General features: G+C 73.4%; 50 protein-coding genes and 2 pseudogenes (3 of these 52 cut by a window edge). 28 read left to right on the top strand and 24 right to left on the bottom strand.

The features are described 5' to 3' along the window. Positions 1–671, top strand: partial view of a type III polyketide synthase gene (locus DEH69_RS24785; protein WP_113689197.1) — the 3' portion only. 424 nt of this gene lie to the left of the window's left edge; only the last 671 of its 1,095 coding nucleotides appear in the window; its start codon lies off the left edge, out of view; the stop codon is at positions 669–671. On the opposite strand, the gene DEH69_RS24780 is transcribed toward DEH69_RS24785, so the two are convergent. Both DEH69_RS24780 and DEH69_RS24775 read right to left on the bottom strand, forming a co-directional pair. Continuing rightward, positions 668–1,180: an NUDIX domain-containing protein gene (locus DEH69_RS24780; protein WP_113689196.1), complete on the bottom strand. Its 513-nt coding sequence runs from the start codon at positions 1,178–1,180 to the stop codon at positions 668–670. The genes DEH69_RS24785 and DEH69_RS24780 overlap by 4 nt on opposite strands. 196 nt (positions 1,181–1,376) lie before the next feature. After that, the gene (locus tag DEH69_RS24775) at positions 1,377–2,486 is read right to left on the bottom strand and encodes an FAD-dependent oxidoreductase (protein ID WP_113689195.1); all 1,110 of its coding nucleotides are present in this window, start codon (positions 2,484–2,486) and stop codon (positions 1,377–1,379) included. Between the two features lie 61 nt (positions 2,487–2,547). On the opposite strand from DEH69_RS24775, the gene DEH69_RS24770 reads away from it, so the two are divergent. Further along, positions 2,548–2,976, top strand: coding sequence for an HIT family protein (locus tag DEH69_RS24770; protein WP_113689194.1), 429 nt, complete (start codon positions 2,548–2,550; stop codon positions 2,974–2,976). On the opposite strand, the gene DEH69_RS24765 is transcribed toward DEH69_RS24770, so the two are convergent. Beyond that, entirely contained in the window at positions 2,951–4,027 is a 1,077-nt protein-coding gene (locus DEH69_RS24765; RefSeq protein ID WP_113689193.1) for an ATP-dependent DNA ligase, read from the bottom strand. The genes DEH69_RS24770 and DEH69_RS24765 overlap by 26 nt on opposite strands. Before the next feature lie 77 nt (positions 4,028–4,104). Between DEH69_RS24765 and ligD the strand changes: the two genes are divergently transcribed. After that, entirely contained in the window at positions 4,105–5,142 is a 1,038-nt protein-coding gene (ligD, locus tag DEH69_RS24760; RefSeq protein ID WP_113689192.1) for a non-homologous end-joining DNA ligase, read from the top strand. Here ligD and rho read toward each other — a convergent pair. From rho to DEH69_RS24745, 3 genes are all read right to left on the bottom strand, one after another. Beyond that, positions 5,117–6,289 carry a transcription termination factor Rho gene (gene rho / locus DEH69_RS24755; RefSeq protein ID WP_113689191.1) on the bottom strand — a complete coding sequence of 391 codons (1,173 nt, stop codon included), beginning with the start codon at positions 6,287–6,289 and terminating at the stop codon, positions 5,117–5,119. The genes ligD and rho overlap by 26 nt on opposite strands. Before the next feature lie 288 nt (positions 6,290–6,577). After that, a complete protein-coding gene (locus tag DEH69_RS24750) occupies positions 6,578–7,393 on the bottom strand; it encodes an SAM-dependent methyltransferase (RefSeq protein ID WP_113689190.1) in 816 nt (271 codons plus the stop codon). Positions 7,394–7,499: 106 nt separating this feature from the next. Further along, a complete protein-coding gene (locus DEH69_RS24745) occupies positions 7,500–8,639 on the bottom strand; it encodes an 8-amino-7-oxononanoate synthase (protein WP_258534934.1) in 1,140 nt (379 codons plus the stop codon). Positions 8,640–8,833: 194 nt separating this feature from the next. Between DEH69_RS24745 and bioB the strand changes: the two genes are divergently transcribed. From bioB to yicI, 9 genes are all read left to right on the top strand, one after another. Further along, the gene (bioB, locus tag DEH69_RS24740; protein WP_113689189.1) at positions 8,834–9,898 is read left to right on the top strand and encodes a biotin synthase BioB; all 1,065 of its coding nucleotides are present in this window, start codon (positions 8,834–8,836) and stop codon (positions 9,896–9,898) included. Next, positions 9,891–11,234 carry an adenosylmethionine--8-amino-7-oxononanoate transaminase gene (locus tag DEH69_RS24735; RefSeq protein WP_113689188.1) on the top strand — a complete coding sequence of 448 codons (1,344 nt, stop codon included), beginning with the start codon at positions 9,891–9,893 and terminating at the stop codon, positions 11,232–11,234. Before bioB ends, DEH69_RS24735 begins: the two co-directional genes overlap by 8 nt. After that, a complete protein-coding gene (bioD, locus tag DEH69_RS24730) occupies positions 11,231–11,992 on the top strand; it encodes a dethiobiotin synthase (RefSeq protein ID WP_113689331.1) in 762 nt (253 codons plus the stop codon). The genes DEH69_RS24735 and bioD overlap by 4 nt, the downstream gene beginning before the upstream one ends. Before the next feature lie 145 nt (positions 11,993–12,137). Continuing rightward, positions 12,138–13,145 (top strand): LacI family DNA-binding transcriptional regulator, encoded by a 1,008-nt coding sequence (locus DEH69_RS24725; protein WP_113689330.1) that lies wholly within the window; start codon positions 12,138–12,140, stop codon positions 13,143–13,145. A gap of 21 nt (positions 13,146–13,166) precedes the next feature. Further along, positions 13,167–14,405 (top strand): sugar ABC transporter substrate-binding protein, encoded by a 1,239-nt coding sequence (locus DEH69_RS24720; RefSeq protein ID WP_113689187.1) that lies wholly within the window; start codon positions 13,167–13,169, stop codon positions 14,403–14,405. A gap of 8 nt (positions 14,406–14,413) precedes the next feature. Beyond that, a complete protein-coding gene (locus DEH69_RS24715) occupies positions 14,414–15,313 on the top strand; it encodes a carbohydrate ABC transporter permease (RefSeq protein WP_113689186.1) in 900 nt (299 codons plus the stop codon). A gap of 5 nt (positions 15,314–15,318) precedes the next feature. Continuing rightward, positions 15,319–16,161 carry a carbohydrate ABC transporter permease gene (locus DEH69_RS24710; RefSeq protein ID WP_113689185.1) on the top strand — a complete coding sequence of 281 codons (843 nt, stop codon included), beginning with the start codon at positions 15,319–15,321 and terminating at the stop codon, positions 16,159–16,161. Positions 16,162–16,175: 14 nt separating this feature from the next. Continuing rightward, on the top strand, positions 16,176–17,591 hold the full coding sequence (locus tag DEH69_RS24705) for a GH1 family beta-glucosidase (protein ID WP_181727591.1): 1,416 nt from the start codon (positions 16,176–16,178) through the stop codon (positions 17,589–17,591). Then, on the top strand, positions 17,588–19,885 hold the full coding sequence (gene yicI, locus DEH69_RS24700; protein ID WP_113689184.1) for an alpha-xylosidase: 2,298 nt from the start codon (positions 17,588–17,590) through the stop codon (positions 19,883–19,885). Before DEH69_RS24705 ends, yicI begins: the two co-directional genes overlap by 4 nt. Here the strand turns inward: yicI and DEH69_RS24695 are convergent. Then, positions 19,813–20,394, bottom strand: coding sequence for an SET domain-containing protein (locus DEH69_RS24695; RefSeq protein ID WP_113689183.1), 582 nt, complete (start codon positions 20,392–20,394; stop codon positions 19,813–19,815). The two genes, yicI and DEH69_RS24695, sit on opposite strands and share 73 nt — an antisense overlap. A 65-nt stretch (positions 20,395–20,459) precedes the next feature. Between DEH69_RS24695 and DEH69_RS24690 the strand changes: the two genes are divergently transcribed. Next, positions 20,460–20,687 (top strand): hypothetical protein, encoded by a 228-nt coding sequence (locus DEH69_RS24690; RefSeq protein ID WP_113689182.1) that lies wholly within the window; start codon positions 20,460–20,462, stop codon positions 20,685–20,687. Positions 20,688–20,699: 12 nt separating this feature from the next. Further along, positions 20,700–21,335, top strand: a complete 636-nt coding sequence (locus tag DEH69_RS24685) for an endonuclease (protein ID WP_113689181.1) — start codon at positions 20,700–20,702, stop codon at positions 21,333–21,335. Between the two features lie 24 nt (positions 21,336–21,359). Here the strand turns inward: DEH69_RS24685 and DEH69_RS24680 are convergent, their stop codons facing one another. From DEH69_RS24680 to DEH69_RS24670, 3 genes are all read right to left on the bottom strand, one after another. Beyond that, positions 21,360–22,220: an amidohydrolase gene (locus tag DEH69_RS24680; protein ID WP_258534933.1), complete on the bottom strand. Its 861-nt coding sequence runs from the start codon at positions 22,218–22,220 to the stop codon at positions 21,360–21,362. Between the two features lie 67 nt (positions 22,221–22,287). Continuing rightward, positions 22,288–23,628 carry an enolase C-terminal domain-like protein gene (locus DEH69_RS24675; protein WP_113689179.1) on the bottom strand — a complete coding sequence of 447 codons (1,341 nt, stop codon included), beginning with the start codon at positions 23,626–23,628 and terminating at the stop codon, positions 22,288–22,290. Positions 23,629–23,785: 157 nt separating this feature from the next. Then, positions 23,786–24,973, bottom strand: a complete 1,188-nt coding sequence (locus tag DEH69_RS24670; RefSeq protein ID WP_113689178.1) for an MBL fold metallo-hydrolase — start codon at positions 24,971–24,973, stop codon at positions 23,786–23,788. Between the two features lie 188 nt (positions 24,974–25,161). On the opposite strand from DEH69_RS24670, the gene DEH69_RS24665 reads away from it, so the two are divergent. The 3 genes from DEH69_RS24665 (at position 25,162) to DEH69_RS24655 (ending at position 26,838) form a co-directional block, all read left to right on the top strand. Further along, positions 25,162–25,920, top strand: coding sequence for a histidine kinase (locus DEH69_RS24665; RefSeq protein ID WP_113689177.1), 759 nt, complete (start codon positions 25,162–25,164; stop codon positions 25,918–25,920). Between the two features lie 56 nt (positions 25,921–25,976). Further along, entirely contained in the window at positions 25,977–26,483 is a 507-nt protein-coding gene (locus tag DEH69_RS24660; RefSeq protein ID WP_113689176.1) for a gluconokinase, read from the top strand. Between the two features lie 73 nt (positions 26,484–26,556). Next, the gene (locus tag DEH69_RS24655; RefSeq protein WP_113689175.1) at positions 26,557–26,838 is read left to right on the top strand and encodes a hypothetical protein; all 282 of its coding nucleotides are present in this window, start codon (positions 26,557–26,559) and stop codon (positions 26,836–26,838) included. Between the two features lie 74 nt (positions 26,839–26,912). Here the strand turns inward: DEH69_RS24655 and DEH69_RS24650 are convergent, their stop codons facing one another. From DEH69_RS24650 to DEH69_RS24625, 6 genes are all read right to left on the bottom strand, one after another. After that, positions 26,913–27,917: a sugar phosphate isomerase/epimerase gene (locus DEH69_RS24650; protein ID WP_113689174.1), complete on the bottom strand. Its 1,005-nt coding sequence runs from the start codon at positions 27,915–27,917 to the stop codon at positions 26,913–26,915. A 42-nt stretch (positions 27,918–27,959) separates the two neighbouring features. Next, on the bottom strand, positions 27,960–29,135 hold the full coding sequence (locus DEH69_RS24645) for a Gfo/Idh/MocA family protein (RefSeq protein ID WP_113689173.1): 1,176 nt from the start codon (positions 29,133–29,135) through the stop codon (positions 27,960–27,962). Between the two features lie 89 nt (positions 29,136–29,224). Continuing rightward, positions 29,225–30,289, bottom strand: a complete 1,065-nt coding sequence (locus DEH69_RS24640) for a substrate-binding domain-containing protein (protein WP_113689172.1) — start codon at positions 30,287–30,289, stop codon at positions 29,225–29,227. A 30-nt stretch (positions 30,290–30,319) separates the two neighbouring features. Continuing rightward, a complete protein-coding gene (locus DEH69_RS24635) occupies positions 30,320–31,372 on the bottom strand; it encodes an ABC transporter permease (protein WP_181727590.1) in 1,053 nt (350 codons plus the stop codon). Next, positions 31,369–32,892 (bottom strand): sugar ABC transporter ATP-binding protein, encoded by a 1,524-nt coding sequence (locus DEH69_RS24630; protein ID WP_113689171.1) that lies wholly within the window; start codon positions 32,890–32,892, stop codon positions 31,369–31,371. Before DEH69_RS24630 ends, DEH69_RS24635 begins: the two co-directional genes overlap by 4 nt. 215 nt (positions 32,893–33,107) lie before the next feature. Beyond that, positions 33,108–34,295, bottom strand: a complete 1,188-nt coding sequence (locus tag DEH69_RS24625; protein WP_113689170.1) for an ROK family transcriptional regulator — start codon at positions 34,293–34,295, stop codon at positions 33,108–33,110. 437 nt (positions 34,296–34,732) lie between these two features. Between DEH69_RS24625 and DEH69_RS33095 the strand changes: the two genes are divergently transcribed. Further along, a complete protein-coding gene (locus DEH69_RS33095) occupies positions 34,733–35,626 on the top strand; it encodes a phosphatase PAP2 family protein (RefSeq protein WP_113689169.1) in 894 nt (297 codons plus the stop codon). A gap of 55 nt (positions 35,627–35,681) precedes the next feature. On the opposite strand, the pseudogene DEH69_RS24615 reads toward DEH69_RS33095, so the two are convergent. The 3 genes and pseudogenes from DEH69_RS24615 to DEH69_RS24605 all read right to left on the bottom strand — a co-directional run. Continuing rightward, positions 35,682–38,126 (bottom strand): annotated as a pseudogene (locus DEH69_RS24615) (lanthionine synthetase LanC family protein); the annotation flags it as partial. 55 nt (positions 38,127–38,181) lie between these two features. Further along, complete coding sequence (locus tag DEH69_RS24610) at positions 38,182–38,361, bottom strand: hypothetical protein (RefSeq protein ID WP_113689167.1); 180 nt, start codon at positions 38,359–38,361, stop codon at positions 38,182–38,184. Positions 38,362–38,483: 122 nt separating this feature from the next. Continuing rightward, positions 38,484–39,677: an RtcB family protein gene (locus DEH69_RS24605; RefSeq protein WP_113689166.1), complete on the bottom strand. Its 1,194-nt coding sequence runs from the start codon at positions 39,675–39,677 to the stop codon at positions 38,484–38,486. Positions 39,678–39,932: 255 nt separating this feature from the next. Here DEH69_RS24605 and DEH69_RS24600 point away from each other — a divergent pair, with 255 nt between their 5' ends. The 3 genes from DEH69_RS24600 to DEH69_RS24590 all read left to right on the top strand — a co-directional run bounded on the left by DEH69_RS24600 (position 39,933) and on the right by DEH69_RS24590 (position 44,381). Continuing rightward, positions 39,933–41,195 carry a transglycosylase family protein gene (locus DEH69_RS24600; protein ID WP_113689165.1) on the top strand — a complete coding sequence of 421 codons (1,263 nt, stop codon included), beginning with the start codon at positions 39,933–39,935 and terminating at the stop codon, positions 41,193–41,195. 211 nt (positions 41,196–41,406) lie between these two features. Next, positions 41,407–42,219 (top strand): SAM-dependent methyltransferase, encoded by an 813-nt coding sequence (locus DEH69_RS24595; RefSeq protein WP_113689164.1) that lies wholly within the window; start codon positions 41,407–41,409, stop codon positions 42,217–42,219. After that, positions 42,216–44,381, top strand: a complete 2,166-nt coding sequence (locus DEH69_RS24590; RefSeq protein WP_113689163.1) for a bifunctional diguanylate cyclase/phosphodiesterase — start codon at positions 42,216–42,218, stop codon at positions 44,379–44,381. The genes DEH69_RS24595 and DEH69_RS24590 overlap by 4 nt, the downstream gene beginning before the upstream one ends. Here the strand turns inward: DEH69_RS24590 and DEH69_RS24585 are convergent. Further along, positions 44,336–45,598: an anhydro-N-acetylmuramic acid kinase gene (locus DEH69_RS24585; RefSeq protein ID WP_181727603.1), complete on the bottom strand. Its 1,263-nt coding sequence runs from the start codon at positions 45,596–45,598 to the stop codon at positions 44,336–44,338. The two genes, DEH69_RS24590 and DEH69_RS24585, sit on opposite strands and share 46 nt — an antisense overlap. 346 nt (positions 45,599–45,944) lie before the next feature. Here DEH69_RS24585 and DEH69_RS24580 point away from each other — a divergent pair, with 346 nt between their 5' ends. Then, on the top strand, positions 45,945–46,904 hold the full coding sequence (locus DEH69_RS24580; RefSeq protein WP_113689162.1) for a PHB depolymerase family esterase: 960 nt from the start codon (positions 45,945–45,947) through the stop codon (positions 46,902–46,904). 62 nt (positions 46,905–46,966) lie between these two features. Here the strand turns inward: DEH69_RS24580 and DEH69_RS24575 are convergent, their stop codons facing one another. Next, complete coding sequence (locus DEH69_RS24575; protein ID WP_113689161.1) at positions 46,967–48,154, bottom strand: ATP-binding protein; 1,188 nt, start codon at positions 48,152–48,154, stop codon at positions 46,967–46,969. Positions 48,155–48,262: 108 nt separating this feature from the next. Next, positions 48,263–48,940 carry an alpha-ketoglutarate-dependent dioxygenase AlkB gene (locus DEH69_RS24570; RefSeq protein WP_113689160.1) on the bottom strand — a complete coding sequence of 226 codons (678 nt, stop codon included), beginning with the start codon at positions 48,938–48,940 and terminating at the stop codon, positions 48,263–48,265. On the opposite strand from DEH69_RS24570, the gene DEH69_RS24565 reads away from it, so the two are divergent. Next, the gene (locus tag DEH69_RS24565; protein ID WP_113689159.1) at positions 48,939–49,148 is read left to right on the top strand and encodes a hypothetical protein; all 210 of its coding nucleotides are present in this window, start codon (positions 48,939–48,941) and stop codon (positions 49,146–49,148) included. The two genes, DEH69_RS24570 and DEH69_RS24565, sit on opposite strands and share 2 nt — an antisense overlap. A 6-nt stretch (positions 49,149–49,154) precedes the next feature. Here DEH69_RS24565 and DEH69_RS24560 read toward each other — a convergent pair whose 3' ends face one another. Next, positions 49,155–50,999, bottom strand: coding sequence for a sigma-54-dependent Fis family transcriptional regulator (locus tag DEH69_RS24560; protein ID WP_258534932.1), 1,845 nt, complete (start codon positions 50,997–50,999; stop codon positions 49,155–49,157). A 258-nt stretch (positions 51,000–51,257) separates the two neighbouring features. On the opposite strand from DEH69_RS24560, the gene DEH69_RS24555 reads away from it, so the two are divergent. The 5 genes from DEH69_RS24555 to DEH69_RS24535 form a co-directional block, all read left to right on the top strand. Beyond that, positions 51,258–52,052 (top strand): acetoin reductase, encoded by a 795-nt coding sequence (locus DEH69_RS24555; RefSeq protein ID WP_113689157.1) that lies wholly within the window; start codon positions 51,258–51,260, stop codon positions 52,050–52,052. 87 nt (positions 52,053–52,139) lie between these two features. Further along, positions 52,140–53,141 carry an amidohydrolase family protein gene (locus tag DEH69_RS24550; RefSeq protein ID WP_113689156.1) on the top strand — a complete coding sequence of 334 codons (1,002 nt, stop codon included), beginning with the start codon at positions 52,140–52,142 and terminating at the stop codon, positions 53,139–53,141. Between the two features lies 1 nt (position 53,142). Next, entirely contained in the window at positions 53,143–53,967 is an 825-nt protein-coding gene (locus DEH69_RS24545) for an iron-sulfur cluster assembly protein (protein WP_258534931.1), read from the top strand. Then, positions 53,964–54,989: an NAD(P)-dependent alcohol dehydrogenase gene (locus DEH69_RS24540; RefSeq protein WP_113689155.1), complete on the top strand. Its 1,026-nt coding sequence runs from the start codon at positions 53,964–53,966 to the stop codon at positions 54,987–54,989. Before DEH69_RS24545 ends, DEH69_RS24540 begins: the two co-directional genes overlap by 4 nt. Positions 54,990–55,142: 153 nt before the next feature. Beyond that, positions 55,143–55,907, top strand: the 5' portion of a protein-coding gene (locus tag DEH69_RS24535) for a hypothetical protein (protein ID WP_113689154.1). Its footprint extends 39 nt past the window's final position; only the first 765 of its 804 coding nucleotides appear in the window; its start codon is at positions 55,143–55,145; the stop codon falls past the right edge of the window. After that, positions 55,871–55,907, bottom strand: a pseudogene (locus DEH69_RS24530) (ArsR/SmtB family transcription factor); it runs 343 nt beyond the window's last position. The gene DEH69_RS24535 and the pseudogene DEH69_RS24530 overlap by 76 nt on opposite strands.

The following is a 55,907-nucleotide window of genomic DNA, read 5'->3' as shown; positions in this document are numbered from 1 at the left end:
GCGCGGCGATCAACCGCGCGCATGACTTCTGCCAGGCCTACCCGGACGCGAACGCCCTGATCGTCGCGTGCGAGTTCTGCTCGCTGTGCTACCAGCCCACCGACATCGGCGTGGGCTCGCTGCTGTCCAACGGCCTCTTCGGGGACGGCGTGGCGGCGGCCGTGGTGCGGGGCAGGGGCGGCAGCGGCGTGCTGCTCGAACGCAACGGCTCGCACCTGGTGCCCGAGACCGAGGACTGGATCAGCTACGCGGTGCGGAGCACCGGATTCCACTTCCTGCTCGACAAGCGGGTGCCGACGACGATGAAGATGCTGGCGCCCGCGCTGCGGACGCTGGCCACCGCGCACGAGTGGGAGATCTCCGATCTTGACTTCCACATCGTGCACGCGGGCGGTCCCCGCATCCTCGACGACCTGTGCCACTTCCTCGACGTGGACCCGGAGATGTTCCGCTTCAGCAGGGCCACCCTCACCGAGCGCGGCAACATCGCGAGTTGCGTCGTCTTCGACGCCCTCGACCGCCTCTTCGATGAGGGGGGCGTCGAGAACGCCGCCAGGGGGCAGATCGCGGGCTTCGGGCCCGGCATCACCGCGGAGATCGCGCTGGGCCGGTGGGTATCAGCGGAGCGGGGCACCATCCCGCCCCAGGCGCTGCGGGCCGCGGTCGTCTAGGACGCGCCGGCGAACCACGCGGTCACGGCCGCGGTGTGCGTGGGGAACGCCAGCGCGTCGGGCTCGGTGAGGACAAGCCACTCGGTGGCCTCCTCGGTGGCGACGGGCGGCGGCAGGTCGGCGGGGTGCCGGGGCGGCAGCACGGCGAACACGTTGAGCGTCCTGTCGCCGTTGCGCACGTCGAACAGCGTGACCCCGGCCGGGTCGGCGATCAGTCCCGTCTCCTCGCGCAGCTCCCGCACCACGGCCTGCTCCCAGGTCTCGCCCAGCTCCATGTAGCCGCCGGGCAGCGCGAGCTCGCCACGGCAGGGCTCGATGTCGCGGCGCACCACGACCAGGCCCCTGACCCCGTCGCCCTCGACCGGGAGCAGCGCGACGGCGACGGGCAGGGGGTTGGCCCAGTGGGTCTCCCCGCACCCCTGGCAGTCCCGCGGCCAGCCGGCGCCGACGGCGTAGCCGGTCCCGCAGTAGGGGCAGTGGGTGACGGCACGGCCGTACGTGTAGACCATTGGTGCATCCTAGGGCCGCGTCAGTCAGGGTTTACCCGTACAGGAGCGGCGTCCGGGGTGGTGCATCGCGAGGCGCCGGATCGCCCTCGTGCTGGGCGCACTTGGGTGATTCGGCAACGCGGCGAGGTGCCGCGCCGGGCGTCGCGACGGGGCGAACCTTGGCTGACGCGGCACTGAGCTCGCGGGTGTGCTGTCGTCACGTCGACAAAGGAACGCGGGCGGGGGTGGTGGCCTCGCCGCGGAGCAGGGCGACGATCTCGTTGACGGCGGCGCGGCCCGCCCGGTTGGCGCCGATGGTGCTGGCGGACGGTCCGTAGCCGACCAGGTGGACGCGGGGGTCGCGCACCGCGCGCGTTCCGTCGACGCGGATGCCTCCGCCCGGCTCGCGGAGCCTCAGCGGGGCCAGGTGGTCGATCGCGGCGCGGAAGCCCGTGGCCCACAGGACGGTGTCGAGGGCGACGGCGGTGCCGTCGGGCCACACCGCACCGCCCGGGGTGAGGCGTTCGATCATGGGCCGCCGGTGCAGCGCGCCGCTCTCCAGGCCCGCGCGGACGGCCTCGGACATCGGCAGCCCGGTCACCGAGACGACGCTCCGCGGCGGCAGTCCCTGGACGACCCTGGCCTCGACCATGGCGACGGCCTCGCGGCCCGCGTTCTCGCCGAAGGTCTCCCTGAAGACGGGCGGGCGGCGGGTCACCCAGGTCGTCCTGGCGGCGACGCCGTCGAGTTCGAGCAGGTGCGAGACGGCCGACGTGCCGCCGCCGACGACAAGCACGCGCTCCCCGGCGAACGCGTCGGGGCCCGGGTAGCCCGCGGTGTGCAGCTGCCGCCCGCCGAACGCGGCCCGGCCCGGGACATGCGGCCAGAACGGGCGGTCCCATGTGCCGGTGGCGTTGATCACCGCCCGCGTGGTCCACTCCCCCGCCGACGAGACGACGGCGAGCCGCCCTTCGCCCGCCTCGCGCACCGCGGTGACGTCCACGGGGCGGAGCACGGACAGCTCGAAGGCGCGCTCGTAGTCGGCGAAGTACGCGCCGATCACCTCGGACGAGGGGCGCGCGGGGTCGGCGCCCGTCAGCTCCATGCCGGGCAGGGCGTGCATGCCGTGGACGCGGCCGTAGGTCAGCGTCGGCCAGCGGAACTGCCAGGCGCCGCCAGGGTCGGGCGCGTGGTCGAGGACCACGAAGTCGCGCCCGGGGGCCAGCCCTCTGCGGCGCAGGTGGTAGGCGGCGGACAGGCCCGCCTGCCCCGCGCCCACCACCACGACCTCGACCTCGCTCCCGCTCTGGACCTCCGCCGCGTTCATACAAGCGTCAACCATCGGGCGGTCGCTCCGCTTCCCCGCGCCCGGGTGTTCACTGGAGCGCGTGGACTGCCTCTTCTGTTCGATCATCGACGGCGAGACGCCCGCGCACCGGGTCTTCGACGACGGCGCGGTGGTGGCGTTCCTCGACATACGGCCGCTCTTCCCCGGCCACCTGCTCGCGGTGCCGCGGCGGCACGTGGAGACGCTGACCGACCTGCCCGAGCCCGACGTCGGCCCTTACTACACCCGGGTGCGGCTGCTGACCGCCGCGGTGGAGGGCGCGATGGGCGCGGACGGCTCGTTCGTCGCGGCGAACAACCGCGTGAGCCAGTCCGTGCCGCACTTCCACACGCACATCGTGCCGCGCCGCAGGAAGGACGGGCTGCGCGGCTTCTTCTGGCCGCGCACGAAGTACGCCGACGACGCGGAGGCCGCGGCGGTGGCCGAGCGGGTGCGGGCGGCGGTCAGCGCGGAGGGCGGCGGGCGCTGAGCACCTCGGAGAGATCGAACGAGACCGGCTCGTCCAGCTGCGCGTAGGTGCAGCTCTCCGGGGTGCGGTCGGGGCGCCAGCGGCGGAAGCGCGCGGTGTGCCTGAAGCGGTCGCCCTGCATGTGGTCATAGGCGACCTCGCACACCCGCTCGGGCCGCAGCGGCACCCAGGAGAGGTTCTTGCCGCCGCTCCAGCGGCTCGGCGCGCCCGGCATGCGGCTCTCCTCGTGGGCCCGCTCGTCCCCCCACGCGGCCCACGGGTGGCCATCGGCCGACTCCATGCGCAGCGGCGCGAGCTCGGCCATCAGCTCCTGGCGGCGGCGCATGGTGAACGACGCGGAGACGCCAACGTGCTGGAGGCGCCCGCCGCCGTCGTAGAGGCCGAGCAGCAGCGAGCCGACGACGGGCCCTGATGTGTGCTCGCGCAGCCCCGCGACGACGCAGTCGGCCGTGCGCTCGTGCTTGACCTTGACCATGGCCCGCTCGCCAGGGCGATAGGTGAGGTCGGGCGCCTTGCCGATCACGCCGTCGAGCCCGGCGCCCTCGTACTGCTCATACCAGCGCCTGGCCAGGTCGGGGTCGCGCGTGGCCGGGGTGACGAAGACGGGCGCGCGGGTGTCGCGCAGGGCGGCGGCCAGGGCGGTGCGGCGCTCGTGGAGCGGGGCGTCGAGCAGCGCGTCGTCGCCGAGGGCGAGCGCGTCGAACGCGACAAACGTGGCGGGCGAGCGCTCGGCCAGCGTCCGCACCCGGGACTCGGCGGGGTGGATGCGCTCCAGCAGGGCGTCGAAGTCGAGCCGGTCGCCGGTGACGATCACGATCTCGCCGTCCAGGACGCAGCGCGGCGGCAGCAGCGCGCGAAAGCCGTCGACCAGCTCGGGGAAGTAGCGGGTGAGGGGCTTGGTGGTGCGGCTGTGGACCTCGACCTCGTCGCCGTCGCGGAAGACGATCGCGCGGAAGCCGTCCCACTTGGCCTCGTAGTGCAGCCCCTCGGGGATGCGGGCGACGGGCTTGGCCAGCATGGGCTTGACGGGCGGCATCACCGGGAGGTCCATGCCGGGGATTCTTCTGGCCGCCCACGGGTGCCGCCCGCCGACGGGCGCGTTCGGGTGCCCCGGCCTACGGTGGCGCCATGGCGAACGCCCTGGAGCTGACCGTCGGGGAGCGCACGGTCAGGCTGAGCAATCCCGACCGGGTGTACTTCCCCGAGCGCGGCTTCACCAAGCTGGACCTCGCGCGGTACTACATCGCGGTCGGGGACGGCATCGTGCGGGCCCTGAAGGACCGGCCGACCACGTTGGAGCGCTATCCGGAGGGCGTCGGGGGCGAGTCGTTCTTCCAGAAGCGCGCGCCCAAGCACCTGCCCGACTGGATCCCGACCGGGCGGATCTCGTTCCCGAGCGGTCGGCACGCGGACGAGATCTGTCCCAACGAGGCGGCCGCGGTCGTCTGGGCGGCCAACCTCGGCTGTCTGACGTTCCACCCGTGGCCCGTGCGGCGCTCGGACACCGAGCACCCCGACGAGCTGCGGATCGACCTCGACCCGCAGCCCGGCACGGGGTATGCGGACGCGGTGCGGGCGGCGGGCGAGCTGCGGCCGCTGCTCGACGAGCTGGGCCTGGTGGGCTGGCCGAAGACATCGGGCGGGCGCGGGCTGCACGTGTTCGTGCCGATCGTGCCGGAGTGGACGTTCCCGCAGGTGCGGCGCGCGGCGATCGCCATCGCGCGGGAGCTCGAGCGGCGCGCGCCGGAGCGGATCACCACGGCGTGGTGGAAGGAGGAGCGCGGCGAGCGGATCTTTGTCGACTACAACCAGACCGCGCGCGACCGGACCATCGCGAGCGCCTACTCCGTGCGCCCCCGCCCGCTGGCCCCGGTGTCGGCGCCGCTGCGGTGGGACGAGGTGCCCGAGGCGATGCCCGAGGACTTCGACCTGGCGTCGATGCCCGCGCGGTTCGCGACGGTGGGCGACGTGCACGCCGCGATGGGCGAGCGCCCCTGCCGCCTCGACGCCGCGCTCGAACTGGCCGACCGCGACGAGCGGGAGCACGGCCTGGGCGACCTGCCCTACCCGCCCGACCACCCCAAGGCCGAGGGCGAGCCCCCGCGCGTGCAGCCGAGCCGCGCCAAGGGCTCGGGCCGGGTCAGACGGGGAGGGTCGTCAGGCTGACGCGGCGCAGGAACTCCGCGTTGCTTCCCGTCTCCCGCAGCCGGTCGAGCAGGATCTCGACGGCCTGGCGCGGGTCACGGTCGCCCAGCGCCCTGCGCAGCCCGTGCACGGCGGCCCGCTCGGCGGGCGGGATGAGGATCTCCTCGCGGCGGGTGCCCGAGGGGTCGATGTCGACGGCGGGGAAGACGCGGCGACCGGCCAGCACGCGGTCGAGGCGCAGCTCCATGTTGCCGGTGCTCTTGAGCTCCTCGAAGAAGAAGTCGTCGGCGCGGGAGCCGGTGTCCACCAGGGCGGTGGCCAGGATGGTCAACGAGCCGCCGCCCTCGATCGCGCGGGCCGCGCCGAACAGGCGCTTGGGCGGGTGCAGCGCCGAGGCGTCGACGCCGCCGCTGAGCACGCGCCCCGTGGAGCGCGCGGCCATGTTGTGGGCGCGGCACAGGCGGGTGAGGGAGTCGAGCAGGATCACCACGTCCTCGCCGCGCTCGACGAGGCGCTTGGCGCGTTCGACGGCGAGGGCGGCGACGGCCGTGTGGTCGCGCGGGGGCCGGTCGAACGGCGAGGCGATGACCTCGGCGGGCACGGAGCGGCGCATGTCGGTGACCTCCTCGGGGCGCTCGTCGAGCAGGACCGCCATGACGTGGCACTCGGGGTGGTTGTGGGCCAGGGCGCCGGCGACGGCCTTGAGGATCATGGTCTTGCCGGTCTTGGGCGGGGCGACGATCAGCCCGCGCTGGCCCTTGCCGACGGGCGTCAGCAGGTCGATGACGCGGGTGGCGAGCTGGCCCCTGGTGGTCTCCAGGGTGAGGCGGCGATGCGGGTGGACGGGGGTGAGGGAGGCGAACTCCGGGCGTTCGGCGAGGCGTTCGGGCGGCTGGCCGTTGACGAGGTCGAGCCGTGCCAGGCGGCGCGGCGCGCTCCGCCCCGAGCCACGGCGGGTGACGGTGCCGTCGACGTGGTCGCCGGGGCGCAGCCCGTGGCGGTGTGCCTGGTCGGGGTGGAGCGGGATGTCGCCGGGGCCAGGCAGGAAGCCGTCGGCGCGGATGACGAGGTGGGCATCGCGGCCTTCGGCCCGGGCGACGAGCCCGGCGACCCGCTCGTCGGTCGCGGCGGCCCGCGCGCGGTCGGGCGCGGGTGCGGTGGTGGTCATGCGGGGGTTCTCCATCGGTGGTGCGGACAGGGCGGGGTGAGAAGGGATGAACGCCGTGAGCACGGCGGGGCGAAAGGGCCGGGTCGGCGCCGGAGAGCGGCGCGCGAGCGAGAGGCCGGTGCGGAAAGCGCGCCCCGCGAGGACGCGGAAGGCTGCGCGGGAAGCGGCGGAAGGCCGCGGAGGGGGGCACGGACGCCGGAAAGGGGGCGTACGGACGTGCCACGTTCAGGGTACACCCGGCCGCGCGGGGCCGGTAGGAGAGGAGAAAGGAAGGGGAGGAAAGGGGGGTCAGGGCTTGCGGCCGACGCCGCCCGCCTGGCCGAGGTCCTGCGGCTCGCCGATCGCGGCCAGCTCGGGCCGCCAGCGGGTGACGGGGACGACGCCGGGCTCGACCAGCTCAAGGCCGTCGAAGTACCCGGCGATCTCGTCCATCGTGCGCAGCCGGTAGGGGATGGCGCCCGACTCGTTGTACTCCTGCTGGGCGCTGACGTAGACGTCGTCGGTGTCGGTGCCCTCGTTGAGCGAGAGGTGGCTGCCGGATGGCAGCCCGCCCATGAGCCCGCTGACGATGTCGCGCGCCCCCTCGTAGGTGGGCACATGGCCGAGGATGCCGCTGAGGATCAGCCCGACGGGGCGCGACAGATCGAGCGTCCCCGCGGCGCGGCGCAGGATCTCGTCGGGGTCGCGCAGGTCCGCCTCGATGTACTCGGTGGCGCCCTCGGGCGTCGAGGTCAGCAGGGCGTGGGCGTGCATCAGCACCAGCGGGTCGTTGTCCACGTAGACGACGCGGGAGTCGGGGGCGACGCGCTGGGCGATCTGATGGGTGTTGTCGGCGGTGGGCAGGCCCGTTCCGACGTCGAGGAACTGGCGGATGCCCGCCTCGCGCGCCAGGAAGCGCACCGAGCGGGCCAGGAACTGCCGCGAGGCGCGGGCGATGTCCACGATGCCGGGGAACGCCCTGCGGTAGGCGTCGCCGGCCGCGCGGTCCACCTCGTAGTTGTCCTTGCCGCCGAGCCAGTAGTTCCAGATCCTGGCCGAGTGCGGCACGGACGTGTCGATCTTCGAGACCGGGTCGGAGCGGGGGGTGGACGCGTCGTCTGTCACCGGAGGTCTCCTGCCGTGGGGCTGCTGGTCCCTGCCGCCCTCAACGTAACCGCGCCACCGCGGGCTCGTACACCCGTGATACGCCAGGGCGGGGCCGTGGGCGGGGTCATGGGCGCGGGGCCGTGGCGAGGATCGTCGCCATCGCGCGGTTGAGCGCGCCCCTGGTCAGGTCGGCGCGGGCGGTCAGGCGCAGCCGCGAGATCCCGTCGGGAACGGACGGCGGACGGAAGCAGCCCACCGCGACGCCCGCCGCGCGGCACGCCTCCGCCCAGCCGACCGCGGCCTCGGGCGAGGGCGCGCGGACCGACACCACCGCGGCGTCGGGGCGCGCCGCGCTCAAACCGCCCGCGGTCAGCCGCCCGTGCAGGGTGGCCGCGTGGGACCTGGCGCGCGCGGCGCGCCCGGGCTCGCGGCGCAGCAGCCGCAGGGCGCCGAGCGCGCCGCCCGCGGCCGCGGGGGCGAGCCCCGTGTCAAAGATGAACGTGCGGGCGGCGTTGACCAGGTGGTCGATCACCCGGCGCGGGCCGAGGACCGCGCCGCCCTGGCTGCCGAGGGACTTGGAGAGGGTGACCGTCGCGACCACGTCGGGGGCGCCAGCGAGCCCCGCGGCGGCGAGCGCGCCCCTGCCGCCCTCGCCCAGCACGCCGAGGCCGTGCGCGTCGTCGACGATCAACGCGGCGCCGCGCTCCCGGCACACCGCGGCGAGCGCGGGCAGCGGGGCGGCGTCGCCGTCCACCGAGAACACCGAGTCGGTGACGGCCAGCGCGCGGCCCGTGTGGCGGTCGAGCGCCTTGTCGAACGCGGCGGGGTCGGCGTGCGGGACCACCGCGACCTCGGCGCGGGCCAGGCGGCAGCCGTCGATGAGCGAGGCGTGATTGCCCGCGTCGGAGGCGATCAGCGTTCCCCGGCCGCCGAGCGCGGTGAGGACGGCGAGGTTGGCGGCATAGCCGGAGGCCAGCACGAGCGCGGCCTCGAAGCCGCAGAACTCCGCGAGCTCCGCCTCGAGTTCGGCGTGCAGCGCGGTGCTCCCCGTGACCAGGCGCGAGCCCGTGGCGCCCGCGCCCCAGCGCTCGGCCGCCTCGACGGCGGCGGCGACCACCTCGGGGTGGCGGGCCAGGCCCAGGTAGTCGTTGCCCGCGAGGTCAAGCGGCGCCGCGTCGGCGGCGCGGGGGCGCAGACGGCGGTGGAGCCCGGCGCGGTGGCGGCGCGCGGCCTCGTCGTCGAGCCAGCCGAGGACGTCGTGCACCGGCCGCGGCCCTCCCGTTGTCTCAAGTCCCGTGGTCCCCTGGTCCCCTGGTCCCACGCGTTCCCTTGTGGGCTGCGCATAAAGGTAACGGGCGGTCATGCCGGGCGTCAGTGGCGATGTGCACATTCGGCGCCGCGGCCTCTTGTGGATTCTCTCCTTGGCCGGGCCGCGGCGCGTGGGCGAGGATCGAGCGCATGGACCTGCTGAACACCCTGGTGGACAAGGGACTTCGCCGCGAGGCGCCCACCCGCGACGAGGCGCTGGCCGTGCTGGCGACCACCGACGACCAGCTGCTCGACGTGGTCGCCGCGGCCGGGAAGGTGCGCCGCCAGTGGTTCGGGCGGCGGGTGAAGCTCAACTACCTGGTCAACCTCAAGTCGGGCCTGTGCCCCGAGGACTGCTCCTACTGCTCCCAGCGCCTGGGTTCCAAGGCCGGGATCCTGAAGTACACGTGGCTCAAGCCCGGCGAGGCCGCGGACGCCGCGAGCGCCGGGGTCGCGGGCGGCGCCAAGCGCGTGTGCCTGGTGGCCAGCGGCCGTGGCCCGACCGACCGGGACGTCGACCGGGTCTCGGAGACGATCGCAGCGATCCGCGAGCGGCACGCGGACGTCGAGGTGTGCGCGTGCCTGGGGCTGCTCGGCGACGGCCAGGCCGAGCGGCTGCGCGAGGCGGGCGCCGACGCCTACAACCACAACCTCAACACCTCCGAGGCCACCTACCGCGACATCTGCACGACGCACGAGTTCGGCGACCGCGTCTCGACGGTCGAACGGGCCAAGGCGGCCGGGATGTCGGCGTGCTCGGGGATCATCGCGGGGATGGGCGAGAGCGACGAGGACCTGGTGGACGTGGTGTTCGCGCTGCGCGCCCTCGACCCCGACTCGGTGCCGGTCAACTTCCTCATCCCCTTCGACGGAACGCCCCTGGCCGGAACGTGGGAGCTGACGCCGCGACGGGCGCTGCGGATCCTGGCCATGGTGCGGTTCGTATGCCCCGACGCCGAGGTGCGGCTCTCGGGCGGGCGCGAGCTGCACCTGCGGTCGTTGCAGCCGCTCGCGCTGCACATCGTCAACTCGATCTTCCTCGGCGACTATCTGACCAGCGAGGGCCAGGCGGGGCAGGCCGACCTCGACATGATCGCGGACGCGGGCTTCGAGGTGGAGGGCGCGGAGACGACGACGCTGCCCGAGCACCGGGCGCGCGACCTGGTGGCGGTGCGCCGCAGGGGCGCGGGCACGGAGCTGCCGCCCAATGCGTGAGCCATCGCCCGCGCCGTCGCCCACGCCGTCGCCCGCGTTGAATCCCGACGAGCTGCTGGCGCTCGACCGCGAGCATGTGTGGCACCCCTACGGCCCGATGCCGGGGCGGCATGAGCCGCTGGTCGTCGATTCGGCCTCGGGCGTGCGGCTGCGGCTGGCCCGACCGGCGTGGGGGCGGCGGGAGTTGGTGGACGGCATGGCGTCGTGGTGGTCGGCGTTGCACGGCTACGACCACCCGGTGCTCAACGCCGCGGTGACCGAGCAGCTCGGCCGGATGAGCCATGTGATGTTCGGCGGGCTCACCCATGAGCCCGCGGTGCGGCTCGCCAAGCGCCTCGTGGATATCACGCCCGCCCCGCTGCGCCATGTCTTCCTGTCCGACTCCGGCTCGGTCTCGGTCGAGGTGGCCATCAAGATGTGCCTCCAGTACTGGCGTTCGCTGGGGCGCGGGGGCAAGCGGCGGCTGCTGACGTGGCGCGGCGGATACCACGGCGACACCTGGCACCCGATGTCGGTGTGCGATCCCGAGGGCGGGATGCACGACATCTGGTCGGGGGCGCTGCCGCGGCAGATATTCGCCGATGTGCCGCCCGCGGGGTACGACGCGGAGCCCGACCCGGCGTACGCCCGCGCGCTGCGCGAGCTGATCGCGCGGCACGCGGACGAGGTGGCGGCGGTGATCGTGGAACCGGTGGTGCAGAACGCGGGCGGCATGCGGTTCCACTCCCCCGGCTATCTGCGGGTGCTGCGCGAGGCGTGCTCGGAGAACGACGTGCTGCTGGTATTCGACGAGATCGCCACGGGGTTCGGCCGCACGGGCATGCTGTTCGGCGCGGACCACGCGGGGGTCGCGCCCGATGTGATGTGCGTGGGCAAGGCGTTGACCGGCGGGTATCTGTCGATGGCGGCGACGCTGTGCACCTCGCGCGTGGCCGAGGGGATCTCGCGGGGCGAGGTGCCGGTGCTCGCGCACGGGCCGACGTTCATGGGCAACCCGCTGGCCTCGGCCGTCGCCAACGCCTCGATCGGGCTGCTGCTTTCGGGGGACTGGGCGGGGGAGGTGGCCAGGGTCGGGGCGGGCCTGCGGGCCGGGCTCGCCGCGGCCGAGGGGCTGCCCGGGGTGCGGGAGGTGCGGACGCTCGGCGCGATCGGCGTGATCGAGCTGGACCGCGAGGTGGACGTCGCGGCGGCGACGCGCGCCGCGGTGGGCCTCGGCGTGTGGCTGCGGCCCTTCCGCAACCTGGTCTACACGATGCCGCCGTATGTGACCGACGACGCGGATCTGGCGCTGATCTGCGACGCGGCGTGCGCGGCGGCGCGGGCGGCGGCGCGATGAACGGCGACGGCGCCGACGGGCGTGGCGTAAACGGTGGGCTGCCCGCGCGCGTGCTCGTCGTGACCGGCACGGGCACCGGGGTCGGCAAGACCGTGGTGACGGCGGCGCTCGCGGTGGCCGCGCGGGCGGCGGGGCGTTCGGTCGCCGTGCTCAAGCCCGCGCAGACCGGGGTGGGCGGCGGCGAGGACGGCGACCTGGCCGAAGTGGCGCGGCTCGCTGGCCCGTTGCCCGCGCCCCTGACCACCAGGGAGCTGGCCCGTTACCCCGAGCCGCTGGCGCCAGCGACGGCCGCGCGGCGGGCGGGGCTGCCGCCCGTGGCACCCGCCGACGCGGCCAAGGCGGCCGATGAGCTGGCCGACGAGCACGACCTGGTGCTCGTCGAGGGCGCAGGGGGGCTGCTGGTGCGGTTCGATGACGCGGGCGGGACCCTCGCGGACGCGGCGGTGCTGCTCGGCGCCCCCGTGCTGATCGTCGCCGAGGCGGGTCTTGGCACGCTCAACGCCACCGCGCTGACCGCGGAGGCGCTGCGGGCGCGGAGGCTGGCCCCGGTGGGCGTGGTGGTGGGCAGCTGGCCCGCCGCCCCCGACCTGGCGGCCCGCTGCAACCTGACCGACCTGCCCGAGGCGGCGGGCGCCCCGCTCCTGGGCGCGCTGCCCGCGGGCGCGGGCGCCCTCCCCGAGGCCGACTTCCGCGCCTTGGCCCCGCGCTGGCTCGCCCCACCCCTCGGCGGCACATGGCGCCTCGCCCTGCACCCCTGAAGGACACCGCCCCGCGGCAGGGCCCCGGTACCTCCCCGGAGGGGAACCCCTTGCCGAAACCGCACGGATGTGCGTAGCATCCCGTTGCCATCGATCGAATCGATTCGATTGACGCATGGACGAACGCCTCACCCAAGGGACCGGGATGGCAACGATCAAGGACGTCGCCGAGCGCGCGGGAGTCGCGCCCAGCACGGTGTCATACGTCCTCAGCGGCTCGCGGAAGATCTCCGACGAGACCGCGACGGCGGTGCGCGCCGCCATCGCCGAGCTCGGCTACCACCCGAGGGCCAGCGCGCGGACGCTGCGCCGCGCGCGCAGCGAGGTGCTGGTGCTCGCCGTGCCGAGGGAGCGCGGCAAGTACCGGGCCATGGACGGGCGGTTCGCCGTGGAGATCAGCGACGCGGCGCGCGACCACGGCTACGACCTGCTGATGATGACGGACCCCGACGGCGTGGGCGGGCTGCGCCGCGTCGCGCGCAGCGGCCTCGCGGACGCCGCGATCCTCATGGCGGTCGCCGAGGCCGACCCCAGGATCGCGGCCCTGCGCGATCTCGGCTTTCCCACCGCCCTGTTGGGCCACGGAAACGAGCGCGACGAGGCCGAGCTGTCCTGGGTCGACCTCGACTGGGCCGCGGCCGTCGCCCTTGCCGTGCGGGAGACGGTGGCCGCGGGGCACCGGCGGATCGTGTTCTGGTCGTCGGCCGACCACGAGATCGCCGCCCGCAGGGGCTACGCGCTGCACGGCCTGTCGGGCGCCGAGGCCGCCGCGCGGGAGACCGGGGCCGAGGTCAGGGTCGTTCCCTCAAGCGCCGACCCCGGCGAGCTGCGGGCCAGGCTGCGGCGCGCGCTTCGCGTGAGCCCCGCGGCGACCGCGTTGATCGTGCAGCACCTCATCCCGCTCGACACGCTCCTCGACGAGCTGGCCGCGCTGGGGCTCGGCTCGCCGGACCAGCTGGCCGTCGTGCTGGTCGGCAGCCTGCCCAACGAGCCGGGCCCGGGGCGGCTGCCGCGCATCGACCTGCCCGTGGGGCAGATGTCGGCCGCCGTCGCCGGGCTCGCCGTCGCGGCGATCGACGCGGGGCCTCCCCGCCACGAGCTGATCCCGCCCCGGCTCGCCGGGGGTCCCCCCATACCTCCGCCGCACCCCTGATCCGAAGGAGCCGTTAAACCGATGCGATCGAGATCCGGGCGCAGAGTCGCGCCCGCCGCGGCCCTCGCCTTGGCCGGTTCCATGACCGCCGCCGGGCTCTCCGGCTGCGCCGCCGAGCCCGACCCCGGCACCGTCACGGTGCTCAACTCGGCGACCGACACCGCGGAGCACGAGGCCAACCAGGAGTTCTTCGACCGCTGCGCCGAGCCGCTCGGCCTGCGGGTCGAGCAGGTGAGCGTGCCCGCCGACCAGGTCGCGTCGAAGGCGCTGCGCATGGCGTCGTCCGACTCGCTGACCGACATCCTGGAGCTCGACGGCTCCGAGCTGCCACAGTTCGCCGAGACGGACGGGCTGCGGCCCATCGACGAGGTCGGCGTGGACACCTCGGGGCTCTCCGACAGCGCCAACGCCCTCGGCTCCCACGACGGGGTCCAGTACGGCGTGGCGCGCTCGGTCAACTCCCTCGCGCTGGTCTACAACACCGAGATCTTCGCCGAGGCGGGCCTCGAACCCCCCACCACCTGGGAGGAGTTGGAGACCACCGCCGCGGCGCTGACCCAGGGCGACACCTATGGCATGGCGTTCAGCGCCAGCCCGAACGCCGACGGCGTCTACCAGTTCCTGCCGTTCTTCTGGTCGGCGGGCGGCGACGAGGCGCGGCTGGACGACGGCGCGGGCGCGCCCGCGCTCCAGCTGTGGAAGGACCTGGTGGACGACGGGTCGGCCTCGCGTTCCGTCGTCAACTGGAACCAGCAGGACGTCAACGACCAGTTCATATCAGGGCGTGCCGCGATGATGATCAACGGCCCGTGGCAGGTGCCCGTGCTCAGCGCGCAGGACGACGTGGACTGGGCGGTGGCCAGCATCCCGGTGCCCGAGGCGGGCGGCGACCCGGTCCCGCCGATCGGCGGCACGGTGATGGCGGTGCCGAGGAACGACGGGGACCGCGAGCGCGAGGAGAACGCGGGCCGGATCCTGACGTGCCTCAACTCCGAGGAGAACCAGCTGGCCTGGGGCGAGCGCGTGAACAACGTGCCCACCCGCGCCTCGGCCGCGGCGGCCTACCGCGAGCAGAACCCCGAGCTGGCGCCGTTCGCCGACCTGGTGCTGACCGCGCGGTCGCGCACCGGCGAGGTGGGCACCCGCTGGCCGGTCGTGGAGACGGCGCTCGCGGGCGCGTTCCAGTCCGTGCTGACCGGCAGGCAGTCGCCCGACGAGGCACTGGGCACCGCCCAGCGCCAGGCGACGGCCGGGGAGTGAGGACGACGATGCGCTCCCGACAGCTCACCCCGCGGCTCACCCAGTGGCTCTTCGTGGCCCCGGCGCTGGCCTATCTGCTGGCCTTCTTCGGCTACCCCCTGGTCCGCAACGTGGTGATGAGCTTCCAGGAGTTCACGCCGCGCACGTACTTCACCGGAGAGGCCCCGTTCAACGGGCTCGACAACTGGCGGCGGGTCTTCGACAACGACCTGTTCAACGACGCGCTGTGGCAGACGATCCTGTTCACCGTGGGGTCGCTCGCGGGCCAGTTCACCATCGGCCTCGCCCTCGCGGTCTTCTTCTCGCGGCGCTTTCGCCTCTCGGGCTTTGTGCGGGCGATCCTGCTGCTGCCCTGGCTGGTGCCGATGGTGGTCTCCGCGGTGGTCTGGCGGCGGATCATGGACGAGGACCATGGCGTGCTCAACAGCTTCCTCGGCACACTCGGCCTCGCGTCCGACGGCGTGCCCTGGCTGAGCAGCCCCAGCGTCGCGCTGCTCTCGGCGATCCTGGTGAACGTCTGGATCGGCATCCCGTTCAACATGGTGATCCTCTACGGCGGGCTCCAGGAGATCCCGCGCGAGCTGTACGAGGCGGCCGCGCTCGACGGGGCGAGCCCGTGGCGGACGTTCCGCAGCGTGACGCTTCCGCTGCTGCGGCCCGTGGTGACCGTGGTGCTCGTCCTCGGGTTCATGTCCACGATCAAGATCCTCGACCTGATCCTGGCGCTGACCGGCGGCGGCCCCGCCGACTCCACGCAGACGCTCGGCACGCTCACCTACCAGCTGTCGTTCCTCCAGCTCGACTTCGGCCAGGGCGCGGTGGTCGGCAATGTCCTCATTCTCATCAGCGCCGTCTTCGCGGTGCTGTACCTGCGCGTCAACCGCGCCGATCTCAGGGCAGGGAAGTGAGAGCCATGTCAGGGACCGTGACCTCGGGGCGCCGCGAACGCGGCCGTGCGCGGCGCGCCTGGAACACCGCGGCCGCGCTGCTGATCCTCGCGGTGATGCTCTTCCCCGTGTACTGGATGATCAGCACCGCGCTCCAGCCGCACACCAGCATCGCGTCCACCGATCTCATCCCGACCTCGGCGGGCTTCGAGAACTTCTCCCACGCCCTCGACACCCAGGGCGGTTCGCTGGTGACCAGCCTGGTCGTCTCGCTCGGCGCGGTCGCGGTGTGCCTCGCGCTCGCCGCGCCCGCCGCGTACGGCCTGGCGCACTTCGGGCTTAGGGGCGGGGGCACCATCGTCTTCGCCACGCTGATCACGCAGATGGTGCCGGGCATCGTGGTGGCCAACGCCCTCTATAGCGCGTATGCCGAGCTTGGCCTGGTCAACTCCTATCTGGGCCTGATCCTGGCCGACGCGTCGCTCGGGCTGCCGTTCGCGATCGTGCTGCTGCGGGCGTTCATGGTGTCCATCCCGACCGAGGTAGTGGAGGCGGCGATGGTGGACGGGGCCAACCGCTTCACCGCGTTCGTCAGGATCGTCCTGCCGATGAGCAGGAACGCGCTGATCACCTCGGGGCTCTTCGCGTTCCTCTTCGCGTGGGCCGACTTCATCTTCGCGCTCACGCTCAACACGACCGACGACGTCAGGCCCGTGACGCTCGGCATCTACCAGTTCATCGGCGCGCATGTGAGCGACTGGGGAGCGGTGATGGCCACGGCCGTTTTGTCGGCGATCCCGGCGGCGATACTCCTCGTCGTTGCCCAGAAGTACATCGCCGCCGGGATCGCCGGCGGTTCACTCAAGTGAGGCCCGCCACCACCATGACTGTCACCGACCCGACCACCGTGAGCGAGGGCGCCGGTTTCCCGCGGTTCCCTCGGGGATTCTTCTTCGGCGCCGCCACCGCCAGCTACCAGATCGAGGGCGCCCACGACGTGGGCGGGCGCGGCCCCTCCATCTGGGACACCTACTGCCGCGAGCCGGGCCGCGTGGCCGAAGGCGCCACAGGCGACGTCGCGTGCGACCACTACCACCGCTACCGCGAGGACGTCGCGCTGCTGCGTGAACTCGGCGTGGACAGCTACCGGTTCTCCGTCGCCTGGCCCCGCGTCCAGCCGACGGGCGCGGGCCCCGCCAACGCGGAAGGGCTCGACTTCTACGACCGGCTCGTCGACGAGCTGCTGGCCGCGGGCATCTCCCCGGCCGCCACGCTCTACCACTGGGACCTGCCGCAGGCCCTTGAGGACAGGGGCGGCTGGCGCGTGCGCGAGACGGCGGAGCGGTTCGCCGACTACACGCGGCTGGTCGCCGAACGGCTCGGCGACCGCGTGGACCGCTGGATCACGCTCAACGAGCCGTTCTGCTCGGCGTTCGTCGGCTACGCCATCGGGCGGCACGCGCCCGGGGCGCGCGAGGGCCGGGGCGCGTTGGCCGCGGCGCACCACCTGCTGGTCGGGCACGGCCTCGCGGTACGCGCGCTGCGCGACGCGGGCGCGCGGGATGTCGGCATCACGCTCAACCCCGACCGCCTGCTGCCCGCGACCGAATCCCCCGCCGACCTGGCCGCGGTGCGCCGCGCCGAGACGCTGCACAACGCGGTGTGGCTCGACCCGCTGTTCGCCGGGCGCTACCCCGAGCACGAGCGGGAGACCTGGGGCGACCTCGCCGACGGCTCCTACCGGCGCGATGACGACCTCATCACGATCGCCGCCCCGCTGGACTTCGTCGGCGTCAACTACTACCGGCCGATCACCATCGCCGACGCGCCGCGCCGCGAGGCCGACCCCGCGGCCCGCACGGCCGTGGACATCGGCGTCGAGGAGTCCTGGCGGCAGGACGCGCGGCACACGACGATGGGCTGGCCGGTCGTTCCGCACACGTTCACCGATCTGCTGGTCGACCTCGGCCGGCGCTACCCGGAGCTGCCGCCGGTGATCATCACCGAGAACGGCTCGGCCGAGGACGACTCCGTCGCCGACGACGGCCAGGTCCACGACGCCGACCGGGTCGCCTACCTCCGCGACCATCTGCACGCCCTGGCCGCGGCCGTGGACGCGGGCGTGGATGTGCGCGGGTACTACGTCTGGTCGCTCATGGACAACTTCGAGTGGGCCTTCGGCTACGCGAAGCGCTTCGGCATCGTCCGCGTCGACTACGACACCCTCGAACGCCTCCCGAAGGACAGCTATCGCTGGTACCGGGAGCTGATAGCCCACCACAAGCAGGAGTGGCAGTGAAGTTCACCGACGGCTACTGGCTGATCCGCGACGGCGTCTCGGCGGCGTTCGCCAAGCAGGTCGCCGACACGGCGGTCCATGACGACCGCCTCGTCCTCCACGCGGCCGTGCGCCCCGTCGAGGTGCGCGGGCACACGCTCAACTCCCCGCTCATCACGGTCGAGTGCCACGCCCCGGCCGACGGCGTCATCGCGGTCAGGTCGACGCACCACGCGGGGGCGGCGGAGCGCGGGCCGCGCTTCCCGCTCGCCGGGGATCCCGGGCACCGTGCGAAGACGGCCGTGGACGGCTCGGTCGTCGAGCTGTCCAGCGGCTCGCTCACGCTGCGCGTGGACACCGCCGAGCCCTGGCGCCTCGACTTCGTCGCCGAGGGGCGCGTGCTGACGTCGGCGGGGAAGCGCGGCACTGGCTTTGTCACCATGGAGGACGGGCGCCAGCACGCGCTCGGCCAGCTCTCGCTCGGCGTGGGCGAGCTGGTGTACGGGCTCGGCGAGCGGTTCACGCCGTTCACGCGCAACGGCCAGTCCGTCGACATCTGGCAGGCGGACGGCGGCACGGCCAGCGAACAGGCGTACAAGAACGTGCCGTTCTACCTCACCAACCGCGGCTACGGCGTCTTCGTCAACCACCCGGGCCAGGTCTCCTACGAGATCGGCTCGGAGGCGGTCGGGCAGGCGCAGTTCAGCGTCGAGGGCCAGTCGATCGAGTACCTGGTCATCCACGGGCCGACGCCCAAGGAGATCCTGGACCGCTACACGGCGCTGACCGGCCGCCCCGCGCTGCCGCCCGCGTGGTCGTTCGGCCTGTGGCTGTCCACGTCGTTCACGACCGACTACGACGAGGCGACCGTCAGCCGCTTCGTCCAGGGCATGGCCGAGCGCGACATCCCGCTGAGCGTCTTCCACTTCGACTGCTTCTGGATGCGCGAGTACCAGTGGTGCGACTTCACGTGGGACCCCGCGGTCTTCCCCGACCCCGAGGGCATGCTCGCCCGGCTCAAGGAGCGCGGGCTGCGGGTGTCGGTCTGGATCAACCCCTACATCGGGCAGAAGTCCCCGCTCTTCCACGAGGCGATGCGCCAGGGCTTCCTGCTGCGCAGGCCAAACGGCGACGTGTGGCAGTGGGACATGTGGCAGGCCGGGATGGCGCTCGTGGACTTCACCAACCCCGAGGCCAGGCGCTGGTACGCGGACAAGCTGCGGGCGCTGGCCCGGCAGGGCGTGGACTGCTTCAAGACGGACTTCGGCGAGCGGGTCCCCACGGACGTCGTGTGGTATGACGGCTCCGACCCCGAGCGGATGCACAACTACTACACGCAGCTCTACAACGAGACGGTGTTCGGCGTGCTCACCGAGGAGCGCGGGGAGGGCGAGGCGGTCCTGTTCGCGCGCTCGGCGACGGCGGGCGGGCAGAAGTTCCCCGTCCACTGGGGCGGCGACTGCGAGTCCACGTTCGAGGCGATGGCCGAGTCGCTGCGCGGCGGCCTTTCGCTCGGCCTGTCGGGGTTCGGCTTCTGGAGCCATGACATCGGCGGCTTCGAGGGCACCCCGACGCCCGCGCTGTTCAAGCGGTGGGTGCAGTTCGGGCTGCTGTCGTCGCACAGCAGGCTGCACGGCAGCAACTCCTACCGGGTCCCGTGGGACTACGACGAGGAGGCGGTGGCCGTCACGCGGGACTTCACCCGGCTCAAGCACCGGCTGATGCCCTATCTGGCGGGCGCGGCGCGCGAGGCGGCCGAGCGGGGCGCGCCGGTGATGCGCGCGATGCTGCTGGAATTCCCCGACGACCCCGGCTGCCACACGCTCGACCGCCAGTACATGCTGGGCTCCGACCTGCTGGTGGCGCCGGTGTTCACCGAGGACGGCACCGTCGACTACTACGTGCCCGAGGGGACGTGGACGCATGTGCTCACCGGCGAGCGGGTGCGCGGCGGGGGGTGGCGGCGCGGGCGGTTCGGGTTCGACAGCCTGCCGCTGCTGGCCCGCCCCGGCTCGGTGATCCCGTTCGGCGCGGCCGACGACGCGCCCGTGTACGCGTGGGCGGACGGCGTGACGCTGCGCGTGCACGCGCCGGAGGACGGCGGCGAGACCGTCACCACGGTGCCATCGCCCGACGGCGGCGAGCCCGCGACGTTCACCACCAGGCGCGAGGGCGACGCGGTGACCGTGCGCGCGGCGAACGCCCCCGGCCCCTGGCGCGTCGTGCTCGCGGGCCCTGGCGGCTACGGCGATCCTGTGACCGTGCCCGAGGGCGGCACGTCGCTCACGGTCCCGCTGGCCGGATCCGCGGAGTGAGGCCCCTGGCCGTCGCTGTCGATCCTGGCCAGGAGGGCGGGGGTCCAGCGGCGGCCATAGGCGGCCCTGAGGGACGCCAGGCGCCAGTCGGCGCCCGTGACGCGGCCCCGGCACAGGGCGGTGCCGCAGCGGCACTCCATCGACCAGCTCTCCACGCCGGTCATGGTGGCGTAGTCGGATGTCAGCTCCTCGCCCTCGGCGATGGGGCGGCGGGCCTGGAGGGTCACGGCGTCCCGGTGCCACACGTTCGGGTCGCACGCGTGGTTGCCCAGGCTCGCGGGGTGCTCGGGGTCGGTGACCATGTGCAGTCCCGGGGCCACGGTGAAGCTGCTCGGCGGGGAGGTCGCGGCCAGCTCGGCGTCGTCGATCAGCGGCCCGCCGAACCGCGCCACCACCTCGCCCTCGGCGATGGGGGCGGTGGCGAACAGGCCGCGGCCCTGGATCGGTGAGCCCCGCACCTCGGCGCGCGGGGTCAGCCAGCACTCGGTCGGCAGATCCCTGGTGTCCACCCGGTGACGCTACCCGCGTTTCACCGGCCGACGCCCGGGCACTCGGCGCCGCGAGGTGGTGCAGCATGCCTGAACCGGGCAGCAAGAAGTACGACATTCATCGCGCCCATGGGCGCAAGGCCGCCGAGAACCAGGGCGTTCCCGACCGGCACGCCAACGCGGAGGCCAAGGAGTCCATGGAAGAGGACCCCACGTGGCGCCCCAGCGGGCCGCGCACCGAGCGCGGGCGCGGGCCGCTGTCCGAGCGCGCGGAGCGCGAGGCGTTCCGCGACCTCAGGCCGGAGACGGACTGACGGGGGGTCGGCATGAGCGAGCGGACAGAGCGAACGGCGCGGGCCCTGGTCGACCGCTGCGGTGAGACCTATGCCCAGCAGGCGGGCATCCGCCTGCGGAACACTCCCGCGCCGCTGTACCAGGCGCTGGTCCTGGCGCACCTGCTCTCGGCGCGCATCCGCGCCGATGTGGCGGTGGCCGCGGCGCGGGCGCTGTTCGACGCGGGGATGACGACGCCGCGGCACATGGCGGACGCCACGTGGCAGCAGCGGGTGGACGCGCTCGGCGTGGGCGGCTACCGCCGCTACGACGAGCGCACCGCGCGGCAGCTGGGGGACGGCGCCGAGCTCGCGCTCGACCGCTACGGGGGCGATCTGCGCGGGCTGCGCGGCGACGACGTGGCCGAGCGGCTGCGGGCGTTCCCCGGGATCGGCCCGATGGGCGTGGACATCTTCCTGCGCGAGGCCCAGGCCGTGTGGCCCGAGCACATCCCCTACATCGACGGGAAGGCGCGGGACGGCGCCGAGCGCGTGGGCCTGCCGCGCTCCCCCGGGGCGCTCGGCTCGCTGGTCGAGGACCGCGACGTGCCCAGGCTGACCGCGGGCCTGGTGCGGGTCGCGCTCGACAAGGACCTCGCCCATGAGGTCAGAAAGCGGGCGGAAGGCTGACCCGAGGCCCCGGGGCCGGGCCGTTCAGCCGGGGAACCCGAGGCCGTAGACACGCGAGGCCGTGCGGCCGAAGACGGCGTCGCGCTCGTTGGCGTTCAGCCCGGAGGTGAGCGCGCGGGCCAGCGTCAGCACCTCGTCGTAGCGCGCGGCGAGGGTGCACACCGGCCAGTCCGAGCCGAACATCAGCCGGTCGGGGCCGAACGCGCCGATCACCGTGTCCGCGTAGGGGCGCAGGCCCTCGGTGGTCCAGGACGCCCAGTCGGCCTCGGTGACCATGCCGGAGAGCTTGCAGTACGTGTTGGGCAGCGCGGCGAGCCTGGCGATGTCCCCGGCCCAGGTCTCGATCTCGCCCGAGGCGATCGGCGGCTTGGCCAGGTGGTCGAGGACGAACGTCACCTCGGGCAGCAGGGCGGCGACCTCGACGGCCGCGGGCAGCTGGTGGGGCAGGACGAGCAGGTCGTACACGAGGCCCGCGGCGGCCACGGCGAGCAGCCCGCGCCGCACGTCGTCGCGCAGCAGCCAGCGGGGGTCGGGCTCGCCCTGGACCTGGTGCCGGATGCCGGTCAGCAGCCCGCCGCCCGGCGCGTCGACGAGGGCGGCGAGCGCGTCGGCCACGGCGGGGTCGGTCAGGTCGGTCCAGCCCACGACCCCGGCGATCAGGTCGGAGGAGGCGGCGATGGCGAGCAGCTCGGGCGTCTCCTCTGGCACCGTCACCGTCTGCACGACCACGGTGGCGCTGACGCCCGCGGCGCGCGCCTCCGCGGCGAGGTCGGCCACGGTGAAGTCCCTGCGGATGGGCGCCATGGCCTCCCCCGTGATCCAGTCCTGGTCGCGGACGGCGAGGTCCCACAGGTGGTGGTGGGCGTCGATGACGGGGGCGGCCATGTCTCCTCCGGCGCTCATGTCTCTTCGGCGGGCAGCGGGACGCCGCGGGGGGCGGGGCCAGGGGCGTTCACGCGCCGGGCACCTCCCGTGGCGCCAGCTCGGCCGCCCAGAACTCGCCGTCGGGGTAGGCGTATTCGGCGAGGGTCGCCGGGCGCATCGCGGCGGAGAAGCCGGGGGTGCCCGGCGCCTGGTAGCGGCCCTTGACGACGCGGGCGGGGTCGATGAAGTGCTCGTGCAGGTGGTCGACGTACTCGACGACGCGGTCCTCGGTGGTGCCGCTGAGGGCGACGTAGTCGAACATCGCCAGGTGCTGCACCAGCTCGCACAGACCGACGCCCTCGGCGTGCGGGCAGACGGGCACGCCGTGCTTGGCGGCGAGCAGGAGGATGGCGAGGTTGTCGTTGACCCCGGCGACGCGGGCGGCGTCGAGCTGCACGATGTCGATCGCGCGGGCCTGGATGAGCTGCTTGACGATCACACGGTTCTGCGCGTGCTCGCCCGTGGCCACCTTGACGGGGGCGACGGCCTCGCGGATCGCGGCGTGGCCGAGGATGTCGTCGGGGCTCGTGGGCTCCTCGATCCAGTGGGGGTCGAACGGGCGCAGGGCGTCGACCCAGGCGATGGCGTCGGCGACGTCCCAGCGCTGATTGGCGTCGATGGCGATGCGCACATCGGGGCCCACGGCGTCGCGGGCCGCGCGCAGCCTGCGGATGTCGTCGTCGACGTCGGCGCCGACCTTGATCTTGATCTGCGGAAACCCCTCGGCGACGGCCCGCTCGGCCAGCCGGGTGAGCTTGGCGTCGGAGTACCCGAGCCAGCCGGGCGAGGTGGAGTACGCGGGGTATCCGTGGGCGCGCAGGTCCGCGGCGCGTGCGGCGGAGCCCTCCTTGCCGCGGCGCAGCAGGTCAAGCGCCTCGGCGGGGGTGAGGGCGTCGGTCAGGTAGCGGAAGTCGACCTGGGACAGCAGCCACTCGGGGTCCGCGTCGGCCAGGAGCCGCCACAGCGGCTTGCCCGCGCGCCGCGCGGCCAGGTCCCACGCGGCGTTCACCACGGCCCCGATGGCCATGTGCATCACGCCCTTCTCGGGGCCCAGCCAACGCAGCTGGCTGTCCCCCGTCAGGTCGCGGTAGAGCGTGCCGGGGTCGGCGGCAAGCTCGTCGGCGTCCCGGCCGACCACGTAGGGGGCGAGCGCGCGGATGGCCGCCACCTGCACGTCGTTCCCGCGCCCGATGGTGAACGCGAGGCCATGCCCTTCGGGCTCGCCGTCCGCCGACGTGTGGAGGGTGACATAGGCCGCGGAGTAGTCGGGGTCGGGGTTCATCGCGTCGGAGCCGTCCAGCTCCCGCGAGGTGGGGAAGCGGATGTCATGCGTCTCGATGGCGGTGATCCGCGCGGAACGTGGCGGCATGAACGGACCTTCCAGGAGGACGGCGCTCTGCGGGCACCCTAAAGCCGCACGTCACCCCCCACAAGTAAGTCCCCCACGCGTAAGTCCCCCACGCGTAAGCAGACGGCCCCGGTGGGGCACGGCCCCCAACCGCCCGGACACCCGCCAGGGCGGGCGGTCAGCCGTCGGCCGGGCGGGCGTTGAGCGAGGGGTCGGGGGTGCGGGCGCCGGGCGCGGGGCGGACGGCGACCGACTCCCACCACGAGCTGAGCGCAAGCCCGTCGGCGGGCTCGAACGACTCCCCCGGCCTGGGCACGGCCACCGTCACATCGGCCGCCTTGGCCTCGGCCACCGTGCGCTCGGCGGGCTCGTCCCAGGGGTGCATCGCGAGGTTGAACGTCCCCCAGTGAATGGGCAGCAGCACGCCGTGCGGGGCGCCGCCCGAGAGGTCGAGGTGCGCGCGGACGCCCTCCTCCGGCGTCATGTGGATGTCCGGCCAGTACGCGCTGCTGTAGGCGCCTATCTGGACCAGGGTGGCATCGAAAGGGCCGTGCTCGGCGCCTATCTCGGCGAAGCCGGGGAAGTACCCGGTGTCGCCCGTGTGGTAGACGCGGTGCTCGGGCCCGGCGACCACCCAGGACGCCCACAGCGTCTGCCAGCGGTCCCGCAGGCCACGGCCGCAGAAGTGCTGCCCCGGGGTGGCGGTCAGGGTGAGCCCGCCCACGGTCGCCGACTCCCGCCAGTCGAGCTCGACGACGCGCTCCTCGGGGACGCCCCAGCGCTCCAGGTGCGCGCCGACGCCGAGCGGCACGGCGAACACGGCGTCGCCCGCGATCAGCCCCCTGATGGTGGACATGTCGAGGTGGTCGTAGTGGTCGTGGGAGATCACCACCACGTCGAGGCGCCCGAGCTCCGCGAGCGCGACGGGGACGGGGTGCAGCCGCTTGGGCCCGGCGAAGGAGAACGGGGAGCAGCGCTTGCCGAAGACCGGGTCGAACAGCACGCGGTGGCCGTCGATCTCGGCGAGCACGCTGGCGTGCCCGAGCCAGGTCAGCCGCAGGCCCGAGGCGGGGACGTCGCCCTGGGCGGCGGGGCGGGCCAGGGGTATGGGGCCGGCCGGGGACCTGCGCATCCGCTCCGAGCGCCGCGCGAAGTCCCTGACCATGGACAGCGAGTCCCCGAACCCGCCCATGCGCACCGGTCGTTCGTTCCTGAAGGCGCCGTCGCGGTACTGCGGGGAGCGGCGCACGCGCTCAAGGCGCGCGCCCGTGGGCCTGGCCCCGAACGACGCGGGCCGCAGCCTGGCGAGCACGGAGGGGCGGGAAGACTTCTCGGAAACGGGCACTCGGGACGGCGAATCGGACATGAGGACCTCCCACAACGCGGCTGCCGCAACTCTAATCGACGGGGGTGACAACCGGTCACCCTGCGCGAGGATGAGAGGCGAACGAGGGTGTTCCCCGGGGTTCTCCACCCCTGAGTGGAGGGCCAGCCGTCGCGGAATCGCCCGCAGAGCCGATCCGTTGGGGCCGTCGCGGGCTTACGCTGGCCGCCATGGAGCGCCCATTCGATGGTGTGCGACGGCACTCGACGACGGTGGACCTCTCCCTCGCCGCGCTCGTCCTGACCCTGTGCGCGGTGAACATCGCCGTCGACCCCTCGCTGCGCGGCCACGACGGCGCGCTCGCGGTCCTGTTGATGCTCTCCCTCACGCTGGGCGTCGCCCTGCGGCAGCGGGTGCCCGAGGGCACGCTGCTCCTGGCGCTGCTCGCGTGCCTGACCCAGATCGTGTGGGAGAACGAGGCGTTGTGGGCGCCCAGCCTGGCCGTCTACGTCATCGTCTGCGCGGTGGCCGACCGGGGCGCCAAGTGGGCGGCGCGGCTCGCGCTCTTCGGCGGGATCGGCGCCACGGTGTTCGCGGCGGTACGGGAGTCGCGCGGCGCCGAGGGCACGGCCGAGCTCGTGCTCGGCTGGTCGGTGCCGCTGACGCTTGCCTGGGCGCTCGGCTACCGGGCGCGCTGCCGCCGCTGCTTGGGCAGGCAGCTGGCCGAACGCGCCGAGACGGCCGCGCTGATGCGCTCAGCGCGGCGCGAGGCGGCGCTCGCGACCCAGCGGATCGAGATCGTGCGCGAGATGTACGACATCACGGGGCAGCGGGTGGCTGGCATGGTGGTGCAGGCCGAGGCGGCCGACCGCATGCTGGACGCGGCGCCCGGGCAGGCGCGGCAGGCGCTCGGCGCGATCGCGAGCAACGGCCGCGAGTCGGAGACGGATCTGCGCAGGACGTGGGGGCTGCTGTCGCCGCGGGACTGAGGCTTGGGGGCGCGGGGCGTTTGGTGAACGCGCGTGCGGAGCCGGATAGTGGAGCCATGGCATCTTCCACGATCATCGTGATGGGCGTCTCGGGCTCGGGAAAGTCGACCGTCGCCGAGGGGTTGGCGCGGCGGCTCGACGTCCCGCTGGCCGAGGCCGACGACTTCCATCCGCGGGCCAACGTGGCCAAGATGTCGGCGGGCACCCCGCTGACCGACGAGGACAGGGAGCCCTGGCTCGACGCGCTCGGCGCGTGGCTGGCCGAGCGCGACCTGGCGGGCGGCGGCGGCGTGATGACGTGCTCGGCGCTCAAGCGGCGCTACCGCGACCGGCTGCGCGCGGCGTCGCCCGGCGTCTTCTTCGTCCATCTCAGCGGCGACTTCGACCTCATCGAGCGGCGCATGCGGGAGCGGAAGGGCCACTTCATGAAGGCGGGCCTGCTGCGGTCGCAGTTCGCGGACCTGGAGCCCCTTGAGCCCGACGAGCACGGCGTGGCCATCGACATCGGGCCCGCGCCCGACGAGCTGGTGGAGCGGGCGCTGAGGGCCGTTCCACGCGCCTGAGACCGCGGGGCGCCCGGCGGGCGGCGCGTCTGGAAGGATGGCCGGGGGACCGCCGCGCCACTGGGGAGGCACCGTGACGATCCACAGACTGCCGACCGTTCGGAACGACGAGCCTGAGCCGTTCCGCGAGATGTGGGTCACCTCGCTCGACGAGGCCGTGAGCGCGCTGAGGGCCGCCCAGGAGCTCGGCCTCGGCGTCGAGGTGCGGAACGTGATGCACCCCGACCCCAACCCCGACTCCGAGGACGAGGACGAGGACGAGGACGCGTCGTCGGAGTGGTGGGAGATCCGCCTGTTCGGCGAGGTCCCCGAGGAGGACCCCGACGAGGACGGCGGAGAGGCCGACGAGGAGTGAGGGCGTCGTCCCGACCGGTCGAGCGGCCCTTCGGGCCCGCGCCCGTCGGGGGCGCGGGCCCTGACGGGGGTGGGTCAGGAGTCGCCGCCGAAGGCCGAGTCGAACGACGCCGTGGGCGGGGGGTAGTCGTACGCCTTCAGGCGGGCCAGGGCCTCGGGGGCGCCCGCGAGGCGGTCCATGCCCGCGTCCTCCCACTCGACCGAGATCGGGCCGTCGTAGCCGATGGCCGTCAGCATCCGGAAGACGTCCTCCCACGCCACGTCGCCGTGGCCGGCGGAGACGAAGTCCCAGCCGCGCCTCGGGTCGCCCCACGGGAGGTGGGAGCCAAGGCGCCCGTTGCGGCCGTCGAGGCGGCGGCGGGCCTCCTTGCAGTCCACGTGGTAGATGCGGTCCTGGAAGTCGTACAGGAAGTTGACCGGGTCGAGGTCCTGCCAGACGAAGTGGCTCGGGTCGAAGTTCAGCCCGAACGCCGGGCGGTGGTCGACCGCTTCGAGGGCGCGCTTGGTCGTCCAGTAGTCATAGGCGATCTCGCTCGGGTGCACTTCGTGCGCGAAACGGACGCCCTCGGCGTCGAAGACGTCGAGGATCGGGTTGAACCGCTCCGCGAAGTCCTCGTAGCCCCGGTCGATCATGCCGGGCGGCACCGGCGGGAACATGGCGACCAGGTGCCAGATCGATGAGCCGGTGAAGCCGATGACGGTCTCGACGCCGAACGCGGCGGCCGCCCTCGCCGTGTCGGCCAGCTCCTTGGCGGCCCGCTGGCGCACGCCCTCGGGCTCGCCGTCGCCCCAGATGCGGGGCGCCAGGATGCCCTTGTGGCGCTCGTCGATGGGGTTGTCGCACACCGCCTGGCCCAGCAGGTGGTTGGAGATGGCCCAGCACTTCAGGCCGTACTTCTCCAGCAGGGCGTGGCGGCCCGCGATGTAGTCGGGCTCGGCCAGCGCGCGGTCCACCTCGAAGTGGTCGCCCCAGCAGGCGAGTTCGAGGCCGTCGTAGCCGAAGTCCCTGGCCAGGCGGCAGACCTCTTCGAGGGGCAGGTCGGCCCACTGGCCGGTGAACAGGGTGAAGTTCCGTGGCATGGTGCGTCTTCCCTTCAGATCCTCACTCGGGGGGTCAGATCCTCACTCGGAGGCCGGGACGGGGACGGGCGTGTGAACAGCGTTCTTCTCGGCGCTCTCCTCGACCGCCGCCAGCACCCGCTGCACCTGGAGACCGTCCGCGAACGTCGGCTCGGGCTGGGCGTTCTCCGCGATGGCGTGCACGAGGTCGCGCGCCTGGTGCGTGAACGTGTGCTCGTAGCCCAGGCCGTGCCCCGGGGGCCACCAGCCCTCGAGGTAGGGGTGGTCGGCCTCGGTCACCAGGATGCGACGGAAGCCGCCCTCGGCGTCCGGCAGTGTGTTGTCGTGGAACTCCAGCTCGTTGAGGCGCTCCAGGTCGAACGCGAGCGAGCCGTCGGAGCCGTTGATCTCGACGCGGAGCTGGTTCTTGCGGCCCGCGGCAAACCTGCTGACCTCGAACGACGCCAGCGCGCCCGAGGCGAGCCGCCCGTTGAAGACGGCGGCGTCGTCCACGGTGACCTCGCCGACCTGCCCGGGCTCTCCCCCGGGCAGGGGGCGCTGCTTGACGAACGTCTCGGTCTGCGCGGAGACGCCGACCAGCAGCTCCCCCGAGAGGTGCTGGGTGATGTCGACGATGTGCGCGCCCAGGTCGCCGAGCGCGCCCGAGCCCGCCTTCTCCTTGCGCAGCCGCCAGGCGAGCGGCATCGCCGGGTCGGCGGCCCAGTCCTGGAGGTAGCTGGCCCTGACGTGCCGCAGGGTGCCGAGTCGGCCCTCGGCGATGAGCTTGCGCGCCAGCACGAGGGCGGGAACGCGGCGGTAGTTGAAGCCGACCATGGCGAGCTGGCCGCGCTTGCGGGCCTCGATGGCCGCCGCGGTCATCGCCTCGGCCTCCTCGACCGTGTTGGCGAGCGGCTTCTCGCACAGCACGTGCTTGCCCGCCTCCAGGGCGGCGATGGCGATCTCGGCGTGGCTGTCCCCTGGGGTGCAGATGTCCACGAGCGACACGTCGTCGCGGGCGATGAGGACGCGCCAGTCGGTCTCGGCCGCCGCCCAGCCGAGACGGTCGGCGGCGGCCTCGACCCTGGACCGGTCGCGGCCGCACACGGCGGCCATCACGGGCGTGAGCGGCAGGTCGAAGGCGCGCCCTACGGTGCGCCAGCCCTGGGAGTGCGCGGCGCCCATGAAGGCGTAGCCGACCATGCCGACGCCGAGGGGAGGTGCGGGGGTGGAGTACGGCATCTGGTTCCCTGTCGGTTGGGGGTCGGTGTGGGGTCGGTGTGGGGTCGGTGTGGGGTCGGTGGGTGTGGCGTCGATACGGGTGTGACGGATCAGTTGAAGCCCGTCGGCAGGTACTGCTCGACGTTGTCGCGGCTGACGACGGCCGAGTAGAGGGTCAGCGAGGACGGGATCTCGAACTCGGCGAGGCCGTTGAGCCCCCTGGCCTGGCCGAGCGCCCTGGCCAGGTCGATGGCGGAGGCCGCCATCGTCGGCGGGTAGAGCACGGTGGCCTTCAGGACCGAGTCGTCGGCCTGGATGTGGTCCATCGCAGCCCGCGAGCCCGCGCCGCCGACCATGAGGAACTCGTCGCGGCCCGCCTGGGCGATGGCCTGGAGCGCGCCCGCGCCCTGGTCGTCGTCGTGGTTCCACAGGGCCTCGAACTCGGACTCGGCCTGGAGCAGGTTCGCCATGACCTCCTGGCCCGACTCCGTGGTGAACTCGGCGGCCTGGCGGGCCACCTTGGTGATGTTCGGGTAGTTGGCCAGGGCGTCGTCGAAGCCCTGGGTGCGCTGCTGGGTCAGCTCGAGGTTGTCGGGTCCCGAGAGCTCGACCACGCGGGCGTCCTGGACGTCGCGCAGCTGCTCGCCGATGAAGTGACCCGCGTTGAGTCCCATGCCGTAATTGTCGCCGCCGATCCAGCAGCGGTACGCCTGGGGGTTGTCGAAGATGCGGTCCAGGTTGATCACGGGCGTCCCGGCCCGCATGATCTCAAGAGCCGTGTCGGTCATGGCCACGCCGTCGGCGGGCAGGATGACCAGCACGTCGACGCCGCCGTTGACCAGGGCCTCCACCTGCCCGATCTGGGTGGCGGTGTCGTTGGAGCCCTCGGCGATCTCAAGGGTGACCTCTTCGTAGAGCTCGGCGCGGGCGCGGGCCTGCTCGTTGATCGCGTTGAGCCAGCCGTGGTCGGCCTGCGGGCCCGCGAAGCCGATGGTGACGGGCGCGCCCGCCTCCTCGCTCGCGGCCGGGGCCTGCTGCTCGGTGCCGCCCTCGTCATCGTTGGACTCGTTGCTCGTGCATCCGGCGATGAAGAGTCCGGAGGCCGCGGCGGCCCCGCCGAACAGCACGTTTCTGCGGCTCGCGAGCTGGCTCTTGCGTGAGCGTGAGGACTTCATGGTGATCGACCCTTCGGGGAGTACGGGGAGTTATGTGGTGGTCGCGGAGCGGCGCTGGAGCAGGACGGCGGCGACGATGATCGCGCCCTGGGCGATCTGCTGGGCCGCGCTGTCGAGCCCGTTGAGGATGAACAGGTTGGTAATCGTCTGGAAGACCAGGACGCCGAGCACCGAGCCGAGGATGGTGCCGCGGCCGCCGCTGAGCAGGGTCCCGCCGATGATGGCGGCGGCGATGGCGTTCAGCTCGTAGAGGTTGCCGTTGGTGTTCTGGCCAGAGCCCGTGAGGATGACCAGCATGAAGGCCGCGATGCCGCAGCACAGGCCCGACAGGGCGTAGAGCATCAGCCGCTGGCGGCGGACGGCGATGCCCGCGAGGCGGGCGGCCTCGGGGTTGCCGCCGATGGCCACGGTGCGGCGGCCGAAGGTGGTGCGGGTGAGCAGCAGCCAGCCGAGGACGGCCACCACGCCGAAGATGATCACCAGCGGCGGGACGCCGAGGATGAACGAGTCGCGGCGGCTCAGTTCGAGCACGGAGTCGACCGTGACGTTCTGGGTGGTGCCGCCGGTGATCTGGAGCGCCAGGCCGCGGGCCGACGCCAGCATGGCGAGCGTGGCGACGAACGGCACCATCGGGCCGAACGCGATGAGCGTGCCGTTGACCAGGCCGCAGCCGAGGCCGACGACGACCGCGGTGAAGGCCATGCCCCAGAAGCCGAACTCCTGGGTGGCCACGGTGGTGCACCACACGGATGCCAGCGCGACGATCGCGCCGACGGACAGGTCGATGCCGCCGCCGATGATGACGAACGTCACGCCGACGGTGACCACGCCGATGATCGACGCCTGGGTCAGGACCAGTTGGAGATTGGTCGTGGAGAGGAACGAGTCGGGCTCGGTGATGCCGCCGATCAGGATGAGGATCGCCAGCACGCCGAGGAGCGAGATAGTGTGGATGTCCGTCAGCTTCCCGAAGGCGAGGCGGGCACCCGAGCGCCCGCCGGCATCGGGCGGGGAGGCGCCCGGCGGCTCGCTCTTGGCGAGGGTGGACGACGATGCGGGTTCGGAGGTGGCGCCGTGGGTCACGCCGGGCTCCCTTCCATGACGAGGTCGAGCACCCGGTGCTCGTCGAGCTCCGGGGCGGGGGCGGTGTGGACGACCTGTCCCTCGCGCACCACGAGGATCCGGTCGGCCAGGCCGAGGACTTCGGGGATCTCGCTCGAGACGAGGAGAACGCCCACCCCCTGGTCGGCGAGGCGCCGGATCAGGGCATACAGCTCGGCCCTCGCGCCGACGTCGACGCCGCGGGTGGGCTCGTCGAGCAGCAGGACCTTGCAGTCGCGCAGCAGCCAGCGGGCCAGGACGGCCTTCTGCTGGTTGCCGCCCGAGAGCGTGCGGATGGCGATGTCGGGGTTGTCGGGGCGCAGCGACAGCTCGCGGGTGTGCTCCCTCGCGGCCTTGCGCTCCCCGCGGCGGTCGAGCCAGCCGCCGGTGGAGAAGCGGGACAGCGAGGAGATGGAGACGTTGCTCGTGATGGACTCGAGCAGGAACAGCGCCTGCGCCTTGCGCTCCTCGGGGGCCAGGCCGACCCCGGCGCGGACGGCGTCGATCACGTTGCCAGGGCGCAGCCTGCGGCCGTCGACGTGGACGCTGCCCGCGGTGGAGCGGCGGGCGCCGTAGATGGTCTCCAGGATCTCCGAGCGGCCCGAGCCGACGAGGCCCGCGAGGCCGACGATCTCGCCGGGCGCAACCTCGAGGTCGAACGCCGCGAACTCCCCGTCCCTGGCGAGCCCTTGAACGCTGAGCGCGGGCGCCACCGCGGCGTCGGCGGTGGGCGGCTCGGGCCGTTCGGGGAAGGGGTGCTCGATGTCGCGGCCCGTCATCAGGGCCACGATGTCGCGCGTAGCTGTCGTGCTCGCCGGCAGTCCGCGGGCGACGGCGCGGCCGTCCTTGAGCACGGTGACCCGGTCGCCGATGCGGCGTATCTCCTCCAGGCGGTGGGAGATGTAGACGATGGCGACGCCCGCCTGGGTGAGGCTGTCGACGATGCGGAAGAGGTTGTTGACCTCGTCGGGGTCGAGCACGGCGGACGGCTCGTCCATGATGATCAGCTTGGCGTCGTGGGAGAGCGCGCGGGCCATGCTGACGATCTGGCGGCCCGCGGCCGAGAGGGTGTTGACGACGCGGTCGGGGCTGATCTCGGGGTGGCCGAGCCTGGCCAGCAGCTCGGCGGTGGCCGCCCTCGCGGCGCCGTGGCGGACGAAGCCCGCCTTGGAACGCTCGTTGCCGAGGAAGACGTTCTCGGTGACGGAGACGTGCTCAACGAGGTCGAGCTCCTGGTAGATGGTGGCGATGCCGAGCCGCATCGCCGCGCTGGGCGAGCGGATGACGGTCTGTTCGCTTCGCCAGGTGATCTCGCCGCTGTCGGGCTGGTGGGCCCCCGAGACGACCTTGATCAGGGTGGACTTGCCGGCGCCGTTCTGCCCGAGGAGGCAGTGGACCTCGCCGGGGACGACGTCGAGGTCGACGCCCTGGAGGGCGCGGACGCCGGGGAAGGACTTGCTGATGCCGGTCAGCGTGAGTATCGGCGGTGGCGCGCTTGCCATGGCTGGCCTCCTCGGCGATGCCGGTGCGCGGGCGTGCGTGGGCAGGGTCGGGTGCGGGTCGGGCGTGGGGAGTGCTGCGGCTGCTTCGAGAGGGGTCGAACGGTGCGGACAGGTGAGGATGCGGCTTCGTGGTGGCCCGTTGAGGGCGGTCCGTCCGGTGGTCGAGCTTGTGGTCGAGCTGTGGCGCGTCGCGGCGAGGGCTGGCCCCGCCTCGGTCAGGTCGGGGTGTAGCTGAACAGGTGGTCGCTGATCAGGCGGGCCGCGCCGGTGACCCCGGCGGCGGGCCCGAGTTCGCCCAGGACGATGGGCAGGTTGCCGGTGGCCAGCGGGAGGGACTGCCGGTACACCTGGGTGCGGATGGCGGCGAGCAGCGTGTGGCCGAGCCCGGTGACGCCGCCGCCGATCACCACGAGGGCGGGGTTGAAGAAGCTCACGAGGCCCGCGATGACCTGGCCCGTGCGGTTCCCCCCGCGCCTGATGAGGTCGAGGGCGGCGACGTCGCCCGCCGACGCGGCGGCGGCCACGTCGGCGGCCGTGAGGCCGCCCATGGTCTCGAGCCTGCTCGCCAGCTCGGCCGAACGCCCGTCCCTCGCGGCGTCCTCCGCGTCGCGGGCCAGGGCTGCGCCGCCGAAGTACGCCTCCAGGCAGCCCCGGTTGCCGCAGGGGCACTGGCGCCCGTCGGCCTCGACCTGGATGTGGCCGATGTCGCCCGCGCTGCCCGTGGCGCCGCGGTGCACCTTGCCGTCGGCCACGATGCCGCAGCCGATGCCGGTGCCAATCTTGACGCAGATGAAGTCCTGCACGGAGTGGGCGACTCCGGCGTGCTGCTCGCCCAGCGCCATGAGGTTCACGTCGTTGTCCACCATGACCGGGCAGCCCAGCTCCTGGCCGAGCGCCTCGCGCACGGGGAAGCCGTCCCAGCCCGGCATGATGGGCGGCGCCACCGGGATCCCGTCGGGGAAGCGTACGGGCCCGGGGACGCCTATCCCGGCGCCGTCGAAGTGCTCGGCGAGGCCGTCGTCCTTGAGCTTGGCCACCATGGTCAGCACCTGCTCGAAGACGGCGACCGGCCCCTCGCGGACATCCATCGGCGCGGTCAGGTGGCCGAGGATCTCCAACTCCGGCCCGGTCACGGCCACGTCGATGGAGGTGGCGCCGATGTCCACGCCCAGGAAGCGCAGCCGCGGCGCGAGCCTGACGTTGTGGGAGCGGCGCCCGCCGCGCGACGCGGCGAAGCCGTCGCCGACCACGAGCCCCGTCTCAAGCAGCCGGTCGATCTCGACGGCGAGCTTGGAACGCGAGAGGTCGATCCGGTCGCCGAGCTGGGCGCGCGAGCTCGGGCCGCCATCGCGCAGCAGGCGCAGCAGGCGCGCCTGATGCACGTTCCCGGGTCGAGCCGTCATCCGCCTCACGCTGTCCCTCCCGCCACCGTCGGCATCGGGCCCCGACGCGAGGTCCGCGCCGGGCTTCGGGTGGGGAATGTAGCAGTGGGCTGGCGGGGTGGGAAGAAGTTCTGCACAAATCGTTAGGACTTTCCCCTCACCGAGGACAAAGCCTCGTCCGGCCCGCCGTGACCTGCCCGAAGGTTCGGACCGGATCAACGGCTGCCAGGCGACCGGCCCGACGGCGCGCACGGCGGCGCACGCGCGGCCCGTGCGACCCTCGCACGGCCCCTGCGCGACGGCGCACAACCGGGGCCCCGGGAAGTCGTGTGGCGTACCCGAACGGGGGCAGGAGCAACGTAAACTCGCGGCGGGGAACAGAAGATCGAAGCGTGACCCCGACGTGTCCACGAGACGAGTCCGCGCACCGCCAACGCTGCCATTCGGGAATATCGACTATGCCAAGCGCACCAGTGCTGAAGCGTCCTCACCTCACATGGAAGCGGAAGCGGCCAGCGGCCTCCCCGAGACCCGCGCTGATCCGCGAGCTTCCGCTGGTCATCGCGCTGTACATGGCCTACAAGTTCGGCAGACGCGCGGCCAACGGCCAGTTCGACGACGCCTATGAGAACGCCACGCGCGTATGGGATCTCGAACGCGCCCTGCGGCTGCCGAGCGAGGCGTGGGTGCAGGATCTGGCCATGAACAGCGAGGCATTGATCCGCGCGATCAATGTCTACTACGCGACCGTGCACTTTCCGGCCATCGTCATCTTTCTCGTGTGGATGTACTGGCGCCGCCCCGGCCATTACCTGTGGGTCCGCTGGGTGCTCACCTGGCTCACCGGCGCCGCCCTCGTGCTGCACCTGCTGGTGCCGCTCGCGCCCCCGCGCCTGTTCGCGGGCTCGGGGATGGTGGACACCGGCACGCTCTACGGGCCCGCGGTCTACGACGAGCCCGAACCCGACTCGATGGCCAACCAGTTCGCGGCGATGCCGTCGCTGCACGTCGGCTGGGCGGTCTTCATCGCCGTCGCGCTCATCGTGTCGTGCCGCTCGCGGCTGCGCTGGCTGTGGCTGATCCACCCGGCCATCACCCTGGTCGCCGTGGTCGCCACCGCCCACCACTACTGGATGGACGGCCTGGTGGCCTGCGCCATCCTCGCGGCCGTTCTCGCGGTGCTCAGGCCCCCGTTGAAGGCGCCGCCGAGGATCCGGGAGGCCGCCGAGCGGCGGGAGGAGCCGGTCGGGGAGCGGTCAGAGGTGCCAGGTCCCACCGGTGGCCCGGCCCCCGCAGCGGCCCCCGGGCCGCCGACGCCGAGAGCGGCGCCCCTGGCGCGCCGGAAGACATGAGCCCGCGCAGAAATGTCAGCACCCCCGCGTAGCCCATCCCGAACGACAGCGGCGCGTCCTGGCTCCCCGGCGCGATCAGCTCGGGCGCGTGGTCGGGCCCGAAGCTGCGCGCCACCAGGTGGCGCGCGGCGCGCTCGGCCGCCGCCCGGTACCGCTCGGCCCCGCTCAGGTGGGCGAGGTCGAGCAGCGCGCCGCCGACCCCGGCGACGCCGCAGCACTGCGACAGGTTCTCCATGCGGGGCACCCACGCCGCGCAGACGTCCCCGGCCAGCTCGGCGGCCCGGCCCAACTCCGGCTCGTCGAGCACCGCGTGGGCGTGCGCGAGGGCGCTCGCCGCCCCGGCCATGCCCTGGCACCACGAGGCCGCGACGGGCACCGCCGAAGGCCCGGCCGCCAGCGCCGCCAGATCCGCCGTCCGCCGCGCCAGCCGCCACGAGCGCACCGCGGCGGCCCACCCCACCTCGGGGTCGCCGGTGCGCGCGGCGAGCCCGGTCAGGAAGTCGACGATCCCGGCCAGGCCGTGGGCGTGGCCGAACGTCGGGTCAAGGCCCGCCCCCGGCGCGAAGCCCGTCTCCCGCTCCACGCCGAGCAGCGGCTCATCCCTGGCCATCAGCGCGTCCGCGGCCTCGCGCGCGGCCGCGAGGTGCGCGGGGTCGCCCGTGACGTCGGCCAGCAGCAGCGCGCCGAGGCCGCGGCCCGCCGCGCCGCCGAAGATGTCGTCGTGCGGCGCGCCTGGAGCCCCTGGCGCCGCATCGGGCGCCTCGAACCCCGCGGCCGCGGCGCGCGCCAGGAACAGGGCGATGCCGGTCGTTCCCGCGAACAGGCCCTCGGCGAGCGGCACTCGGCGTGTGGCGGCCGAGGCGTGCCAGGCCAGGGCGCGCAGCGCCTCGGGCACGCCGGGGCGGTCGGTGTGGTGCAGGAGCTCCAGGCCGATCCCCGCGCTCCCGCTGTAGACGCTGCCGTCCACCGCGCCGATGTCCTGCGCCCCGCCGCCGTCGCCATGCGCCTCGACGCCGGCGAGCAGCAGCTCGAGCACGCGCTCGGCGAGCGCCGCGGCGGGCTCGCGGGGTAGCGGGGGCACGGCGGGCAGCGGGCGCGGGCCAGGGCCGTTCCGCCCGGTGGGCCAGCGCCCAGCGGCCAGCGTCGCGAGCGCGGCGGTGGCGCGTTCCTCGTCCGCGTCGAGCAACGCGCCCACCGCGCCCACCACATGGCCGGGCGCGGCGCCGTGCGGCGGGGCCAGCGTCTGGAGCGCGCGCTGCCGCGCCAGCTCGCGCGTGACGGGCGCGGCGACGGGCGTGAGCCCCGTGACCGCGAAGGCCAGGGTCATGCCGAGCGCGAAGCAGTCGTCCCCCGGGGTCGGCGGCTCTCCGCGCAGCTGCGCGGGCGGGGAGAACCCCGGGGTGCCGCCGGGCAGATGAACGCCGTCGAGCGCGGCGAGCCCGAAGTCGACGAGGAACGCCCTGCGCCCGCCGAGCACCACGTTGCGCGGGGTGATGTCCCGCATCAGAACGCCTCGCCGGTGCAACGCCGCGACGGTGGCGGCCAGTTCGAAGGCGAGCCGGGTGAACGCCTCGGGCGGCGGCGTGCCCCGGGTGCGGACGTGGTCGAGCAGGTTGACGGCGCCCACGTCGGGCGTCACCAGGAACTCGTCGGGTCCGTGCGCGAAGTGGTCGAGGAACTCGGGAACCCCGTCGAGGCCGCCGCACGCCGTGAGCGCCCGGCGCTCGTTGCGCAGCCGGGTGCGCGCGTCGCCCATGCGCCCCTCCCCCACATGCGCGCGCGCCTGTTTGACGATGACGCGGCGGCCCGAGCGGGTGTCCCTGGCCCTGAACACATTGCCGTGCGCGGCGCGGTAGATGCCCTTGAGCAGCCGGAACCTGCCGCCCAGCGTCTCCCCCGCCCCCTCGGGGCCGGCGGGGTCATTGGGGTCACCCCTGGCATCGGGTCTGTCCGGCTCCGCGTCGCCCCCGAACGGGTCGGTCACCCACGGCGGCTGGCGGTACTCCAGGGTGGCCACCGCGTCGAACGACCGCCCGTCGGGCCCCGGGATCCTGATGCCGAGGTCGCCCCTCGGCCCCGCGGACCAGCGCGTGGTGAAGGGGCCGTAGCGGTAGTACACCGGCGCGTCGTCGGCGACCCGCCGGTCGCTGAGCACGCGCGGCCCCTCGTGGCCGCGCAGCAGCCGGGCCAGCGCGAGCCCGAGATCCCGCACCCGGCGCCGCTCCGGATACACGGTGACGGCCTTGCCGACGGCGGCGGGCGACTCACGGCCGCCGTTGATCCGGGTCAGCGCGGTGTCGGAGCGCGCCAGCTTGAAGTGGCAGCGCTCGGCGAGCAGCACGGGGAGCAGCGCCTCGGCCAGCGCGGGAAACGTCGAGGGCCGCGCCGAGACATGCAGCTTCCAGCCGTGTTCGCCCAGCGGAACGCCGTCGGGCGCGACGGTGAGCCAGGATCCGTGGACGCGCAGCGAGTGGCCGGCGTCGCCCTGGCCCCTGGCCATGGCCCGCCGAACCAGCTCATCCGCGCTCCAGGTGAGCCCGGGGTGCACGCCGGGCTCAGAGGGCGTAGCTGTTGCCGGTGGCCTGGCAGTTGCCCCCGGTGCCGGTGATGCAGACGCAGCTCACCGGGCACCGGTCGGCCGCGTGCGCGGCGCTGGCCACCAGGTCGAAGTCGACCCGCGGCTCGACGACACGGTCGCCCGCCCGGCGCGGAACGAGGTCTGACAAGGCTTCCATGGGACCCTCCCGACGTCTCCCCTATATGCCGATATGGCCGTGCGGGCTTCGACGGTAGCACCGGGACGCCGCGCTGCCCATGGCGCCTCATCAGGCCATGGGCGGCGCGGCGTTCACCCCTTTCACCCCTTGACGCACACCACCTGGGTGAGCTTGGCGACGACCGCGACCAGGTCGCGCTGGCGCTCGATGACCTGCTCGATCGGCTTGTACGCGCCGGGGATCTCGTCCACGACGCCCGCGTCCTTGCGGCACTCCACGCCCCGGGTCTGCTCGGCCAGATCCCGCACGGTGAAGCGCTTCTTGGCGGCGCTCCTGCTCATCCTGCGGCCCGCGCCATGGGACGCGGAGCGGAACGAGGCGACGTTGCCGAGGCCCTTGACGATGTACGAGCCGGTGCCCATCGAGCCGGGAATGATCCCGAACTCGCCGCTGCCCGCACGGATCGCGCCCTTGCGGGTCACCAGGAGGTCCACCCCGTCGTAGCGCTCCTGGGCCACATAGTTGTGGTGGCACGAGATCACGTCGCCGAAGGCGGGCTTGGCCTTCGTGAACTCCTTGCGCACCACGTCCTTCAGCAGCGCCATCATCAGTGCTCGGTTGCGCCGGGCGTAGTCCTGCGCCCAGAACAGGTCATGCCGGTAGGCCGCCATCTGCGGGGTGTCGGCGACGAAGACCGCCAGGTCCCTGTCCACCAGGCCGCGGTTGTGCGGAAGCCGCTGGGCCTCGCCGATGTGGTGCTCGGCCAGCTCCTTGCCGATGTTGCGCGATCCCGAGTGCAGCATGAGCCACACCGCGCCCTCGGTGTCGGTGCACAGCTCGATGAAGTGGTTCCCGCCGCCGAGCGAGCCGAGCTGCCGACCGGCGCGCTCCCTGCGGTACTTGACGGCGTCGGCCACCCGGTCGAAGCCCGCCCAGAACGCGTCCCAGTCCGCCGTCGGCACCCCGTGCAGCCGCCGCGGGTCAACGGTCTCGCCGTGCATCGCGTGGCCGACCGGGATGGCCTCCTCGATGCGCGAGCGCAGCCGCGAGAGGTCGCCGGGCAGGTCGTCGGCGGTGAGCGACGTGCGCACCGCGGTCATGCCGCAGCCGATGTCGACGCCGACGGCCGCGGGGCAGACCGCGCCCTCCATGGCGATCACGGAGCCGACGGTGGCGCCCTTCCCGTAGTGCACGTCGGGCATCACGGCGAGGCCGCGGATCCACGGCAGGGTCGCGACGTTCTCCAGCTGCCGCATCGCGCCGCTCTCGACCGTCGCCGGGTCCGCCCACATGCGGATCGGCACGCGCGCGCCGGGCAGCTCGGTGTACCCCATGGTGAATCCCCCCGTGAAACAGAAAATGGAATCGCGGGCTCCGCCGCGTTCACTCCATTGTGCGATGTGGCCCCGGGTGCGGGGCAACCGCTTTAGTGGCGCGGGGTTGGAGGAGTACCGAGCCGTTCTTGCCGTGGGGATTCCGCGCCCATATCGTTGATCCGCCGTACAACTCCCTTGATCAGGTCATAATCTGACAGAGCAGAGGGCTCACGGCGCGTCAGCCAGGCAGTCGGCTCGGGGAGGGACCCGCCCATGACCACACGTGGACGCCACCGCAAGTACCGGCCGAGCGCCGTTTCCCGCGCCTCGCTCACGGTGACCGCGAGCGGCGCGGGCCTCGCCATTCCGTTGATAGGCGTGAGCTCGTCGAGCGCCGCGTCGGTCGACACCTGGGAAGAGGTCGCCGAGTGCGAGAGCAGCGATCGCTGGGACATCGACACCGGTAATGGCTTCTTCGGCGGATTGCAGTTCCTCCAGAGCACGTGGGAGGCGTTCGGCGGCACGGAGTACGCGCCGCGCGCGGACCTGGCGACCAAGGAGCAGCAGATCGCCGTCGCCGAGCGCGTGCTGGCCGAGCAGGGCCCGGGTGCGTGGCCGACCTGCTCGGCCGAGGCGGGGCTGACGCGGGACGGGGTGACCCCTGACCTCGGCGACGTCGGCCCGGCGCGCGAGGCCGAGCCCGAGCCGGAGCCCGAGGCGCGCCAGGAGGCGCCGCCCCGCGCGCAGGCGGCGTCCGCGCCCAGTGCCGAGCCGCGCGAGCGCTCGGGCGACCTGTACGAGGTGATCAGCGGCGACACGCTCTCCGGCATCGCCAGGTCGCACGAGGTGAGCGGTGGCTGGCAGTCGCTCTACGAGCTCAACCGCGAGACGGTGGGCGGCAATCCGCATCTGATCTTCCCCGGGCAGCGGCTGGCCGTCGGCGGCGAGCGCCCGCCCGCGCGGGAAGAGGAGGCGCCCGCAGACGAGGCGGAGCGCGAGGAGCCCGAGGAGGCCAGGGAGCGGCAGGAGGCGCCCGAGCCGGAGCCCGAGCGGCCCGCCGAGGAGCCGCAGGGCCAACAGGAGGAGCGGGAGGAGCGTGCGGAGCGGGAGGAGCCCCCGGCCGAGCAGGCCGCGGCATACACTGCGCCCGTCAGCGCGGGCACCGGCACGGCGTACCACGCGTCGGGCGGCTCATGGTCCCTCGGATACCACACCGGCGTGGACTTCCCGGTCGCGACCGGCACATCGGTGAAGTCGATCACGGGTGGCGAGGTCGTCTCGGCGGGCTGGGCCGGATCGTTCGGATACGAGGTGATCGTCCGGCATCCGGACGGGAAGTTCAGCCAGTACGCGCATCTTTCGGCCATCTCGGTGTCCGAGGGGCAGTCGGTGCGCGGCGGGCAGCAGGTGGGCCGCTCGGGGTCCACGGGGAACTCCTCGGGTCCGCACCTGCACTTCGAGGTCAGGACGGGTGCGGGGTTCGGCACGGACATCGACCCGCTCGACTACCTCAGGGACCGGGGGGTGTCGCTCTGAACGGCGCCGGGCGGCCCAACGACCGTGAAATCGGCCAGGTGTTTGGCCGGATGACGCCGTCGGGGCCGTCCCCCAATCCGGGACAGAAGGACAGGTAACGCCTTGGCGGACGGATGTTGATCCTCCGTTTCCTTCCCTGATCTGGCGCCGGGTCAGTAGTCTCGACGGCCTGGACCACATCGCGCATATGCTGGGGACATTGGAGACGTCGATGGAACGACCCGCCTGGGCGCCGCACGGCATCGATCTGTCCGTGCCGAGTGTCTCGCGGATGTACGACTACTACCTCGGTGGCTCGCACAATTTCGAGGCGGATCGCGTGGCGGCGCGCAAGGTCATCGAGGCGTTTCCCGGGCTTCCCAAGATCGTTCAGGCGAATCGCGCCTTCATGCGGCGCGCGGTGCGCCACGCGGTGGCCGAAGGCGTCACCCAGTTCCTGGACATCGGCTCGGGAATTCCCACATTCGGCAACGTCCACGAGGTCGCGAGGGAGGCCAGCCCCGAGGCGCGCGTGGTCTATGTGGACAACGACGCGGTGGCCGTGGCCCACAGCAGGGCCGTGGTCGCGGGGCAGGACCATGTGGGCGTGGTGGCGGGGGACTTCCGCGAGCCGTCCGCCATCCTGGCCAGCAGGCCGGTCGAGAGCCTGCTCGACCTGAACCGCCCCGTGGCCCTGCTGCTCGTCGCGCTGCTGCACTTCATGGACCAGGACGACAAGCCGTACGAGCGGGTGGCGGAGTTCCGCGACGCGCTCGCGCCCGGCAGCATGCTCATCCTCTCCCACGCCTCCGTCGAGCGCGGCCCCGCCACCACCGCGCAGGGCGACGACGTCAGCGACATTTACCGCAGGGGCGGCTCCACGTTCGTGATGCGCACGAGCGCGGAGATCGAGCGCTTCTTCGACGGCTTCGAGCTGGCCGAGCCCGGCGTGGTCGCGCTGCCCGACTGGCGCCCCGACGGGCCCGTCGACCTCGAAGACCCCACCGTGTACAGCGGTTTCGCGGGAGTAGGGCGCACAGCGTGAGAGCCAAGTCTTCGGGTGCCGCGGACCGGCCCGACGCGCACGGTGGCGGGGAGCCACCCGACGGGGTGCGCCGGTTCGCGACGATCTGGTGCCGCGCGGTCTACCCCGCCACGGCGACATCCATGACCAGGGACGAGTTCAAGGGGCTGCTGCTCGCGCAGGCCCGGGTGCTCGCCGACGCGCTGCGCGCCCCGCGGTTCGACCCCGCGCCTGGCCGGGCGGTCGGGGAGGCGCTGGTCGCGGCGCACTGCACGGCGCCCGACGCGCTGCCCGCCGTGCTCGGCGTGGTCGACTCGTATTTGCTGCTGTACTGCCTCGACCCGGCCGAGCTGCCCGCTGAGGAGGCCCGCGCCCGCTGCTCGCGGCTCCAGCACGCCGTCTCGGCGGGGTTCGCGCGGGCCCTCCAGGAGCGCACGCGCACCGAGCAGGAGGCGGTCTCGCTGGCCGCGTTGACCGCGCAGCAGGAGATGGCGGACGCCCTGCACGTGAGCGAGACGCGCTTCCGCGCGGTCTTCAAGGACGCGGCGCTCGGCATCAGCATCGCGGACATGGACGGCAGGATCCTCGACGTCAACGACGCGCTCGCGCGCATGCTCGGCCGCTCCGAGCCGCACATCCGCAGCCGCAACATCCTGGAGTGGACGCACCCCGATGACACCCCCGAGGTGTGGCGGCTCCAGCGTGAGCTGATGCGCGGTGAGCGCGAGCACTACCACATGGAGAAGCCGTACAGCCGCAAGGACGGCACGGTCCTGTGGACGAATCTGACGGTCTCGCTGCTGCGCGACACCGAGGGCGAGCCGCGCTACATGCTGGCGATGATCGAGGACGTGTCGGAGCGCCGCCTGCTCAATCTGCGGCTGCGCTACCAGGCCACGCACGACGCGCTGACGGACCTGCCCAACCGCTCGCTGTTCTTCGAACGCCTCGAGCAGGCCCTCTCGTCCGGCTCGGCGCCCACCAGGATCGGGCTGTGCTACCTGGACCTCGACGGCTTCAAGGCGGTCAACGACAGCCTCGGGCACGCGGTCGGCGACCAGCTGCTGATCGGGGTCGCCGAGCGGCTCGGCACGATCGCCTCGGGCCCCGGGCAGATGCTGGCGCGCATCGGGGGCGACGAGTTCGTGGCGCTGGTGCTCGACCCGCCGACGCCCCACGCGGTGACGGACCTGGCGGAGCGGGCCCTCGAGGCGCTGGCGACGCCGATCGAGGTGGGTGGCAGGGAGCTGCTGGTACGAGCGAGCATCGGCATCGTCGAGGGCCCGACGGAGCACCTGACGTCGGCCGAGGTGCTGCGCAGCGCGGACATCACGATGTACCGGGCGAAGGCGGAGGGCGGGAACCGCTACGCGGTCGCCGACCCCGACTCGGACGCGCGGGCCATCTCCCGGCACCATCTGACGCACCATCTGCCCGCGGCGTTGAAGGGGGCCGAGTTCTTCATCGAGTACCAGCCGCTGGTCAAGATGGAGGACGGCAGCCTGGAGGGCGCGGAGGCGCTGGTGCGCTGGAGCCATCCACGGCACGGGGTGCTCGGACCCGACCGTTTCATCCCGCTGGCCGAACACACGGGCCTGATCGTGCCGTTGGGCCGCTGGGTGCTCCAGGAGGCCGTGCGGCAGGCGTGCCAGTGGCAGGTGCGCGGGATAGGGGGTCCCAGGCCCCTGAAGGTGAACGTCAACCTCTCGCCGCGTCAGCTGCACCACCCCGAGCTGGTCGAGGACACGGTCGCGGTGCTCGAGGAGGCGGGCCTGCCGCCTAGCTCGCTGTGCCTCGAGGTCACCGAGACGGCGATGATCAGCGCCGACGAGAACGAGCTTCGGCCGCTGCGCGAGCTGGCCGACCTGGGCGTGGGCATCGCGCTCGACGACTTCGGCACCGGCTACTCCAACCTCGCGAACCTGCGCAGGCTGCCCGCGAGCACCCTCAAGCTGGACCGTTCCTTCACCCAGGGGCTCCAGCGCGACCCGGCCGATCCGATCGACCTCAAGATCGTGGAGGGCATCGTCTCGCTGGCCCACACGCTCCAGCTCTCGGTGACGGTCGAGGGCGTGGAGACCTCGGCCCAGGCCGAGCAGCTGCGCGACCTGGGGTGCGACTCGGCGCAGGGCTGGTTCTACGCGCGGCCTGGGCCGCCCGAGCGGCTGCCCGAGGCGGTCTGAGGCGCGGGCTCGACCGGCTCGATCACCAGGCGGCGAGGGGCGGCGCCCGCGGGCGGCTCGGGGAGCCGCAGCGGGCCCGCGCCCGGGGTGAGCGAGCCGAGGACCGCGGGGCCCGATGCGCCGGTGGCCGAAGGGACGTTGCCAGGGAGGCCGTTGACGGTGAGGAAGCCGAGCAGCGCGAACAGGTGGGCCTCCTTGGCCTGGGCGGGCAGCCCGTACTCCTCGGCGCCCGTGACGCGCGTGGGCGCGGCGAGGGCGCGGATCCTGGCCATGAGCGCGGGGTTGCGCACGCCCCCGCCCGAGACGACCAGCTCGCCCAGCCCGTGTGCGCGGCAGGCGCGCGCCACCAGCTCGGCGGTCAGCTCGGTGAGGGTGGCGACCAGGTCGTCGGCGGTCGGCGCATGGCCCCTGGCCTCGACGCGTGCGCGCAGATAGGCGGCGTGGAAGCGCTCCTTGCCCGTGGACTTGGGCGGCGGCAGCCGGTAGTAGGGCTCGGCGAGCAGATCGGCGAGCAGGGCGCGGTCGACGCGGCCGCGCGCCGCGCGCGCCCCTCCGGCGTCCATGCGCTCCGCGCCCCCGGTGGCCTCGGTGACGGCGGCGTCGATGAGCGCGTTGGCCGGGCCGAGGTCGTAGGCCAGCACCTCGCCACCGTCGCCGCGGGCGGTGATGTTGGCGATGCCGCCGAGGTTGAGCGCGCCACGCGCGGGGCCCCCTGGGTCGGCGGGGTCGGCGGCGGGGTCCGCGTTCAGCAGGAGCAGGGCGTCGAGCAGGGCGGCGAGGGGCGCGCCCTGGCCGCCGCGGGCGATGTCGCGAGTGCGCAGGTCGGAGACCACGGGCAGCCCGGTGGCCTCGGCGATCCAGGCGGCGGCGCCGAGTTGGAGCGTTCCCCTGGCGCGGGCGCCGCTCACCCAGTGGTAGACGGTCTGGCCGTGGGAGACCACGAGGTCGGCGCGGCCTGCGGCGAGTGCGGCGTTGGCGCGCGCGGCGACCGCGCCGAAGAACCGGCCGAGCTCGGTGTCCAGGCGGCACACCGCCTCAAGCGTGGTGGTGGCGGGCGGCAGGCACGCGGCCAGCGCGTCGCGCAGCGGCGCGGGGTAGGGCTCGGTGTGCAGGCCGCGGGGGCGCAGCACGACGGCGTCACCCTCGATGGCCAGCTCGGCGACGGCGGCGTCGACCGCGTCGTACGAGGTGCCGCTGAGCATGCCGATCACCCGCAGGGGGCGCGCTTCTCCGTTCATGGGGCCGTTGTTCACGGGGCCGTTGTTCATGGGGCCATCCGAGCACGCGCCGTGGGGGGCGTGAAAGGGGCGCGCGGCGCGGCGCGGGTGTGACGCGGACCCCCTGGCGGGGGTCGTGGCGCCCGGGTGACAATGGTGGTCCACCCCCCGCTGATCCCTTCAACGGGCCCGGTGCGCCACGGTGTTCCCCCGGGACGCCGCCCCTGCTCCGGCTGCTCCGCCCTCCCCTTCTCCACCGTTCTCCCGCCGAGCCGGGCGCCGCCGCCCCTCGGCCCGTTCCACGCGCCCCGGGGCCCGCCCGCCCACGGGCGGAAAGTGACGCCCCATGCCCCTCAGCCCTCGACGGCGCGCGCGCACGCTGCTCGCCACGGTGTTCTGCGGCATCCTCCCGCTGCTCGCGGGCGTGTTCGTGACCGCTCCCCCGGCGTCGGCCGCCGCGCTGGTGGAGGTGAAGGACTTCGGCGCGAACCCCAGCGGCCTGCGCATGTTCCTGTATGTGCCGGAGCGGCTTCCCGAGCGGCCCGCGGTGCTGGTGGCCGCGCACTACTGCGGCGGCTCGGGGCCCGCGTTCCACCTGGGCAGCGAGTTCGCCTCGCTGGCCGACCGGCATGGCTTCCTCGTCGTCTACCCCTCCGTCACGCGCGAGAGCCGCTGCTTCGACGTGTCATCGCCCGAGGCGCTGCGGCGGGGCGGGGGCAGCGACCCCGCCGGGGTGCGGGCGATGGTGGCGTATGTCGAGCGGGTCCATGGGGCCGATCCCGGGCGGGTGTTCGTCACGGGTCTCTCGTCGGGCGCCATGCTGACGAATGTGCTGCTCGGCGTCTACCCGGAGGTGTTCGGGGCGGGGGCGGCGTTCGCGGGGGTGCCGTTCGGCTGCTTCGCGACGACGGACGGCTCGGGGTGGAACGCCGAGTGCGCCCAGGGCCGGGTCGAGGCGACGCCGCCCGAGTGGGGCGAGCGGGTGCGGGAGGCGTTCCCCGGGTACGAGGGCGAGCGGCCGCGGATGCAGCTGTGGCACGGCACGGAGGACGAGGTGCTGCGCTACCCCAACTTCGTGCAGGAGATCAGGCAGTGGACCGATGTGCTGGGCGTGAGCCGGATACCGGCGCGGACGGACCGGCCGCGTGCCGACTGGGAACGCTACCGGTACGGGGGCTCGGGCGAGCGGGCGCCGGTGGAGGCGATCGCCCTGAGGGGCACGGACCACGGGCTGCTCTCGCCGGGGATGGCGGGCATGGCGATCGCGTTCTTCGGGCTCGACGAGGCGCCGGTGAGCGCCGGTTGAGCGCCCGGCGCCGACGGGGAACGCCCGGCGCCGACGGGGAACGCCCGGCGCCGACGGGGCGTTCAGGGCTGGCTGATCGGGGTGGTGACGGGGCGCGTGGGGGCGTGTGAGTCACCGGGCGCGCCCTCGTCGAGCACCGTGTGCGGGAGCAGCGCGACGGCCTGGACGCCGCCGTAGACGTTGCCGCCGAGGCGGACGTCGACGCCGTGGCGCGCGGCGAGCGTGGAGACGACGAACAGGCCGACGCGCCCGTCGTCGAGGAGTTCGGTGACGTCGAGCCTGTCGGTCCCGGCGAGCACGGCGTTCATGCGCTTCTGCTCGGCGGCCGTCATGCCAAGGCCCCGGTCGTCGACCTCGACGGCGACGCCCGCCGCCACGCGCGCGGCGCGCAGCGCGACCTGGGTCCGCGGGGCGGAGAACTGGGTGGCGTTCTCGATGAGTTCGGCGAGCAGGTGGACGATGTCGGCGGCGCAGTCGCCGCGCACCGCGCCCTCGGTGGCCGCCGCGAGCCGGACGCGCGCTTCGTGTTCGACCTCGGCCGCGGCGCGGCGCAGGACCTCGGCGACGCTCACCTGGCGGCCGCCCCTGCGGCGGGAGACGGCGCCGCCGAGCACGGCGAGGTTCTCGGTGTGGCGGCTCAGCCGGGTCGCGAGGCGGTCGACCTGGGAGAGCCCCGACGCCACGTCGGGGTCGTCGAGCGCGCCCCGCGCCTCGCCTCTCGCTTCGCCCCGCGCCTCGTTTCTCAGCTCGCCTCTCAGCTCGTCGAGGTACTCGATCTGGCGGTGCACCGACGTCTGCATGCGGCGGGCGAGGTGGACGAAGACCTCGACGCGCTCGTCGCAGCCGCTCGCGGCGGCGGCCCGGGAGACGGCGGACTCGGCGGCGTACCTGGCGGCGTCGATCTCGTGGCGCAGCTGGTCGAACGGGTCGTCGCTGGGCGCCGCTGGCGGCGGCCCCTCGGGGGGCCCGACGCGTTCGCCGCGCTCCACCTTGCCGAGCAGCGCCTGGAGTTCGACGCGGCCCCTGGCGGCCCCCCGGCGCAGCAGGGCCAGCCTGGCGGCGTCCCGCCTTGCATCGGCGCCCGCCGCGGCCGCGGCCCCGGCGAGCACGGCCGCGGTCAGCAGACCCGCCACGGCGGGCGGGGCCTCGCCATCCGTGAGGAGGGCGGTCGCGGTGGCAATGGCGGCCACCAGCGCGGCGGGCAGCACGGCGAGGGTCACCGGTCCGATGAGGCGGGGGCGGTGCGACATGGGGGACTTCGGGCTCCTTCGCGCGGGGGTGGGGGTGCGCCACCACGCTAGAGCCGGGGCGTCGGCCGAACGGGCCCGCTCCGGGCAATCGCCACCCTTCGCCAGCTCCTATGGAGTGAATCCGCCGGGGCCGAGACCTGACGCGCGGACGGTGACGTTGACCCGCCCGGTCAGCCCGAGCGCCGGGGGCGCGGTGCCGGGGCGGGTGCGCGGGACGCCGTGGTAGGCGAGGCGGGCGGGGCCGCCGAAGACGAACGCGTCGCCGCTGCGCAGCTCGACATCGCTCCATGGCCGCCCGCGCCCCTCGGCCGTGCCGAAGCGGAAGACGCAGGCGTCGCCGAGGCTGAACGAGACGACGGGCGCGGGGGAGCGCTCGTCGCCGTCGCGGTGCATGCCCATGCGGGCGGTGGCGTCGTAGAAGTTGACCAGCGCGATGTCGAACGGGTCGCCGCCGCCCGGGTGTTCGGGGTGCGGGAGCCCGGCATCGGCCGCGGCCCGCGCGGCCCACTCCCCCAGCCACGCGGGGAACGGCTTGACCGGCTCGCCGCCGCCGTCCACCACGGTCCTGGCGTAGCCGTAGGGGTACCAGTGCCAGCCGAGGGAGAGCTGCCGCACGGACATGACGCCGTTGCGCGTCCGCACGGTCCGCAGCCCGGCGGGCGGCCTGGCCCACTCCCGGCACGCGTCGAGCAGATCCCGCTGCCGCGCGGGCGCGAGCCACCCCGGCAGGTGCACCGCGCCCTCCGCGACCACGCCCCGCTCCCGGGAAAAGAGCTCACCGCTCATGACCCCCATCATCGACCACGCGTCACCGCGTTCGAGAAGCCGGTCGCCGCGCTGTGAGCTGTCCTGCGGCATCGTCCGCTTCGCCCGCGCCGACCGCGACCCGGTCGCCGTCGCCACCGACCTCGAGCACCGCCACCGGGACATCGCCGAGGTCCCGGCGAGGCGTGAACGGGCCCGGCGAGGCGTGAACGGGCCCGGCGAGGCGTGAACGGGCTCAGCGAGGCGTGGGCAGCGTGATCGTGATGCCGTAGGCCCGCATCTTGCGGTAGATCGTCGTCCGGGAGATGCCAAGCCGCTGCGCCGCGAGCAGCTTGTTGCCCCCGGCGTCCAGCAGGGCCTCGACCAGGGTGTCGCGCTCCGCGGTCTCCCACGCGCTCAGGGAGCGGCGACCGACGGTGTGCAGGGACGGGGGCAGGTCGCGGGGCTCGACGCGGTAGGTGCGGCGGCCCGCGGCGGCCTTGCGCAGCACGGACTCCAACTGGCCGACGTTGCCCGGCCAGCTCTGTCGGCGCAGCAGGGGCAGCACGTCGGGAGAGCACTCCACGCCCGCCCCGGCGCGCCGGAGCAGGCACTCGGCCAGCGCGGGCAGGTCGGCGACGCGGTGCCGCAGCGGCGGCACCGTGACCGCCTCGGCGAAGAGGCGCAGCAGGGCGTCGGGGACCTCGGGGGCCGGGCCGAGCGTCCCCACGATCCAAGTGCCCCGCGCCGCCGCGGCGGCCAGCGCGTCGGCGACGGCCTGGGCCCGCGCGGCGGTCACGGCGTCGAGGTGCCGCAGCACCAGGGCCAGCCCCTGGCCCGCGGGCGCGGTGCGCAGGGCGCGCGGCAGGGCGTCGGGGTCGAGGGCAGGCCCGGTGCCCGAGCCCGCGGCCTCGGCGCGGTGCCGCGGGTCGGCGGCGTCGACGACCGCGGGAGCCGTCGCCGCCCCGGTGAGCGCGTGGGCGGCGCGGGCCAGCGCGGCCTTGCCCGTTCCCGCCTCGCCGTAGATCAGCAGCGGCACGCGCTCGCGGGCGCAGCGCGACGCGGTGCGCGAGGCGGCGGTCCACGCCGGATCGGCCCCGGCCAGCCCTGGCAGCGCGCGGGGCCCGGCGTCGGCGGCCGGTCCACCGGAGGAGCGCGTGCCCGCCGCACCGGCGGGCTTCCGTGTCGCCGGAACGTCGTCGAAGGCCAGGTCGAGCAGGTGACCGGCCGTGCCCGCGGGGCTGTCCACCCGACGGCAGCGCACCAGCGCGGACGTGCCACCGGTCAGCTGCACCCTTCTGCGGGTGCGCAGCGCGTGGCCGTGCTCGGCGGCGGCCTCGCGCAGCAGCCGGTGGTCGTCGCCCGTGAGCCGGTCCGCGGCGGCGGCGTTGGCGAGCAGCAGGTCCTGGCCGATGCAGAGCACGGGCCGGTCGCCGTAGTGCGTGGCCTGCCGGAACGCCGCGAGCAGGGCGCGCTCGTACGACGTGCTGATCTCGTACATCACCCGCGCGATGTCGTCGGCGGCCTCCTGCGCCAGGGCGGCCATCAGGGAGCTGGCGGGGCCGTTCCAGCAGGTCAGGTTCATGGTGCCCGCGACCCGCCCGCTGATCGGGTTGCGGATGGGCGAGGCGGCGCAGGACACCTTCTGCAAGCGCTCGTTGAAGTGCTCGGCGCCCAGCACCACGGAGGACCGGCGCTCTTCGAGGGCCACCCCGATGCCGTTGGTGCCGACGAACTGCTCGGCATAGCTGAAGCCCGGCGCCAGATGGACCGTGTCCAGATGGTCCATCAGCCGCGCCTCGCCCACGCGGCGATCACGCACCCACCCCTTCCGGTCGGTCACGATCACACAGACATCGGAACCCGCCAACACCTGCTCAAGCCGGTCGAGAACGGGCGCCGCCGCGCGCATCAGGTGGCTCTCCCTGTCGTAGTCAGGGCGGTAGGGGACGACCACTTCGTCGATGCCGATTCCCAGGAGCTTGGAGCGCTTCCAGGAGTCGCGGACCCGCTCGGGCACGGCGGGCGTCGGGAGCTCCGCGCCCTCGAGGAACTTCAGGCGCGCCCGCGCGATGGTGCGCCGTTGCGCTTCGCTCTCCATGGGCATGGCACCTCCCGCGGGACGGTTTCCGTCATATTACGAACGTTGTGCGTGAGCGCAAGATCTCCGGCAGCGACAAAGAGAATCGGCGGCCCGCCCATGTGGTGGCCCCGGCTGTCCGTGTTCCACATTGAAAAAGTCACCGCGCCACGGCCGCCCCACACTGAGGGACACGGCAGGCCGCCCTCGGGGGGGGGGGGGGGGGGGGGGGGGGGGACGGCCGCTGCGACGGAGCAGAACCGAGCCGAGGAGCGTCCCATGAATTCCGCACGCAACGCAGCCCGCACCGCCATCGTCACCGGAGCGGCCCGCGGCATCGGCCGCGGCATCGCGGAGCGGCTGGCGCAGGACGGCCTCGATGTCGCCGTCGCCGACCTGCCCGCGACGCGCCAGGAGCTCGACGAGGTGGCGGCGGGAATCGAGAAGGCGGGGGGCCGGGCGCTGGCCGTGGACACGGATGTAACGAGCAAGGAGCAAACCGACGCTCTCGTGCGGGAGGTCGCCGAACGCTTCGGCCACGTCGACGTCTTCGTGGCGAACGCGGGCATAGCCAGGGTCACCGCGCTGCTCGACACCGAGCTCGATGAGTTCGAGCAGGTCATGGCCGTGAACCTGCGCGGCGTCTTCCTCTCCTACCAGGCCGCGGCGCGGCAGATGATCGCCCAGGGGACCGGCGGCAAGATCATCGGCGCGGCCTCGATCGTCGCCTACCGGCCCTTCGCGCTGCTCGGCCCGTACTCCGCCTCCAAGTGGGGCGTGCGCGGCCTGACACAGGCCGCCGCCCTTGAGTGGGCGCGCCACGGCATCACGGTCAACGCGTACTGCCCGGGAATCGTCGGCACCGCCATGTGGGAGCTGATCGACGAGAAGCTGGCGCAGGCCGAAGGGCTCGACAAGGGCAAGGCCATCACCAAGTACGCGGAGTCGATCGCCCTCGGCCGGGTCGAGGAGCCCGCCGATGTGGCTTCCTTCGTCTCCTATCTGGCGTCGCCCGACTCCGACTACATGACGGGCCAGTCGGTCATGATCGACGGCGGAATCCAGTTCTCCTGACCCGGGGAATCGCCACAGGAAATCGCCACAGGAAATCGCCATAGGAAATCGCCGCAGGGAATCGCCGCAGGGAATCGAGGATTACGCGTGTATACGAAGGACGGCGAAGACTACTTCATCGTGGACGCGCACATCGCGCTCTGGGATGCCCGCCCCGAGAACCAGCTCAATATCCATGGCAAGCAGTTCATCGACTGCTTCTACGACTACCACCGCAACCTGAGCCCCGCGTCGGAGCTGTGGAGTTACGAGGACTACCTCTACTACGGCGGCGAGCGCCTGATGAGGGACCTCTTCGTCGAGGGACACGTCGATCACGCCATCTTCCAGCCCGCCAGGCTCGGGGCGTTCTACCGCCGCGGCTTCGGGCAGACGGAAGAGGCGTTCGCCCTCGCCTCGCGGCACCCCGACAAGCTCACCTACAACCACCACTGGGACCCCCGCTTCGAGCGGGAAGGGCTCGATCAGCTCCGGCGTGACGCGGAGCGCTTCCGGCTCAAGGGCGTGAAGCTGTACACCGCCGAGTGGCAGGGCGACTCCCGCGGCTACAAGCTGGACGATCCCTGGGCGTACCGCTACCTGGAGACGTGCCAGGAGCTCGGGATCACCAACATCCACGTCCACAAGGGGCCCACGATCCGGCCGCTTGACCGGGACGCGTTCGACGTGTCGGACGTCGACAAGGCGGCCACGGACTTCACCGGCCTGAACTTCGTCGTCGAACACTGCGGCCTGCCCCGGCTCGAGGACTTCTGCTGGATCGCGACGCAGGAGCCGAACGTGCACGCGGGGCTCGCCGTCGCCATGCCGTTCATCCACACCAGGCCGCGCTACTTCGCGCAGATCATCGGGGAGCTGCTGTACTGGCTCGACGAGGACCGGATCCAGTTCTCCAGTGACTACGCGCTGTGGACGCCCAAGTGGCTGATCGAGCGGTTCGTCGACTTCCAGATCCCGGAGGACATGCGGGACGAGTACCCGCCGATCACCGTGGAGCAGAAGAAGAAGATCCTCGGGCTGAACGCGGCGGCCATGTACGGCATCGACGTCCCCGCCGGTCTTGGCATCCCCGAACCGGCGGTGGCCTGACATGCCCGTCGGCTCGATGGAACGCGGGGCGCTGGAACGTGCCGCGCGCGCGGCGCTCGACGGCGTTCTCGACCCGGAGCTCGACGAGCCGATCACCGACCTCGGCTTCGTCCGCTCCCTCGAAGTGACCGCCGATGGCGCGCTGACCGTGCGGCTCCGGCTCCCGACGTCGTTCTGTTCGCCGAACTTCGCGTATCTGATGGCGTCCGACGCCAAGGACGCGCTGGCGGCGCTCCCCGGCGCCCGCGATGTCGTGGTGCTGCTCGATGACCACCACGACTCCGAGCTGATCAACCACGGCCTGGCCGCGGACGCGGGCTATCGCGGGACGTTCGGCGACGAGGCGGGCCAGGACCTCGACGCGCTGCGCCTGACCTTCCGCCGCAAGGCGCACGCCGCGGCGATGGAACGCGCGCTGGCCGCCCTGCTCAGGGAGAACCCCGACCTGACCGAGGCGGGACTCCACGGCGTCACCCTGGCCGACCTCCCCGGCACTCCGGCGACGCGCGCGCTTCTGCGGCGGCGCCGGGCCCTCGGGCTGAGCACCGCCCCGGAGGCCGAGGTGCTTGTGGACGACAGCGGGCTGCCGTATCCGGAGCGGGAGATTCCCCTCCGCCTGCGCTTCGCCCGTTCGGTCAGGATCTCGATCGACGGCAACGCGCACTTCTGCCGCGGTCTGCTGCGCACCCGCTACCCCGAGTCCGCCGCGGACCAGTCGCCCCGCGCCCAGGACGCCGATCCCGCCGTCCCTGCGGGCCCCACCGACTCCACCGCCCCCACCGGCCCTTCGAAGCCCCGCACGACAGCAGAGGTGAAACCCGCATGAAGGCAGTCCAGGTCGTCGGCTACGGCGAGCCGCTCCGGATGACGGACGTGGCCGCCCCCGAGGTCACCGGCCCGTACGACGTGATCGTCAGGATCGGCGGGGCGGGCGTGTGCCGTACCGACATCCACATCCTCGAGGGGCAGTGGGCCGAGAAGTCGGGGGTGGCACTGCCCTACACGATCGGGCACGAGAACGCGGGCTGGGTGCACGCCGTCGGCGATGCCGTCACCCATGTCGCCGAGGGCGACAAGGTGATCGTGCATCCCCTGATCACCTGCGGTCTGTGCCGGGCCTGCCGGTTCGGTGACGATGTGCACTGCGAGCAGTCCCTCTTCCCCGGCATCGACACCGCCGGCGGCTACGCGGAGTACCTGAGGACGTCGGCCCGCAGCGTCGTCAGGATCGACGACTCCCTCGAACCCGCCGACGTGGCCGCGCTCGCCGACGCCGGTCTGACCGCGTACCACGCCGCCGCGAAGGCCGCGAGGAACCTCAGGCCCGGCGACCGGTGCGTCGTGATCGGCGCGGGCGGGCTCGGGCACATCGGCGTCCAGGTGCTCAGGGCGATCACGGCCGCCGAGCTCGTCGTGGTCGACCGCAACCCCGACGCGGTCAAGCTCGCCGTCTCCATCGGAGCCGACCACGGTGTCGTCGCCGACGGCGGCCACGTCGACGCGGTGCGCGAGCTGACCGGTGGCCAGGGGGCCGAGGCGGTCATCGACTTCGTCGGCGAGGGCGGCGCGACCAGGGACGGCGTGGGCATGCTGCGCCGCGCGGGCGAGTACCACGTGGTCGGCTACGGGGAGAACATCGACGTCCCGACCATCGACATCATCTCCGCCGAGATCAACTTCATCGGCAACCTCGTCGGCTCCTACAACGACCTGTGCGAGCTGATGGTCCTGGCCGCGCGGGGACGCGTGCGCCTGCACACCACGACCTACCCGCTCGACCGCTTCCAGGACGCCCTGGACGACCTCGACGCGGGCCGCATCCGCGGGCGCGCGATCCTCGTCCCCTGAGCGGAGCCCGGTCCACGGGCGCCCAACGGGCCCGCGCCGACTCCGAGTTGGCATGTCACGATCCTGCGACAGAAGTGGTCGCGAGTCCGCCATGAGGCGACGAGGTGAGGCGCGCGGCCCCCCTGGGCGAGCGAGGGCGAGGCCGGGGCCGTCGTGCTGCGGCGGCTGCTGCTGCACCGGCTCGCCGCGCGGGGGCCGGGCCACCCGGCGGACTGGGCGGCCGGGCACGGGCGACTGCGCGGCTTCTGCGCCGAACGCCACGACAAGGCCGGGGAGTCGTACCACCGGCTGGCGATGGACGACCTGGCCGGAGTGGCGTCCGAGCTGGCCGCGCTGCTGCCGACGATGGCGGTACAGGACGGGCTCGACCTGGTGCACAGCACGGCACAGGCGCCCCTCGGCCCCGGGGAGCGGCAGCTCATGGACCCCTACGCTCTGTTCCACGCCTGCGTGGACGAGGCGCGGACCGCATCGCTCGACGACAGGGCGACGCATGTGGTGAACCTCCTCGTGGCGCTGCGGATCGTCGGCGACCCGCTGTGCGGCGTCTCACGGGAGTTCCTCTACTCCCAGATCATCGCCACGTTGAACCGCCTGGACCTCCGGTCGTCCGACGGCCTGGTGGCGGTGCAGCGGACCGTCTCCGTTTACGGCGAGGAGAAGCAGTGGCGGGCATCGCGCGACGATGTCCGGGGACAGAGCCCTGCCTCTTCCACCGCGGCCGTGGTCCCCAGCTTCAAGAACCCGCCGCGCCACGGGACCAGGCAGCGCCTGGTGTCCGCGGGCACCGGCGGCGGGGTTCAGGGGACGGCGACGGGCGAGGCGGCGGGCTCGGCGGCGCGGCGGGCGGCGGGCGGCGGGCGGCGGTGCCTGGACGACGCTCATGCCTCAGCCCCGGCGGCCCGCGGCCGCGGCACG

This window comes from Streptomyces sp. PT12 (assembly GCF_003311645.1).
Taxonomy (GTDB): domain Bacteria; phylum Actinomycetota; class Actinomycetes; order Streptomycetales; family Streptomycetaceae; genus Streptomyces.
Note: the sequence above shows the minus strand (reverse complement) of the source record. Positions and strands in the feature narration are given on the sequence as shown.

Excerpts from the sequence above, each read along its gene's own strand:
- DEH69_RS24780 (WP_113689196.1), bottom strand. The coding sequence starts at position 1,180 with ATGGTCTACACGTACGGCCGTGCCGTCACCCACTGCCCCTACTGCGGG.
- DEH69_RS24775 (WP_113689195.1), bottom strand. The coding sequence starts at position 2,486 with ATGAACGCGGCGGAGGTCCAGAGCGGGAGCGAGGTCGAGGTCGTGGTG.
- DEH69_RS24765 (WP_113689193.1), bottom strand. The coding sequence starts at position 4,027 with ATGGACCTCCCGGTGATGCCGCCCGTCAAGCCCATGCTGGCCAAGCCC.
- ligD (WP_113689192.1), top strand. The coding sequence starts at position 4,105 with ATGGCGAACGCCCTGGAGCTGACCGTCGGGGAGCGCACGGTCAGGCTG.
- rho (WP_113689191.1), bottom strand. The coding sequence starts at position 6,289 with ATGACCACCACCGCACCCGCGCCCGACCGCGCGCGGGCCGCCGCGACC.
- bioB (WP_113689189.1), top strand. The coding sequence starts at position 8,834 with ATGGACCTGCTGAACACCCTGGTGGACAAGGGACTTCGCCGCGAGGCG.
- DEH69_RS24735 (WP_113689188.1), top strand. The coding sequence starts at position 9,891 with ATGCGTGAGCCATCGCCCGCGCCGTCGCCCACGCCGTCGCCCGCGTTG.
- bioD (WP_113689331.1), top strand. The coding sequence starts at position 11,231 with ATGAACGGCGACGGCGCCGACGGGCGTGGCGTAAACGGTGGGCTGCCC.
- DEH69_RS24725 (WP_113689330.1), top strand. The coding sequence starts at position 12,138 with ATGGCAACGATCAAGGACGTCGCCGAGCGCGCGGGAGTCGCGCCCAGC.
- DEH69_RS24720 (WP_113689187.1), top strand. The coding sequence starts at position 13,167 with ATGCGATCGAGATCCGGGCGCAGAGTCGCGCCCGCCGCGGCCCTCGCC.
- DEH69_RS24715 (WP_113689186.1), top strand. The coding sequence starts at position 14,414 with ATGCGCTCCCGACAGCTCACCCCGCGGCTCACCCAGTGGCTCTTCGTG.
- DEH69_RS24710 (WP_113689185.1), top strand. The coding sequence starts at position 15,319 with ATGTCAGGGACCGTGACCTCGGGGCGCCGCGAACGCGGCCGTGCGCGG.
- DEH69_RS24705 (WP_181727591.1), top strand. The coding sequence starts at position 16,176 with ATGACTGTCACCGACCCGACCACCGTGAGCGAGGGCGCCGGTTTCCCG.
- DEH69_RS24690 (WP_113689182.1), top strand. The coding sequence starts at position 20,460 with ATGCCTGAACCGGGCAGCAAGAAGTACGACATTCATCGCGCCCATGGG.
- DEH69_RS24685 (WP_113689181.1), top strand. The coding sequence starts at position 20,700 with ATGAGCGAGCGGACAGAGCGAACGGCGCGGGCCCTGGTCGACCGCTGC.
- DEH69_RS24680 (WP_258534933.1), bottom strand. The coding sequence starts at position 22,220 with ATGGCCGCCCCCGTCATCGACGCCCACCACCACCTGTGGGACCTCGCC.
- DEH69_RS24675 (WP_113689179.1), bottom strand. The coding sequence starts at position 23,628 with ATGCCGCCACGTTCCGCGCGGATCACCGCCATCGAGACGCATGACATC.
- DEH69_RS24670 (WP_113689178.1), bottom strand. The coding sequence starts at position 24,973 with ATGTCCGATTCGCCGTCCCGAGTGCCCGTTTCCGAGAAGTCTTCCCGC.
- DEH69_RS24665 (WP_113689177.1), top strand. The coding sequence starts at position 25,162 with ATGGAGCGCCCATTCGATGGTGTGCGACGGCACTCGACGACGGTGGAC.
- DEH69_RS24660 (WP_113689176.1), top strand. The coding sequence starts at position 25,977 with ATGGCATCTTCCACGATCATCGTGATGGGCGTCTCGGGCTCGGGAAAG.
- DEH69_RS24650 (WP_113689174.1), bottom strand. The coding sequence starts at position 27,917 with ATGCCACGGAACTTCACCCTGTTCACCGGCCAGTGGGCCGACCTGCCC.
- DEH69_RS24645 (WP_113689173.1), bottom strand. The coding sequence starts at position 29,135 with ATGCCGTACTCCACCCCCGCACCTCCCCTCGGCGTCGGCATGGTCGGC.
- DEH69_RS24640 (WP_113689172.1), bottom strand. The coding sequence starts at position 30,289 with ATGAAGTCCTCACGCTCACGCAAGAGCCAGCTCGCGAGCCGCAGAAAC.
- DEH69_RS24630 (WP_113689171.1), bottom strand. The coding sequence starts at position 32,892 with ATGGCAAGCGCGCCACCGCCGATACTCACGCTGACCGGCATCAGCAAG.
- DEH69_RS24625 (WP_113689170.1), bottom strand. The coding sequence starts at position 34,295 with ATGACGGCTCGACCCGGGAACGTGCATCAGGCGCGCCTGCTGCGCCTG.
- DEH69_RS33095 (WP_113689169.1), top strand. The coding sequence starts at position 34,733 with ATGCCAAGCGCACCAGTGCTGAAGCGTCCTCACCTCACATGGAAGCGG.
- DEH69_RS24610 (WP_113689167.1), bottom strand. The coding sequence starts at position 38,361 with ATGGAAGCCTTGTCAGACCTCGTTCCGCGCCGGGCGGGCGACCGTGTC.
- DEH69_RS24605 (WP_113689166.1), bottom strand. The coding sequence starts at position 39,677 with ATGGGGTACACCGAGCTGCCCGGCGCGCGCGTGCCGATCCGCATGTGG.
- DEH69_RS24600 (WP_113689165.1), top strand. The coding sequence starts at position 39,933 with ATGACCACACGTGGACGCCACCGCAAGTACCGGCCGAGCGCCGTTTCC.
- DEH69_RS24595 (WP_113689164.1), top strand. The coding sequence starts at position 41,407 with ATGGAACGACCCGCCTGGGCGCCGCACGGCATCGATCTGTCCGTGCCG.
- DEH69_RS24580 (WP_113689162.1), top strand. The coding sequence starts at position 45,945 with ATGCCCCTCAGCCCTCGACGGCGCGCGCGCACGCTGCTCGCCACGGTG.
- DEH69_RS24575 (WP_113689161.1), bottom strand. The coding sequence starts at position 48,154 with ATGTCGCACCGCCCCCGCCTCATCGGACCGGTGACCCTCGCCGTGCTG.
- DEH69_RS24565 (WP_113689159.1), top strand. The coding sequence starts at position 48,939 with ATGACCCCCATCATCGACCACGCGTCACCGCGTTCGAGAAGCCGGTCG.
- DEH69_RS24570 (WP_113689160.1), bottom strand. The coding sequence starts at position 48,940 with ATGAGCGGTGAGCTCTTTTCCCGGGAGCGGGGCGTGGTCGCGGAGGGC.
- DEH69_RS24560 (WP_258534932.1), bottom strand. The coding sequence starts at position 50,999 with ATGGAGAGCGAAGCGCAACGGCGCACCATCGCGCGGGCGCGCCTGAAG.
- DEH69_RS24555 (WP_113689157.1), top strand. The coding sequence starts at position 51,258 with ATGAATTCCGCACGCAACGCAGCCCGCACCGCCATCGTCACCGGAGCG.
- DEH69_RS24545 (WP_258534931.1), top strand. The coding sequence starts at position 53,143 with ATGCCCGTCGGCTCGATGGAACGCGGGGCGCTGGAACGTGCCGCGCGC.
- DEH69_RS24540 (WP_113689155.1), top strand. The coding sequence starts at position 53,964 with ATGAAGGCAGTCCAGGTCGTCGGCTACGGCGAGCCGCTCCGGATGACG.